The organism is Ulvibacterium sp., assembly GCF_028285715.1.
GTDB lineage: Bacteria > Bacteroidota > Bacteroidia > Flavobacteriales > Flavobacteriaceae > Ulvibacterium.
This window is the reverse complement of record NZ_JANQOO010000028.1, coordinates 1-57,671: the sequence shown is the minus strand read 5'-3', so window position 1 is coordinate 57,671 and position 57,671 is coordinate 1. Positions and strand designations below refer to the sequence as shown.

42 protein-coding genes (1 of these 42 running past the window's edge) are annotated in these 57,671 nt (G+C 42.6%); 6 read left to right on the top strand and 36 right to left on the bottom strand.

Going from position 1 to position 57,671, the window contains the following annotated elements; translation table 11 throughout:
- The 25 genes from Q0993_RS17360 to Q0993_RS17240 all read right to left on the bottom strand — a co-directional run.
- A protein-coding gene (locus Q0993_RS17360) for a sialidase family protein (RefSeq protein WP_299535474.1) crosses the window boundary here: on the bottom strand, nt 1-1,415 show its 5' portion. The gene continues 1,342 nt to the left of window position 1, outside the view; the window shows 1,415 of its 2,757 coding nt (coding positions 1-1,415); its start codon is at nt 1,413-1,415; its stop codon lies beyond the left edge, outside the window.
- 8 nt (nt 1,416-1,423) lie between these two features.
- Nucleotides 1,424-2,548 carry an SUMF1/EgtB/PvdO family nonheme iron enzyme gene (locus Q0993_RS17355; protein WP_299535473.1) on the bottom strand — a complete coding sequence of 375 codons (1,125 nt, stop codon included), beginning with the start codon at nt 2,546-2,548 and terminating at the stop codon, nt 1,424-1,426.
- Nucleotides 2,549-2,590: 42 nt separating this feature from the next.
- Nucleotides 2,591-5,713, bottom strand: a complete 3,123-nt coding sequence (locus tag Q0993_RS17350; protein ID WP_299535471.1) for a glycosyl hydrolase — start codon at nt 5,711-5,713, stop codon at nt 2,591-2,593.
- A gap of 134 nt (nt 5,714-5,847) precedes the next feature.
- A complete protein-coding gene (locus Q0993_RS17345) occupies nt 5,848-6,624 on the bottom strand; it encodes a hypothetical protein (RefSeq protein ID WP_299535468.1) in 777 nt (258 codons plus the stop codon).
- An 18-nt stretch (nt 6,625-6,642) separates the two neighbouring features.
- Nucleotides 6,643-7,737, bottom strand: coding sequence for an SUMF1/EgtB/PvdO family nonheme iron enzyme (locus Q0993_RS17340; protein WP_299535465.1), 1,095 nt, complete (start codon nt 7,735-7,737; stop codon nt 6,643-6,645).
- A gap of 4 nt (nt 7,738-7,741) precedes the next feature.
- Nucleotides 7,742-9,778, bottom strand: coding sequence for an SUMF1/EgtB/PvdO family nonheme iron enzyme (locus Q0993_RS17335; RefSeq protein ID WP_299535463.1), 2,037 nt, complete (start codon nt 9,776-9,778; stop codon nt 7,742-7,744).
- Between the two features lie 28 nt (nt 9,779-9,806).
- The gene (locus Q0993_RS17330) at nt 9,807-10,874 is read right to left on the bottom strand and encodes an SUMF1/EgtB/PvdO family nonheme iron enzyme (RefSeq protein WP_299535461.1); all 1,068 of its coding nucleotides are present in this window, start codon (nt 10,872-10,874) and stop codon (nt 9,807-9,809) included.
- 2 nt (nt 10,875-10,876) lie between these two features.
- Nucleotides 10,877-11,941, bottom strand: a complete 1,065-nt coding sequence (locus Q0993_RS17325) for a hypothetical protein (RefSeq protein WP_299535459.1) — start codon at nt 11,939-11,941, stop codon at nt 10,877-10,879.
- Between the two features lie 199 nt (nt 11,942-12,140).
- Nucleotides 12,141-12,377, bottom strand: a complete 237-nt coding sequence (locus Q0993_RS17320; protein ID WP_299535457.1) for a hypothetical protein — start codon at nt 12,375-12,377, stop codon at nt 12,141-12,143.
- Between the two features lie 154 nt (nt 12,378-12,531).
- Entirely contained in the window at nt 12,532-14,169 is a 1,638-nt protein-coding gene (locus Q0993_RS17315; RefSeq protein WP_299535454.1) for a DUF885 family protein, read from the bottom strand.
- A gap of 52 nt (nt 14,170-14,221) precedes the next feature.
- Nucleotides 14,222-15,703: a hypothetical protein gene (locus Q0993_RS17310; RefSeq protein ID WP_299535452.1), complete on the bottom strand. Its 1,482-nt coding sequence runs from the start codon at nt 15,701-15,703 to the stop codon at nt 14,222-14,224.
- Nucleotides 15,704-15,713: 10 nt separating this feature from the next.
- Entirely contained in the window at nt 15,714-18,458 is a 2,745-nt protein-coding gene (locus tag Q0993_RS17305; RefSeq protein WP_299535450.1) for a hypothetical protein, read from the bottom strand.
- Nucleotides 18,459-18,461: 3 nt separating this feature from the next.
- Nucleotides 18,462-19,559, bottom strand: a complete 1,098-nt coding sequence (locus tag Q0993_RS17300) for a hypothetical protein (protein WP_299535448.1) — start codon at nt 19,557-19,559, stop codon at nt 18,462-18,464.
- Nucleotides 19,560-19,864: 305 nt separating this feature from the next.
- Nucleotides 19,865-20,521 (bottom strand): YceI family protein, encoded by a 657-nt coding sequence (locus Q0993_RS17295; RefSeq protein WP_299535445.1) that lies wholly within the window; start codon nt 20,519-20,521, stop codon nt 19,865-19,867.
- 44 nt (nt 20,522-20,565) lie between these two features.
- Entirely contained in the window at nt 20,566-22,119 is a 1,554-nt protein-coding gene (locus Q0993_RS17290; protein ID WP_299535443.1) for a GMC oxidoreductase, read from the bottom strand.
- Complete coding sequence (locus tag Q0993_RS17285) at nt 22,116-22,709, bottom strand: hypothetical protein (RefSeq protein WP_299535441.1); 594 nt, start codon at nt 22,707-22,709, stop codon at nt 22,116-22,118. The genes Q0993_RS17290 and Q0993_RS17285 overlap by 4 nt, the downstream gene beginning before the upstream one ends.
- 51 nt (nt 22,710-22,760) lie before the next feature.
- Nucleotides 22,761-24,455: a DUF885 family protein gene (locus Q0993_RS17280; RefSeq protein ID WP_299535438.1), complete on the bottom strand. Its 1,695-nt coding sequence runs from the start codon at nt 24,453-24,455 to the stop codon at nt 22,761-22,763.
- 51 nt (nt 24,456-24,506) lie between these two features.
- Nucleotides 24,507-25,253 carry an SDR family NAD(P)-dependent oxidoreductase gene (locus tag Q0993_RS17275; RefSeq protein ID WP_299535436.1) on the bottom strand — a complete coding sequence of 249 codons (747 nt, stop codon included), beginning with the start codon at nt 25,251-25,253 and terminating at the stop codon, nt 24,507-24,509.
- A gap of 6 nt (nt 25,254-25,259) precedes the next feature.
- A complete protein-coding gene (locus Q0993_RS17270) occupies nt 25,260-26,360 on the bottom strand; it encodes a mandelate racemase/muconate lactonizing enzyme family protein (protein ID WP_299535434.1) in 1,101 nt (366 codons plus the stop codon).
- A 54-nt stretch (nt 26,361-26,414) separates the two neighbouring features.
- Nucleotides 26,415-27,455 (bottom strand): aldo/keto reductase, encoded by a 1,041-nt coding sequence (locus Q0993_RS17265; RefSeq protein WP_299535432.1) that lies wholly within the window; start codon nt 27,453-27,455, stop codon nt 26,415-26,417.
- A 32-nt stretch (nt 27,456-27,487) separates the two neighbouring features.
- Entirely contained in the window at nt 27,488-28,765 is a 1,278-nt protein-coding gene (locus tag Q0993_RS17260; protein WP_299535430.1) for a TRAP transporter large permease, read from the bottom strand.
- A gap of 1 nt (nt 28,766) precedes the next feature.
- A complete protein-coding gene (locus Q0993_RS17255; RefSeq protein WP_299535429.1) occupies nt 28,767-29,276 on the bottom strand; it encodes a TRAP transporter small permease in 510 nt (169 codons plus the stop codon).
- Nucleotides 29,277-29,280: 4 nt separating this feature from the next.
- Nucleotides 29,281-30,177 (bottom strand): TRAP transporter substrate-binding protein, encoded by an 897-nt coding sequence (locus tag Q0993_RS17250; RefSeq protein WP_299535427.1) that lies wholly within the window; start codon nt 30,175-30,177, stop codon nt 29,281-29,283.
- A 304-nt stretch (nt 30,178-30,481) separates the two neighbouring features.
- Complete coding sequence (locus Q0993_RS17245) at nt 30,482-32,050, bottom strand: hypothetical protein (protein ID WP_299535425.1); 1,569 nt, start codon at nt 32,048-32,050, stop codon at nt 30,482-30,484.
- Nucleotides 32,051-32,073: 23 nt separating this feature from the next.
- Complete coding sequence (locus Q0993_RS17240; protein ID WP_299535423.1) at nt 32,074-35,193, bottom strand: TonB-dependent receptor; 3,120 nt, start codon at nt 35,191-35,193, stop codon at nt 32,074-32,076.
- A 704-nt stretch (nt 35,194-35,897) separates the two neighbouring features.
- Between Q0993_RS17240 and Q0993_RS17235 the strand changes: the two genes are divergently transcribed.
- Genes Q0993_RS17235 through atzF form a run of 5 tightly spaced genes read left to right on the top strand, consistent with a single transcriptional unit; the run spans nt 35,898 to nt 43,031 of the window.
- Nucleotides 35,898-36,332: a hypothetical protein gene (locus Q0993_RS17235; RefSeq protein WP_299535421.1), complete on the top strand. Its 435-nt coding sequence runs from the start codon at nt 35,898-35,900 to the stop codon at nt 36,330-36,332.
- 5 nt (nt 36,333-36,337) lie between these two features.
- On the top strand, nt 36,338-37,060 hold the full coding sequence (locus Q0993_RS17230; protein ID WP_299535418.1) for an urea amidolyase associated protein UAAP1: 723 nt from the start codon (nt 36,338-36,340) through the stop codon (nt 37,058-37,060).
- A 7-nt stretch (nt 37,061-37,067) separates the two neighbouring features.
- Nucleotides 37,068-37,694 carry an urea amidolyase associated protein UAAP2 gene (locus Q0993_RS17225; protein ID WP_299535416.1) on the top strand — a complete coding sequence of 209 codons (627 nt, stop codon included), beginning with the start codon at nt 37,068-37,070 and terminating at the stop codon, nt 37,692-37,694.
- A 7-nt stretch (nt 37,695-37,701) separates the two neighbouring features.
- Nucleotides 37,702-41,277: an urea carboxylase gene (uca, locus tag Q0993_RS17220; protein WP_299535414.1), complete on the top strand. Its 3,576-nt coding sequence runs from the start codon at nt 37,702-37,704 to the stop codon at nt 41,275-41,277.
- Between the two features lie 2 nt (nt 41,278-41,279).
- Nucleotides 41,280-43,031: an allophanate hydrolase gene (gene atzF / locus Q0993_RS17215; RefSeq protein ID WP_299535412.1), complete on the top strand. Its 1,752-nt coding sequence runs from the start codon at nt 41,280-41,282 to the stop codon at nt 43,029-43,031.
- A 17-nt stretch (nt 43,032-43,048) separates the two neighbouring features.
- On the opposite strand, the gene Q0993_RS17210 is transcribed toward atzF, so the two are convergent.
- The 11 genes from Q0993_RS17210 to Q0993_RS17160 all read right to left on the bottom strand — a co-directional run bounded on the left by Q0993_RS17210 (nt 43,049) and on the right by Q0993_RS17160 (nt 56,318).
- The gene (locus Q0993_RS17210; protein ID WP_299535409.1) at nt 43,049-44,647 is read right to left on the bottom strand and encodes an amidase; all 1,599 of its coding nucleotides are present in this window, start codon (nt 44,645-44,647) and stop codon (nt 43,049-43,051) included.
- A 10-nt stretch (nt 44,648-44,657) separates the two neighbouring features.
- A complete protein-coding gene (locus tag Q0993_RS17205) occupies nt 44,658-45,503 on the bottom strand; it encodes a hypothetical protein (RefSeq protein WP_367279638.1) in 846 nt (281 codons plus the stop codon).
- 179 nt (nt 45,504-45,682) lie between these two features.
- Nucleotides 45,683-47,005, bottom strand: a complete 1,323-nt coding sequence (locus Q0993_RS17200) for an amidohydrolase family protein (RefSeq protein ID WP_299535405.1) — start codon at nt 47,003-47,005, stop codon at nt 45,683-45,685.
- Nucleotides 47,002-47,862, bottom strand: a complete 861-nt coding sequence (locus Q0993_RS17195; protein ID WP_299535403.1) for an inositol monophosphatase family protein — start codon at nt 47,860-47,862, stop codon at nt 47,002-47,004. The genes Q0993_RS17200 and Q0993_RS17195 overlap by 4 nt, the downstream gene beginning before the upstream one ends.
- A 2-nt stretch (nt 47,863-47,864) precedes the next feature.
- On the bottom strand, nt 47,865-48,839 hold the full coding sequence (locus Q0993_RS17190) for a TolB family protein (RefSeq protein WP_299535401.1): 975 nt from the start codon (nt 48,837-48,839) through the stop codon (nt 47,865-47,867).
- A gap of 10 nt (nt 48,840-48,849) precedes the next feature.
- Entirely contained in the window at nt 48,850-49,809 is a 960-nt protein-coding gene (locus Q0993_RS17185; RefSeq protein ID WP_299535399.1) for a hypothetical protein, read from the bottom strand.
- Nucleotides 49,790-50,755: a threonine/serine dehydratase gene (locus Q0993_RS17180; RefSeq protein ID WP_299535396.1), complete on the bottom strand. Its 966-nt coding sequence runs from the start codon at nt 50,753-50,755 to the stop codon at nt 49,790-49,792. Before Q0993_RS17180 ends, Q0993_RS17185 begins: the two co-directional genes overlap by 20 nt.
- A 137-nt stretch (nt 50,756-50,892) precedes the next feature.
- Nucleotides 50,893-51,777: a formylglycine-generating enzyme family protein gene (locus tag Q0993_RS17175; protein WP_299535394.1), complete on the bottom strand. Its 885-nt coding sequence runs from the start codon at nt 51,775-51,777 to the stop codon at nt 50,893-50,895.
- 31 nt (nt 51,778-51,808) lie between these two features.
- The gene (locus Q0993_RS17170; protein WP_299535392.1) at nt 51,809-53,611 is read right to left on the bottom strand and encodes a DUF5050 domain-containing protein; all 1,803 of its coding nucleotides are present in this window, start codon (nt 53,609-53,611) and stop codon (nt 51,809-51,811) included.
- Between the two features lie 217 nt (nt 53,612-53,828).
- Entirely contained in the window at nt 53,829-55,355 is a 1,527-nt protein-coding gene (locus Q0993_RS17165; RefSeq protein ID WP_299535390.1) for an aldehyde dehydrogenase (NADP(+)), read from the bottom strand.
- 39 nt (nt 55,356-55,394) lie between these two features.
- Nucleotides 55,395-56,318, bottom strand: a complete 924-nt coding sequence (locus tag Q0993_RS17160; RefSeq protein WP_299535388.1) for a dihydrodipicolinate synthase family protein — start codon at nt 56,316-56,318, stop codon at nt 55,395-55,397.
- A gap of 143 nt (nt 56,319-56,461) precedes the next feature.
- On the opposite strand from Q0993_RS17160, the gene Q0993_RS17155 reads away from it, so the two are divergent.
- The gene (locus tag Q0993_RS17155; protein ID WP_299535385.1) at nt 56,462-57,328 is read left to right on the top strand and encodes an AraC family transcriptional regulator; all 867 of its coding nucleotides are present in this window, start codon (nt 56,462-56,464) and stop codon (nt 57,326-57,328) included.
- Nucleotides 57,329-57,671 lie beyond the last annotated feature (343 nt).

Genomic DNA, 57,671 nt, shown 5'->3' with positions numbered 1-57,671 from the left:
GAGCCTGTATATAACCACTTTGAGTCATTCGGATCCACTAGGTTATAAAATCCATCCCCTCCATTTACGTGTTCCCAATCCTCAAACCGAATTGGGAAACGGCCTTTTTTTGTACTGGGCCCTTTCCAAGAACCAAAATCCTGTGTTCCGCCATAAACGCTATACGGATAATCCATATCCACCCCGATGGCATAAAATTGCCCCATGGGCAACTCGTCGGGATGATACCAATTTTTACCGGCATCATGCGAAATGGCCATGCCGTAATCGTATCCCATGATCATATGGTTGGAATTATTGGGATCTATCCAAAGTGCATGGTTATCCCCACCATATTTTATATGTTGTCCCCAGGTTTTACCACCATCATAAGATTCATGCACAATAGTTCCCAAAACATAGATATGCTGATCGTTATTTGGGTCGATAATGATTTGCCCGTAATAATTGGAGCGCCCTCCTACACTTTCGCCTTCCGCACTTACACGTCGCCAGGAATTTCCGGCATCGTCGCTGCGATAAATTTCATGGATGCCCCCGCCTGAAGCTTGGGCAACGTCAACAGTGGCATACAGAATGTTGGAGTTTTTTGGGTAGATGTCAATTCCAATTTTGCCCAAGGCACCACTGGGTAACCCGTTGGTAAGTTTGACCCAAGAATTCCCTGCATCCATGGATTTATATATGGCACTTCCTGTTCCTCGGGTCCTAAACGACCAAGGGGTACGAAGTCTATCGTAAGTGATTCCGTATAAAATATTGGAGTCATTTGGGTCCATTCGTACTTCGGTGGCCCCTATATGCCGATCTCCTTCCTTGATATCCAAGGATTTTGTCCATGTTTTACCCCCATCCACTGATTTATAGATACCCCGCTCCGAATTCTCCGAATAATAATGCCCTTGTGCGGCCACATATACAATTTCCGGGTTATGTTGATGAACCAGCACCCGCCCTATATGATGGGATTCTTCCAAACCCATGTGTTGCCAGGTCTTGGCTCCATCAACGGATTTGTATACCCCATTTCCGTAGTAGGTGCTGTTTCTAAGATTGGCCTCACCGCTACCGATCCATACAATGTTGTCATCGGAAGGAGCAACAGCCACATCTCCCACCGAAGCGATATTTTCGTGGTCAAATACGGGATAAAATGTAGTACCATTATTTTCGGTCTTAAAAACCCCGGCAGGTCCAGCAGCGGCATAAAAAGTATAGGGGTTTTGTTGTGATACCGCAAAGGCAACCACCCTTCCACCTTGTCGGGTTGGCCCAATGGAACGATAGTGGATACCCTCGACAATTTGTTCAAGTTTAGGTTGTGCCATTAATTCTGACACCCCAACGGAGAACACCAAAGCCGTGACCAAACCTACCACTAGTTTACACCTCGAATTATACCTCAATAGCCTCATACTTTTCCTTATTTCCTTTTCGTATTGGATATGGCCAATCTAAATCCGGAATGATCATCGGCACTATCGGGTTCAAATCCTTGGCGTGCGTCTACCCGAATATTGTGGCCCATGGCAATTTCATCGGGCTCGGAACCAAATCTTCCCGCTGAAGCGGACCATAGTCCACCTTTCATCAATTTAATGTTGTTATCCGCCAAATGGATTGGGTTGTCTTTGTCCTCCTTATCATAACTATAGTTGGAATCATATACCCATTGGCGTACATTTCCAACCATATCCAATGCCCCCACAGGTGACATTCCTTTTGGGAATTTCCCAACCGGGGACGTGATCGCATGCCCATCATCAATGCCGAAATGCACCAAAGCCTCTCCTGTACCCGAGAAATAGGTATTGAAGGTATCGTCGGCGTAATTGGCCCGAGTACCATCAGGAATTTCGTTGCCCCAAGGATAGGTTCTAAAGTCATCGCCACGGGCGGCGTATTCCCATTCCGCTTCGGTGGGCAGTGTAAACTCAATCCCGGTCTTTTTAGACAACCATTCGGCGAAGGCCATGGCATCAAACCAGGTAACATTGACCACGGGATGTTGCCCATTATATTTGATTTCTGGAAACTTGGCGATTACATTATCTTGAAAGGCATTTTTCCAATTGTGGCCAAACTTAGTTTCAAAGGCCCTAATTTTAAGTTCATATACCCATGGCCCGGTATGCCCTTCTTCCTCAACTTGGGTTACATATTGGGTTTCCTTTACAAAAGCCTTGAACTGTTCGTAAACAATTGGAGTCTTGCCGATCCAGTAACCCTCCAGCGCTACCTTATGCTGTGGGGCTGCTTCAAACGAGTTGAATTCGGGCACGGCCTCGTCCGTTAGCTTATCATTGCCCATGGTAAAACTTCCCTTGGGTACATGGATCATTACAATACCATGATCGAAAGTCGCTTCCCAATGGCCCTGATCATTTTTGGAAAAAGCAATGGCCTTGGATTTTACCAGTTCAAAACTATCTTGACTTTCATTATCATGCGACATATCGGTTCCAGTTTTTGCCTTTTGATTGGACTGTTTACAACATTGAAACATCACCATAAATAGCAGTAAAAGGATATTTCTAATCAATTTCATATTATCATCTTATGTTAGTGATTACCGTTTGTGAAAACTCCACTACTGAGCATTGACCTTTATCGTATCCACACCCTTTTTTTCAAGCATTCTGTTTAAATCAGCCAGTTCGTTTTCAAGGAGCAGTTCGTATGCAGCTTTATGGCCCTCCCATTTTTTTAAGAGGTCTGTGTACGCCTCATATTTGGAAGCCGTTGGGGACGCATCGCCTTGAGACACATAATATCCAAGCATTTTGATATGTGAAAAAAGCCGTTGCGGAAATCGCAGGCCGTTTTCAGAGGCACCGGTAGTTCTTAGGATAAACAGGTTTTGCTCAATATCAATCAGTTTTTGGTCCAGTTTTTTACTTCTTTTGATCAATCCATCCGTCACACCTTTTGTGGTTTTTAGATCATTGAGCTGCTTTCGTATCCATTCTATAGCATTTCCGGTAGTAACAAGTTCTGTTGCCAAATCCCGTACTTTTAAAGCAAGGTTCACTTGTTTGAGGACATCTTCCGAGGATGCCTTCGATTTGGGATCCATCAGCACTTCCAGGGGTTGTGTATATTCGTCATTGCCTATGCTTATACTCAAGGTATATTGCCCTGGGGCAACCATGGGACCATCAGGTCCAGTGCCTTCCACAATAAGCCTGCGCCATCCTTCTTTATTAAAGCGTAGGCCTTTGGGCAAATTAGCTACCTCGGGATACCCCAATGGCAATGTTCTTAATTTGACTTCGGGCGAACTTTTATGCCGTAGATCCCAAAATACCCTATTGATTCCTGGAGCATTGGTCCCTTCAAGTTCCTGGACAACAGACCCGTCTTTGTCTAACACCTTAATCTTAATATCTTCTGAAATGCCCTCTTTAAGATAATAATTTATGGCCGCTCCTTCCTCAGGATCTTCAAAATACTCTCCTAAAGATGATTCGGCTTGTACTTCTCTTTTTAGGCGAAATGTGGGTCGTGGTTTAAAAAAGTGAAAATTAGATTGGAGCACTCCATCGTTGATCTGGCGAAGGGGTGATAAATCGTCCATAATCCAATAGCCTCGGCCATAGGTAGACAATACAAGATCGCCGTAGTCCTCTTGAATATCCAACCAACGTACTGGAGCCGGTGGCAGATTGTTTTTCAATGGATGCCAATGGGCACCATCATCCAAACTGAAATAAATCGCATTTTCCGTTCCCAGATAGAGCATTCCTTTGCGCAAAGGATCCTCCCGTATAATCTGCGCATAGCTAAAAGTATTTACCGCAACCCCGTTAACGATTTTGGTCCAGGTTTTGCCAAAATCCTTGGTCATATAAACGAAAGGGTCCCGGTTATTGACCTGATGAAAATCTATGGTCACAAAGGCTTTTCCTTCTGAGAATTTTGATGCATCAATACTGGTAATGGTCCCTAGGGGTGGAAGGTTGCTGATATGCTTACTTACCTGTTCCCAGCTTTTGCCCCCATTTCGAGTCACATGGATCAAACCATCATTGCTTCCCGCCCAAAGTACATCCTTGTTTATCGGGGATTCGGCCAAGGCATATAATGTGGTGCCATAATCCACACCAACGTTGTCGTAGGTAAGTCCACCTGAATGTACCTGCATTTGTGGATCGTTGGTGGTAAGATCTGGACTAATTATTGTCCATGTCTCCCCTCCATCTTCAGTTTTGTGCACATACTGACTCCCAGTGTACAGCGTATTCTTGGTATGGTTGGTAAGAATAAAAGGATGGCTCCAAACCCATCTGTATTTTATATCCCTTGGCGATTGTCCCACGGGAGTTACAGGCCATACCTGCGCGTTGGTAGTTATTCCGCTGGAAAGATTGTGCTTGGTCAGAACGCCTTGTTCGTTGGTAGACCACACAATGGATTGGTCGAATTTATCGGGGATGGCAAAGCCGACCTCGCCGCCCCCAAGTTCTTTTTTCAAGGGCCCTGCTATACTTTGACTTGGAATTCTATAGGTCCTGCCATCCTGCCTATTTCCGTATACGAAGTAGGGCACTTGCTTATCTGTGGCCACATGATACATTTGGGCTATAGGTAAATCAGGATGATACCAGCTCTTCCCATCATTTTGGCTAATTCTTATGCCACCATCATAAGCGATAAGAATGCGATCGGAATTTTCAGGGTCGAACCAGATATCGTGTACGTCATAGCCTGCATCCGGTCTAATGTCACCAGTTTTACCACCATCCAAGGAAACCACCATTCTGGATGCCAAAAACCATATTTCGTTCTCGTCGTCAGGAGCCACAGCCAATCTGGAATAGTAATGCGGACGGGTATGGTATTGTTGATCATGGCTAATGAGGTCCCACGTTTTGCCGCCGTCTTCCGACCCCCACAACACGCCTTTAAATGCGTACTGATCAGTTTCAATTAAGGCATATATTCTATTGGGACTGCCTGGCGCATAAGCAACTGCCACTTTACCTACATTTCCTGCTGGAAGACCTTTTGTGCTTTTGTTCCAGGTTTCGCCCCCGTCATTGGAAACAAATACTCCTCCGTTGGCACCTCCACTTTTTCGTTGCCAGGTCTTTATTTCCAAAGGCCACATTCCTGCGACCAAATTCAAAGGATTCTTTGGATCCATGGCAATGTCGGAGGCTCCGGTGTTTTCATCCGTGAACAATACCCGATTCCATGTTTTTCCGCCATCTACGGTTTTAAACACCCCTCTATCTTGTTGGGGACCATAACAATGTCCCATTGCGGCAACAAGAACTATATTTCGGTCTTTGGGATGGATGACAATTCTTCCTATTCGTCCTGTGTTTTCCAATCCCATTTTTTCCCAGGTAACTCCGCCATCTGTCGATTTGTAAATACCATTCCCAATTGATATGCTACTTCGGATATTCGTCTCTCCTGTCCCAGCCCATACAACATCGGAATTTGAAGGCGCAACGGCCAAAGCTCCAATTGAAGAAACGTCCTGATCGTCAAAAACAGGGTCCCATTTTAAGCCGCTGTCCGTGGATTTCCAAATACCACCAGAGGCGGCCCCAACGTAAATAAGGTCTGGCTCTTTAGAATGCCCGGCTACTGCGATGATTCGGTTTCCATCGGGTCCAATGTGGCGATATTCTAATGAAGCATAAAGCTCTGGAGAAATAGTCTGTGCTATTCCACATGAAGGAATAATTGCCAATCCTCCCATACAACATGATATAAACAATGATAGAATCGAATTAAAACCCTTTTGCATAAATACCTTTCTTAATTTTCGTTTATCAAATTCACTTTTTAACACCTAAATATTTAGATGATCTTGTTCCCCATTTACTTTTGATATTAATAAACAGTTACCGTTACTTTTTCCACAATGGGCGAATTGTTGGTAATGACCGTGTTTTCCGCAAAGCCCATTATTCCCACATCGATTTTGCCATTGGAGTCCAACTCCCAATCATCGACTCCTCCTTTTCCTATGGATTTGCTTTTACCAACCTGTTCATCGTCGATAAACAATCCTAGACTATTATAGTTAGCGCAATATTGAATGGTGAGTTTGGCTTTGGCCTTGGATTTATCCAACTTCTTAAATTGGACATCATCAGGATCATACCCCAATCGGTTTTTGATCAACTGGGCCTGTACAAACCTGACCTCACCATTTATCGCGGCCAAATTGCATTCGTACACCTTCGGCGACTCCCCATTTTCAACGGGTCTTCCTGCGTAGAGACCTATACCCACCTGGGCATCTTTCCCACCATTGCTGTTCCAATAGGTGGGCACATCCACCCAAACCGAAAACTCCCAAGACTTGTCATACGGCATTTGGTCCTTGTACAGCTTCCATGCTTCCAAAGCATTGGACACATCTTCGGAATCTGCAGTTAACTGTCCTTTTCCATTGACTATTTGTATATCGGCACTGTGCGATTCCCACCGGGTACTTTGCGAAAAATAGCTTCCAAAATCGCTGTTGAACGTATAGGTTTCCGAGGCAGTCGATTTGGTGTTGGACAAATCGCACGGTTTGGAATCGGGCAACCCTCCGGGGCGAGGCCCACATGAAGTGAAAATGAGCGCAACAAAGCATGTGGTTAAAAATGTAGTTTTCATGTGTTTCGTTTTTTTACATTAATTTCTTTTGGTGTAGGATATTGCTATACGAAAACCCATATGGTCATCGGCACTATCGGTTTCATCGGCGGGTCGGGTATCTGTCCGAACATTATGGCCGTATTTTATTTCATCAGGGTCTTGGCCTTCCCTCCCTGCTGACCCGCACCAAAGGCCGCCTTTTTCCTGATTTTCCCCATTTTTAATGGTGTTAATGGGATTGGTAACCTCAACAGCTTGTTCTTTGGTCAGCTTATAGGCAGAATCATAGACCCATTCGGTAAGGTTACCGGCCATATCCAAGGCTCCAACAGGAGAGGCACCAGCTGGAAAGCTCCCTACAGGAGAAGTAATGGCATATCCATCGGTCACCCCAAAATGGGTAAATGCCTGCTCCAGGTTCGGAAAAAATTTCTGCATGGTCTCATCGGCATAATTTGCCCGGGTTCCGTCTGGAATTTCATTGCCCCAAGGATAAATTCGGCCATCAGTTCCCTTGGCGGCATATTCCCATTCCGCTTCGGTGGGAAGACTTATCTCCAAGGCTGTTTTTTTGGACAACCACTGGGTATAGGCCACAGCATCGTTCCAAGAAATACTACTCACAGGATGGGAATCATCTATGGTGATTTCAGGAAAATGAGCCAAGATATCCTTGAATGCATTGTCCCAATAATAGCCATATTTTGGCTTGAACGCTTCTATTTCAAAATCATAAACATAGGGTCCGGTATGGCCTTCGTTCAGCACTTCTGTTTTATATCCCGTTTCCTCCACAAATTCCCTAAACTGCCCTGTGGTGATCGGAGTTTTGCTGATCCAATAGTGGCTAAGGTTGACTTTATGTTCGGGTAAAGCCGTTTCATTGGCGTTGTTTCCCATGGTAAAAGAGCCTTCGGGCACATAAATAAAGGTGATTCCGTTATCCAATTCGGCTTCCCAATGTTTGGAAGTGTTTTTTTCAAACTTGGTCGCCTTGGTACGCACAAAGTCCAACTCTTCTTTCTGATTTCTTGTGGCATTATTTACCCCTTCCCTATCTATGGTTTGGGTGTTGCAGGATGCCATCAAGAAAAGCACTGCCATACATACACAAAACTTGTTTTTGGTCATGGTCTTAATTTTTCTTTATGTTGAATTGTAGTGTTGCTTTATCCCATGTCAACGCCAGATTTCTTTCATTCGCACCAGAATAATCAAAGAAATATTCCAATCTGTTGGCACCTGATTCTGAAAGTGACACTTCAATATCTTCGTTAAAAATTTCAGAAGTTTCAAAATCCTCTGTTTCTTCATTGAGAGCTGTTTCGGTTAGGATAAGCTTCCAAAATTTTCCTTTTGTTGGAATGATGCTCAAGCCGTATTTCCCTTTAGGCAATGCCTTATCTTGAAAAACAACATCTTCGCCAAACTCGATCGTGGTAGGGAGTTCAGCTCCGGGCCATGGCTCGTTGTAGGGAACCACAGTTCCATATATCTCTCTTTCCGCAGCTACCGTTCTATAGTAATGGACTTGAATTTCCGTTTCACCCATGGCATTCATAACCATGGCTTTTGATTCCTCACTCTTGGAAAATGATCCTTCAGAAATAGGAATGTGCACTTCTACAAAACCATATAAAAACCGAATGATTCTTCCGTTTTCATTTTCATCAAAAAAGAATTCCATATGTTGTTTGGAATTGTCTTCCAGTTGTGCACGTGTCTCAAATCTTAGTACTTCCTGCCCTGGTTCAAATTCCTTTTGTTGATGGGTGGCCGGTTGTGTAAAAATGACCTTCCATTTCATATGACTGCCCGGTTTCATATCGGCATCGATTTGCTGCGGAATCAAATACAGGTTGTAACTCCCCGGATTGATTGTTTTGCCATGAATTTGAATGGGATTGTCCACCGAGAGTACCGTCGCTGCATCTTGACCGGGACTCCAAGGTTTACCATACGGAACAAGTGTACCAAAGGCGGGCTTGTCGTCATCGGTTAGCAAACGATCGTAGTCGATGGTGATTTGCGCATCACCAACCGATTCCATTACCGCAGCTTGTGCACTTGAAAAAAGTGTCTCACGATATGGAGCGTAACGATGTCCTTCAACAATAACAAAACGAAAACCCAAATGATCATCACTGCTATGTTGGTCGGTTTGTTCCCGCATATCAGCACGAACACTATGACCTCCTTCTTCCAAGCTTAACTCACCAGAAGCATCGGTCCATGCTCCACCTCGAATTGATCGTTGCAAATTATCTCCCCAACCTCTTTCTGTTTCAAATTTTCTTCGGATGGGGTTATGGTAGGGACCTATGGGATTTTGAGTTGGTGAATTGGAATAGTAGGATGCATCGAACCAATCATAAAGCCAATCGATCACATTACCAGCCATATCATAGACCCCGTAGGGGGATTGTCCCTTTGGAAATGCATCCACAGGGGATGTTTGCGGATACTCATCGTTCATATTGGGACTCGGATTGCGACCAAAGTCCCCAAAACGCTCAAGGTATTGGCTTTCCGCAAAATTGGCCTGGGTCCCATCGGGAAGTTCATTGCCCCAAGGCCATAGTCTTTTGTCGTTGCCCCGGGCTGACTTTTCCCATTGGACCTCGGTAGGTAATTGAATGGTAAGTCCTGTTTTTTTGGACAGCCATTCGGTATATGCGGTGGCATCGTTCCAACTCACACAAATGGCCGGATGATCTGCTCCCTGAACAAAATTGGGATTGCGCCAGCTTACATCGTATCGAATTCTTCCACCCTCTTCTATCCAACAACCCTCACCTTTTTCGGCATCGGTCACATACCCTGTTTCTTCAACAAACTTTCTGAATTGCGCTACCGTAACCGAATATTTGCTCATCCAGTACTCATCCAAGACCACGTCATGTATGGGCAATTCCTTGGCTTCGCCTTGATCAGAACCCATTTGAAACTCCCCGGCAGGTATTTGAACCACAAAATGTTTATCCAATAATTCCGCTTCCCAAAACCCCTTATCATTTTTATAAAATGTAACGGACTTTTCATAAATACCCTTGGTGATATCCGAGCTGTTATCCGGCAGTTCCTTTTTTTCTATACAACCAAGCAATACCGCATAAAGTAATAGGCTCCAAAATGAATATTTTCCTATTATTTGCCTTGGATACTTGATCATGATTATTTTCTTTCTGTGTATGAAATTGTTATTCTAAACCCCAAATGATCATCCTCGGTGTTGGGATCATCCCCTTGTCTGGCATCTGAACGAATATTATGTCCAAACTCAAGTTCGTCAGATCTAGATTATATCTTCCTGCTGATCCAGCCCAAAATCCGGCCTTCATAATTTTAAAATCGGTCATAACGGGATTGATGGGATTGACCTTTAGCGAATCGGTATATATATAGTGCGAATCAAACACCCATTCGGTAAGGTTCCCTGCCATATCCAATGCTCCAAAGGGTGATTTTCCATTAGGGAAACTGCCAACCGGGGAGGTAATGGCAAAGCCATCATCCACGCCATTATGCACAATGGATTGTCCGGTATTGGGGAAGTATTTGTCAAAAGTTTCATCTGCATAATTGGCCCGAGTGCCATCAGGGTCGTCGTTCCCCCATGGATAAATGCGACCGTCCGTTCCCCGTGCGGCATATTCCCATTCTGCCTCCGTGGGAAGTATAAAGGATAGTCCTGTTTTTTTGGCCAACCAATCCGTAAAGGCAATGCAATCGTTCCAACTTAGGCTGTTCACCGGATGCTGGTCATTGATGGTGATCTCCGGGTATTTTTCCATCACTTGATGAAAAGCATTGTCCCAATAAAAACCGGGCGTGGGTTTAAATCCTTGAATGGAAAAGTCATAGACGAAAGATCCCATATCCCCTGGTTTTTCCACCTGGGTCACATAGCCTGTTTCTTTTACAAAAGCCCTAAACTGACCCAATGTTATTGGCGTTTTGGATATCCAATAAGCGCTTAAAGTCATTTCATGTTCCGGGGCAGCGCCGCCCCCCAATTTATTGTTCCCGATGGTGAAGGTACCTTCAGGCACATAAATCATGGTTATACCATGGTCAAATGTGGCCTCCCAAAAACCAGAACTGTTCTTTTCGAAAGTGCTTGCGCCTTCTTTTATTAAATCCAGTTCTTCCTGTTCACTCCTTTCATTTACAATGTTCCCATTGATGGCCCATGCTTCTTCAAGGCCATTTTGGCATTGACAGAAAAAAGCAATAGTAAACATTAACAAGAGCACTCTACTTTTCATGTTTATTCAGATTTACGTACCTTGTATTTTTCAATTTCTTCGGCAGTCATTTTATGCATCCCTTCTGCCGGAGCCACTTCAAGGGTATACCAGTAAAATGAAGTTGGAACCCCTACGGCTTCATAAAACTCTAGATATTTTACATGGACCGGGTCATCTTTTGGCACTTCGGTTGCGGGAACTGGGCCTCCACCCCAGGAATGCACGCCCAAATAAGCGCCTTCCTCCACAATTCGCTTTTTTCCGGCCATAAAAAAATCCGTTCCTCCGGATGCCACAGTGCTCTTGGCATTTAATTTGGTGGTCAACCCAGCTTTGTTCACGTAGAAGGCAGCGCGGATATTTGCTTCATCATCTATGGATCCTGGTACGGTCAACATTTCGATGGTGTCTACTTCAGGGTGTTCATTTAAAAGACGTAATACCGTTGCAGGCAAAGCTGTGGTTATAACCCCGGTCATATAGGCTGTTTTTCCATTTACTTTAAATTTGACGGGAATATTATCCGCCATAAAAAAGTTCAATAATTCTTCCTTTGTTATTACCGCATCTTTGTTTTTATCATATTCCATAAACCGACCCCTTTTTCTTTTGGGAACCCTCTCCAACTTAAAAGCATCGTTCACGGCTTTGTATTCTTTGAGAATGCCTTCCGTACGTTCTTGGATTTCTTCCTCATCAGCCAACAGCGCATCTTCCATATCAAAGGCGAAGGCTTCGGCCATAGAAAGTAAACCATCTTCGTTATCATCCATCATTTTGGCAAAAGAGGTCATTTCCCCGGTTAACTTGGAAAGGATAACATTTCCATTATTATCTTGCTCAAAACCCTCGAACATTTCAAGCACTTCCTGTTCGTCCGCTTGTTTTTTTCGCTGCGCCAATTCAACAAGGGAAGAAAACGTTAGTTCCCCGTTGCTCTTCTTTTGGATTGTTAACAGTACATCCAAGGCTTCATAAGGGTCAAGCACACCATCCTTATTGGCATCCAGTACGGTTAGGACTTGATCTTGACTCCATAAACACTGAATCACTAAAAAGACACATAGTCTACTTAAATTCTTCATATTGTTATCGTTTTTAGCGTGAGTTGCGAAAACAAAAAACCTCCATACACCCAATCATATATTGATTAAGGTATACGGAGGTTTTCCGTAAGAAATCCATCTATTTTCCCTATTTTCTTCCTTAAGTTGGAAAATATATGGGTGGCTTTTGCCACATCATTTCATCCTAAATAAATATATGAAATTTACTTCAAAAAAACTATTCTATTCCTTCTCCTCTTTCCGGTTTCAAGATTTTCCTGAAATGCTCCACATCCTCTATATCCACCACCAATTGCACCACCGTATAAAACATGGAATATTGCTTCACTTCTATATGCTTATAACTGTATTTCTCGCGAACAAGAAATTCATTTAGGGTACCTTTATAATTCTCGGCCCTCGGTAATGCTTTCAATCCCCTAAAATCCCAAATCAACCTCATCTTTGAACCCATACATCGTTACTTTATACTTGGTCGCCCTCCTTATGTCAAAAACAAGATCCTTCAGCATCCTGTAAGGATTTCTCAGAAGGATCAAAACGCAAAAAAAATAGTCGATAGAAAGGAAATAAGGTCGAAGTTATTTTCATGGGATTAGGCATAAAAATTATTCCAAAAGTTTTTTCATTTCATCATCATATCCGGTCATTTCCCATCTCGTTAATGCAAAAGGTATCAATCCGGATTCCAGAAACTCATCCATAAAGATTTTAAGGTTAAAATCATCTCCCAGTTGGTTGGCTCGATCCCTAATTAATTTCATAAATTGTACTTTTCCAACCACCATAATCATATGGTGACCTGTTCCGCGCAAAGTTGTAGCCAATTCGTACCATAAGTGATGGCTGTCCTTCAATAATTCGCCATGGGGGGCGTTGGCCACACAATAGTTCACTGCATCTTCCAAAGTCCAATCCTGACTGTGCATATATACATCGGACAAAGCCCTAACGGTTCTAAAAGCAGCCTGTTCATAGGCAATTTCCTTTGCCCTGGGCGAACGTTCATCCAAATAACCGGCATACACCAAGAGTTCCTCCAAGGCAAATGCATACCCTTCCACTCTATCGGTACCAATTTTGTAAGGCGCCTCACCTCTTCTAATTGGATTAGGATCGCGTTCCGCACGTAAAAAGTCAAAATGATGACCGACCATTTCATGAGTCTCCTCCATAAGTGATTCTCTATGGGAGAAATTGAAAAAGTAATCGTGTTTTTCAGGCCAGGGATTATCAAAACCATGCCATGAACCATAATAACCTTCATCGGTCATATAGTCCTCAACAGTAAAAATCTCTTCGTCTTTTAAAAATTGGATGACATAGTCGATGGATGCACGTACGCTGCTCATGTATTCTTCCTTTGACTGAACAGGCTTTATCCTGGGTACGTCTCTATTCTTGTTCTCCGTTAGTTTTTGAAATGCAATGACCCGGTTATCCTCTAATTCTACGATGGTCCGTATTTCGTTCCAACTATAGGGAAATAAGTACACATTTTTCATCAGCCAGCTGTAGTTTTCCTTGCCCACGCCGGCTGGCGCTGACATATTTTGTTTGTTCTCCTCTAACCACGTTCCATAAGCAATAACCGCTTCCCCTGCTTTATTTGCATCTTCAACCAAGGCCGGATGATGTTTGGAAAGTTCTTGGGACATTTCTTCAAAAAAATCCACTTCCTCATATAAGTGCTGCAATGCCAACGTTACAAAATCCCCGGCCCCATCGGTCAAGTTCTGTTTTGCCTGTTCCAAAATCTGGGGGACACCTTTTAGTTTTGCGGAGAAATCATCAAGTTGGTCCAGTTCCACTGGAAAATCCAGTTCCCATCCAAATCCACCTTCCCGGATAGGTCCGCTTCCTCCCTGGGTAATTAAGTAAAAACTGGGATCCCTGGCCCAGGGTCGAACGACTCGATGCTGAAATTCCAAGCCGTTCATTTCGGCCCGTACCAATTGATAATCTACCCTTTGCGAAACTGACCATGCTCTTGTATCGAAAGCATCCAACCGTTTTTGGAATTCCTCCAGCCCTTCCCGCTGCTTTTTCATCGCTCCTAAAGAATAGTCTGGAACACCACCGTTAATCGGGACATTTCTAAATTGTCGAAACTCCATCAACAAGGTCACCAAATCGTTATAAGCAGTAACACTCTTTAAGGTTTCCTCTTCTTTTTCAAGCTTTGGGTTGCAAGCAAAAACAAGTGGGAGTAGAAAAATCCCAAAAATAAACACTGTTTTTTTCATGGATTGTGTTTGTTTACGATAAAAATAAATTGAGCTACAGCGTAGCAATAAGCTATTTGATCAGAATCAACTCATCTTGCTGTGGTGCCAGATACTCAACCCCGTCCTTAGTGACAAAAGCTTGTTCATGATCCCAAAAAAATAGGTATTGGTCCTTATCTTTTGGCCCAGGCGAGGGCATATAGAAGAAGTACTCCAAAACAAAATGATGGTTTTCTTGAAGGGGAACATCCAATACCCAATCCGGGCCGTAAGATCCAATCCTAGGACCTAAATAAATATCATGTTTCTCAGCGGTAGCTCCCATTCCCTTTCCATGGCAATCCACCGAGATTATGATTTTTTCCGGACCATACTTTTTTGCATATTCCGGATAATTGTTTTTGGGCTGGATCATATGCATCTGATCATCTTCAACTTCAACATTTATTTTTTTGAAGCGTTCCGTATAATCCTTTACAATCTCCCTAGGTGTTCTTCCCACCCTTATGGTCTCTGCAAATATTTGATCGATTTTTTTATACGCTTCCCATAATTTTTTGATTTCCTGTGGGGCCTCCGTTTCGCCCTCTCGAAGTACATAGCCAAAAATTGCCTGGGTAGTGGCCGCTATAATGTCTCCGCCTTCCACGACAGCATTTTCCCAACCTTCGCTACGGGCTCTTTGCGATAGCCCCGTGCTCATACGCCTAAAAGGAACCACATAGGCTTCATCGTTGTCTGAATCCCCAATTTGACCATAGTTCTTTACCTTGGTCTTCCCAGGTATGATGTCCTTAAAAATCTTCTCTACTTCCACCAGTTCATCCTGCCGCATCTTTTTCAACATTTTCACCTCACTGGGCACTGGGGAGATTTGGTAATCCATCATTAGGTATTCAGAAGATATAATCCTATCAGAATATTTTTCACCCAATTCCTTGGTTAACAATCGGTAATCCGTATGCGATATACCGTCATAAATCTCCTGTGATGTTGGCCAAGAGGCAATTTTATCCATAAAGTTTAGGGCAATGACCTTTGGATCGCGCTCTTCCACAAACTCTTTTAACCCTTTGAATCTGAAATCATACTCAGTTAAGGGCTGTGCAATGGGTTCTACCACAAAAACAGGTTCACCAATAATATCAAAGGCCTTGGAGTTTTCAAGCGAACTGTCCAAATGACTTCTCCATCCTCGTTGCGAACCACCCCATCTACGACCAATAATCGCCCGCTCAATTCTATCACTTCCACGATCTGTAAAGACAAACACCCCGGACGCAGAACCCAGATCCTTTTCTCCGAAAGGGTCTTCAACTGCATCGCGCATCACATGAATCCACATATCAACTTTACGTTTTTTCATGATTTTCGGAAGAATGATATCAAACTTTTCTCTCCGAATCTGGTTCTTCCATTCTTCTATTCCCATTTTCTCCAGTTCTTGCTGAGTAGGTAGTTTGGATTGTTGTGCCATTAGTTCCGAACTGGCGATTAGTATCAATGTCAGTAAGAACATGGTTCCTTTTTCAATTACTGCTTTAATTTTCATGTCGTTATTGTTAATAGTTTCTATCGTACCAATGATCCTTTAGGACCATTGCATTTTTTCTTAGTTTCTTTCCGTTCACTGAGAGTTGCACGGTATATGTACCTGGTCTGGCCCTTATATACTTATACCTTCTTTCCCTCCATTCCTTTAGGATATGTATCCATATCTCCAGGGAACGTCCATAGACGCTCACTTCCATATCGGCCTCCCCAAAATGGTCATGGCCATCGTAATAATCAAAAAACTCTTCTTCATCGCTCTCAAACCATCTGTCGAACTCCTTCTTCTCTTCTTCTGTCCTAGGAATGCGCTCAGTAAGATACCATTGCACCGTATTCAGCCCCTTGGCGGTACCTCCATAGTATTCGTTAATCAGCCAATCACCGCGAAATATCTGGACTATAACATCTCCCTCCGCCTTGTCCTTCAGATAATAGTTAATCACAATCCCATGGGGTGCGTTCTCCCCATTAAAATTCTGCATAGCTGCCCCAACCTGGGTCTGTTCCGAAAGCATCCATAATACCTGTGGCTCGATATCGAACAGGTGCTCCTCTTTTTTCATGACTTCGGGGACAAGTTCCTGTAAAGGGGATATATCGGCTATCCATATGCTCCTTCCGAAAGTACCCACAATCAAATCGCTCTCTCGGGGATGGATTTCCAGATCATGGATGGGGACACGGGGCATATTATTCCTCAGTGGATTCCAATTATCCCCTCCGTCAATAGAAACATAGACCGACTTTGTTGTACCAACGAAAAGTAATTCTGGGTTTTTGTAATCTTCTACGATTACGTCAACCGGTTCGTCATCGGGAAGATTATTAGAGATAGGTTGCCAGGTTTGCCCATAATCTGCGGTCTTATAAACATAAGGTCTCAGGTCAAACCTGTTCCTTAGGCCGGACACAGTTAAATAGGCAGTGCCTTTTTTATGGTTCGATGCCAAAATACGTGTAACGACATACCCTGTGAACCCCGGTATATTATCATTCAGTTTGGTCCAGGTTCCACCATTGTCACGAGTTAATTGAACGTTCCCGTCATCGGTCCCAACCCAGATTACACCTTGTTCTATCGGTGATTCGTCTAAGGTAGAAATTGTCCGTTTAACGGTATATCCGTCCATGTACTCGTCCTGAGTGGTTCCTTCGGTTCTTGGTTTTATTATTTCATGATAATTTGTTAGGTCCGGGCTTATTTCTTCCCAATCCTCTCCGCGGTACGAAGATCGAAGCACCATATTGGCTGCATGAAAAATAATATTTGGGTTATGGGGGGATATTAGAATGGGCGAAACGAAATTAAAGCGTAAGCCTTCCTTACGATACTGGATATTCTTCCGTACGCTGGTCTTTTGGTCATTACGGGAAATATCTCCATTCTGAGATTCCACATAAAGCCATCGGCTGTCCGATGGATCCACTTGGACATATGCACCATCAGCACCCTTTAAGTGCTGCCAGTCCTCCATCCGTATTGGGAACCTACCCCGTTTGGTACTTGGACCCTTCCAGCTACCAAAATCCTGGGTGCCTCCATACACGTTGTAGGGAAAATCCATATCATAGCTTACGTCAAAGAACAGGCCATTGGGAATATTGTCCGGATGGTACCAGGTCTCCCCTCCCGTATAAGATACGGCAACCCCGTAATCATACCCAAGGACTATGTGGTCACTGTTTTCTGGATCAATCCACATCGCTTGGTTGTCACCACCAAAGCGTATCCCCTTATACCAAGTTCTTCCCCCATCATCCGAGATCTGGATACCAGTATTCATCACATACACATGATCCAAATCGTTGGGATCTACCCGTAGCTGACCAAAACGGGCACCTCCCCTAATCTCAACCTCCTTTGGACTGACACGCCTCCAAAGTTCTGCACCGTTGTCCGTACGGAAGACCGCATTCTCTCCATTACTATCTTTGTTTCTTCTAATTCCTATGGCGACTGCATAAAGCGTTTCGGGATTACTCATCGAAATATCCAGACCAATCTTTCCCATCAATCCTATTGGCAGGCCCTTGGACTTTTTTTTCCAATTTTTGCCACCATCCGTGGTTTTATATATTAAGCTTTCCTCACCTCCTTGTCTGTCCCAAATTGATGCATACAAGATATTGGGGTCACCGGGGTGCATCACTAGGTCAGCCACACCAATATGGTCGTCACCATTTATGGCACCAAGGGATTTTTCCCATGTTTTCCCCCCATTCGTAGTTTTAAATATCCCACGTCCCGTATCATCGGAATAATCATAGCCGGTCATAGCGACATATACGATATCAGGGTCTTGGGGGTGGATTCTTATACGTGTAGTATAATGAGAATCCCTAAGCCCCATATTCTCCCAGGTTTTACCACCATCGGTAGATTTAAAAACGCCGTTCCCATAATATGCGTTGTTTCCTGTACCGATCCAAACAACATCAGGGTTCGAATATGATACTGCCACATCCCCAATTGAAATAAGGTCAATGCCATCCGTTACAGGTTCGAATGTGAGGAAGTTATCACGTGTCTTGAGAAGCCCTCCGGTAGAAAATGCCACGTAATAGGTATAAGGTTGCTTTTTCTGATCGGGAGCTGCAATGTCCATTACACGCCCGCCTTGTTTGCTCGGACCTACATTGCGGTAATGTATTTTGGATAGGACTGCCTCCAAATTAGATTGGGCATACATAGGCAACTGCATGGATATCAGGGCCATAAGGACGAATACACTATTTTGGAGAATCCTTTTCATTTTTTATTCTTGAGTCCAGCCCATTTCTACAAAAAATTCTTCTTTGGACGGAAATAAGAATTGAAGGATATCATACAACTCCGGATCTATTTCCTTTAGGTTATCTGGCGTAAGTGCTTTGCCTTCAAAAGAACGATGCCCCATTACCCCATAATAGATATCCAACCCGAAAGCAAGATATTCATCTGGGTAATCCTCAAGAGGAAGACCATCTTGAGGATTGTAAAAACCGCGTTCCACGGCCACTTTTGTAGCAGCCTCTATACGCCTCTGAATTTTTGGATATGCATTCATGATACCACCACGATGTATTTTATGGGTAATCTCCTCAACCGAGGCATCACGGCGAATATTTCTAGGTCCCCCCAATCGCAGATAATCCGGTATAATTTCCTCATCCTCCAAATCCTGTGCATTTAGGCCCAATTCTTCCCAATACATAAAAAACCCAATGGAAGTGTTTCGCTCTTCATAGGTCTTGAAAAGAACCATCGCAGAATTGGACCTTTTTATATGTTGAGCTATTTTACCCCCTTTTTTCCTATCTTTTGACAAAAGTGCATTGGCCACATTTGCCGCATAGTCTATTTTTTCTTTATCAACAGCTTCCGTAGCATAGAACATCAAGCCGCCAACTTCTTTGCGCTGGGTAAAGATGTCCAGTGCGTTTTCCAGTTTGGGCATCTCTGGTTTGGCAATAATAATAAGCACTTGCTCCATAAATCCTTCCTTATTTGTGGCACGGACTTCTGCATAATAATGGGCAGGATTCTTAGAGGGTTGCTTTTTAAGTTTGATTTCTCCTGTTTTGGAATCGATTTCCACTACCTTCGTAGCATCCAATTGACCTTCCTTTAAGTAATTACGGGGGTCGCCACCGGGCACTGGTTTGACCAAAGACCAGATAGTCGGATTGGGGTTTGGCTCTATTAATTCAATTTTTCCAATGACTTCACCCACTTCGGTTTTTTTGGTCACCAAAAAACTATCAAACTCATCGGTTACGATTGGTTTTTGCGCTTGAAGTTCTACAATACCTAAAACAAAGAGTGCCAGTATAAATTTTTTGAAGTCTAGTCGTGAAATATGTTTTTCTTTCATTTTAATGATTTTAAAAAATTATTTTTTTTCATTCATTTCAGGACAATGAAGTAGCACTTGCGAATGATCATTCTATCCATTCACTGCTAGGTAGATGCCTTAATCGTTGAAGTCGCAGCTGCTATTCTGGGAAAAAACGTACCCAGACCAAAAATGGAAATATTAGCATATGGTTTGTCTAAATGAATTAGGTTTTACAATATGTTAGTAATGATGAAATTCAACCTCGCCTGGTCGTCAATCTAAATACGCGAAAGGGAACCTTATTTGATTCATCCTTAACTTTAGGGGGCGCAGGAACCCATTTATTTCAATAATCCTTTAACATCCAAAGTAATTTCTATCTCATCCTTTATGAATTCGTCCTTTAAATCTTTAAAGAATGTACCGGATTCATAAATAATACCCCATTCGGTACGATCTATAAAAAATGGTGCGCTGGTCAAGGTGGCCTTATTTCCTTCAATAAGCACGTCAACTGGAAACGTTATGGATTTTGTAACCTCTTTTAGGGTCAAATTCCCTTTCAGGGTAGTTCCGTTTCCGTCCGTCGATACAGAAACGATATCAAACTGGCCTTTTGGAAATTTATCTACCTCAAAAAAGTCCTCGTTCTTTAAGTGCTCTACCAAATCTCCGTTCTCTTCTAAATCTTTCAAATCGAGAACCGCAATGGAATTAATATCAATCTCAAAACTTCCAGATTTTAGAATCCCATTTTCAAAACCCATTTTTCCGCTGGAAAATTTGATTGTTCCATTATGACCGTCAACGGGCGTGGAACCTACCCATGCAATATGGCTATCGGTGGTATCGATAACATAGGTTTTATAGGAATCTTGGTGTTCCAGTACTGCCTCGGCATCGGAGGCCTTTACGCCCTTCTTGTCATTTTTACAAAAAACCCCGAAAAAAATAAGGAGTGCCATTCCTAGATATAAACTGAGTTTTGTTTTTTTCATATGTCTCATTCTCGTTTTTTAGTATTAATAGTGTTCATTCATTCCTAAGCACCACCTTTTGTTGTTTCTCCCAAAATATGTTCTGCCAAACGTACGGCAAGAGCTGAAACCGTAAGGGTAGGATTTGCTGCTGCAATGCTTGGAAAAACCGCATTAGAGCAGACATAGAGGTTATCCGTACCGTGCACTTGAAGGTTGATGTCAACTACACCATCTGTATCTGATTTGCTCATACGGCAGGTGCCGGACGCATGCGCCCCATCGGGATCCATCGTCTCGGACTCGATGCTATCTTCCTCTACACCAGCTTGTTTTAATAAGTCTTTAAAGGTCTCCACATGCCCCTGCCTAGCCTTTATATTTACCTCGGGAACAATAAAATCCAATTTGGTGGTGGGCAAGCCCAGTTTGTTCTTTCCACTTCCCAATTGTACACGGTTTACAGGATCCTCAAAACTTTCCATTTCACCACCTGCAGAAATTGCCATACCGCCTTTCAGTGTTTTTTCGATATCTATACGTGATGTATTTGAAAGAATCCCTCTTTCAACAGGGAGGTTGGCGCCAATACGTGGGGCAAACCACATCTTACCTGTCGGTTGATATCGAGGGGAATCGAAATGTCGACTTAACAAGGAAGTAAAGCCCAGTTCTGGATAAAACATATCCGGATTTCCTTTTTTCACACCGGCCGCAAACATCACGGGATGCCCCATAAGGTGCCTACCCAAATGATCCGAATGGTTTCCGACACCATTTTTCCAATCGGTATTGGCGGAAACCAACAAAAGTTTCGCCGATTCAATAGTACCGCTCGCAATTACCACGATATCAGCCTCCTCAAATTTTTTTTCTTGTTTTTTTAAATCAACAAAATCTACCCCTGCAGTCCTTTTCTTGGAGTCCATGACCAATTTTACTACCGGTGATTCGGTTTTGAGGGTCAGTTTATCCTTGTGCTCCTTTTGCAGTTGTGATATATCATATAATGCATTATATCTGGCATTCATTGGGCAATAATCACATGTTCCCGTGGTGACGCACCTATTGGCATTTCGGGCCAAGGCTGCATGGCCATATGAAATGCCCATATCCTCCAATATTCCCATCAGCATTTTGTCGCCTACGGTAAAAGGTGCCGGGGCAAAGGGAAATCTATCCCCAAAGCGTGGCGGGTCGTTGTTTTCTGAATCTCCTGTAATTCCCAAAAGAGTTTCGGCCATGGTATAGTACGGTGCTAAATCCTCATATGATATTGGCCAATCGGATCCATAACCGGTTCTGGATTTCAAATGAAAATCTTCGGGCTTAAAACGGGGGGTTAGACCTCCCCAATGGTTGGTCGTGCCTCCTTTCATAAAAAGACGAGCCCCAATTACAGGCATATGTTCATTGCCCACTTCATACCCTTCTTCATCAATAAAGGGGTCGTATATGTTATTTTCGCTGGTAATATGATCTAGCCATATACGTCTATTACCCGGCTCAAAACCTGGTCCTGCCTCAAACATAACAATCTCGTATCTTCCTTTGGACAAAAGCTCTCGTGCCAGTATGGTGCCAGCTACGCCAGAACCTATAATGATTACTTTTTTCATGACGTCCTCATTTTTCTATAGCTTTCATCGGACAGGTACGATCCTCCAAAAAAACCATTGTAATTCCATAATCCAAACGATTTAAAAGAACCCGAAATGGGTACAAAATGTTTTATCAATTCTTCAAATACAAACTTTCTGGCCCTTCCAAGTTGAGTACTTTCAAAATTGGGTTCTGAAAACTCGATAAAAAGCAAAGTAGCCCATGTTTCGACCAGATTATTATTAGCTTTCATCAACATATCAATTAAGCTAATGGCATTTCTGTATTCCGATAGGTAACTTGGTTCAATGGTAGTCTTCAATTGAAGATCCTGTCTCAAAATATTACGATAATCTTCCATGTTACACCCCAATTGCCAGACTTCGTTTACATAATTGATCAATGAAGCCAAAGTATCAAACTCCTTCTCCGTCAGTTCTCCGATTAATTTTGGATTGATTGGAAAACCAGAATCACCAACGGGTTTAAGGAATTGTTCTGGTTTATTCCCAGACAAATCCACACAACCTATGGGAAGCATTGCCAAGGCACTCGCGGCAAGCCCCATTTTAATCAACTCTCTACGATTGATGCTAAAATCATCCATGTCCGTTGGTTGTATTTTGGTAAATCAGTTTGGTTACCGGCAAGGTTGGTTTTAACTTTTTGATATTGCCCTTATCTCTGAATCGTCTCCCAACATTTGCCATCTGATCAAAGGCATAGGGATGATTCCATAGGATAAAACGTCATCAATAAATTCCTTGACCTTGAAATCTTCCCCTTTCATTACCGCATAGTCCCTAAACATCTTCATGAAGTAGGCCTTACCCGTAACTACATTGTTATGGAACCCACCTGGATTACGTAAATTGGATTGCATTTCGAAAAAAACTACACCTTCATCTGGCCTGGTCCAGCCACGTGGCGTAATATCGGCGCATAATTGTCTTGCCTCGGCCAGATTGATTTCATTGGCATGCATTTTCATATCTGGTACGGAAAGACTCATGTGCGAAGCCATCATGATATATACCATTTCTCGTCCTTTTCGTGGTCTCCCATCTAAAAATCCGGCCTGCATCAAACATTCTTCCATCCATACGGCCCAGCCCTCTAATCTCATTGAACCCATGTTAAAGCGTGGAGCTCCCATAACTTGTTGTACGGGACTCACCTTAAGACGTTCTTGTCTTTGATCATCCAACATATGGCCAACATATTCGTGATTTTCACCTGGAAGAATCTCACGTTGTCTATACTTTAAATCAACATTGGAGTTTTCAGGGAGAAATTCCTTGTTTACATCATCGTTTGGATTATCACTTAATTCGGAAAGCTCCCCTGCAGAACCACGCCCGCCCCAATAGTAATCCCGTGGATTTGCCCAATCCTCTATGGTCATTATCTCATTTTCGTCCAACCATTTGATCGCAAAGTGCAACGCATCTCGTAAACTTTTGTTGTAGGCACGTTGGGTCATGGCTACCTCCAAGGGTGGAAGATCCCTGTTGCGTTGCTCCTCCAGCTTCAAAAAGGTAATGGCTCGGTCGTATTCCCGTTGGATAATGGTGTTGCTCTCTTCCCAACCCCAAGGTGAGAGTTGCACTTTGTGGTTCCACCAAGAGAAAGCCTCTTTCCCTGATCCGGCCGGCCGGGTCATCTTGTGTTTATTGGCAAGTATCCACTGCCTGTAGTCTTCAATAGCTTTACTTGCTTCTTTCGCCAGCTTGTCCAATTTTTTATTCCCGCTGAACATTTCCTCGCCCATCCCATTAAAAAACTGGACTTCCTCCTTCAAGTTTCGTATCGCGAACTCCGCAAAATCTCCTGAAGCATCGCTTAGGTTCGTTCTTGCCTGCTCCAATACTTTGGGAACTATTTTTAGCCCATTCTCTATCTGTTTTTTTTGTTGTTTGGACAAAGGGCCTTCAAAATCAAAGAAAACAGGCATAATGCCTTCCAAGTTCATTGATGAGCCGGCATCTCCGCTACCAAAGAAAGAATAAAACCCTGGATCGTGCTTCCATGGTTTGTACTTGTTAAGGTGGAAATCGACCGCATTCATTTCAGCCCAGACCAGATAGTAATCTGCTTGTTTTGCTATGGTCCAACCTGTTGTATCAATTGCTGACATTTGCTCTCGATATTGCTTAAATTCTATGGCTTTTTTATCCATGGCGGCATCAGAATAGTCTGGAATTCCGTCATCCGTCAATGCAGGTTTTTGAAATTCCCTAAACGATTTGAAGAATTCTACCAACTGGTCATATGAAGTATTGGATTGTGCATTGGCCAAGAAACCTCCTGCCATAAGTACGACGATTATTAGTTTGTTTGCTTTATTATTCATTTTCATCCTTTTTAGTAGTTCATTTGATTATAGGAAGCCCATTGATTTCATTTAATGCATATACTGCCCACCATTGGCAAAGAAGCTGGAACCTGTAGAAAATTTGGCCCCAACAATACAATCCACCATGTGGGTAATATCATCATACTCGCCCAACCTGCCCATGGGCATGGTGGCCAATTCTTTTGAAAGACCTTCTTCGTCTTCCAAATTATAGCGTTCTATTACTTCCCGGGTCCTTACAGCATTGGGCACCAAACAATTGACCCGTATTCTTGGGGCGAGCTCCAAGGCCATTGCCTTGGTAAGTGCGAATATTCCTCCTTTGGCGGCACAGAAATTGACCCCATTTTTTCGGGCTATCAAACCCGCAGCTGCACCGAGGTTAATAATCAGCCCCTCTCTTTCCGTGTTATGGAAGACATACTCCTGACCACATATAAAATGGCCTTTTAGGTGCACATCCACTACCGCATCCCATAGTTCATCGGTCATTTCCAAAAATGTGGTATCCCTATTGATTCCTGCACAGTTGATTAGAATATCTACCCTTCCGAATTTTTCAATAGTAGCGTCAAACATGGCTTTTACTTGCTGACGGTCCGAAGCGTTGGCTTTGTACTTCATCACTTTATCTTCACCAACATTTTCTGCTATTTCCTTTCGTAAAGTTTCAGCTTCATCTTCCACGATGTAGTTAATGACCACACCAAAGCCCTTTTTAGAAAAGTGACGAATTAAACAGGCTCCTAGGCCACTTGATGAGCCGGTTATCAATACTACGCGTTCTTCGTTCATGCTTTTTTATTTGATTCTGTATTCTTCCAAGGCACCTTCATCTATTTCAATACCAAAGCCGGGTCCCTCAGGGACTTCCAAACAACCATCCACAACCTTTAGGGGTTGTTTTAGAATAGTTCCATCAACTTGGGTAAGCTCTGTAAATTCACTTGCAATGGGATGTACCCGCATAGATGCTGCAATATGTATTTTAGCCACTGCGGATATTCCCGGTTCCAATTCCGTACCGGCGATACAAGGTAAGCCTAGGGCCTCGGCTGTAGCCTCCACTTTTTTGCCCAGATGTAGTCCACATGTTTTGGCAATTTTTAAGTTAAGAAGGTCAGCCGCGCCATAATCGTAGATTTTAACGGCATCCTGGGGTGTCCATATACTCTCATCGGCCATTACGGGAATTCCGATTTTGTTTCTAATATGGGCCATCCCTTTTAAATCCCAGGTGGGTATAGGTTGTTCCAGTAGTTGTAAGTGACAATCTTCAACGGCCCGCATTACCCTAATCGAACCGATGGTATCCCAAGCAGCGTTGGGATCCAAACGTAATTCCACATCATCACCAACTGCAGCTCTCACAGTTTTAATCCGATCTACATCCAACTTCATATCATCGGACCCTTTTATTTTGATTACTTTGATTCCTTCTTTGAGTACCCTTAAGGCGTTATCGGCCATGGCTTGTGGGGTATTGATTCCGATTTCTGAACCCACGGGGACTTTGTCCCTAAATTTTCCACCTAACAATTTGTATACAGGAATATCCAGAATCTTTCCCACCAAATCGTGAAGTGCTAAATCAATCCCTTCTTTTACACAAGTAATCCTTGCCAAGTTTTGGTCGAGAATCATCATGATTTTTCCAATATCGAAGGGGTCCTTACCGATAATCTTGGGCGCAGCATAATTTAAAATAGTGGATTCAATAGACTCCCGAGTCTCACCATAAAACTCAGGTTCCCACGCGCAAGCCTCACCAATACCTATATGTCCTGAATCTGTATGGATCTTGATCAAAACGGCGTCTGATCTTGTAAAACTTGTGTAGGCATCGGCAAAACCTTTTACAGGGATTCCGTAAACAATAGTTTCTATTTTGGTTATTTTCATTTGTTGAGTTTTTCGATTTCCGAATGCTGGGAGAATTAAAATGTATTCGATAACTTAGAAGTCCACTTTGCCAATCATCCAATCCGCCGTATTATGAAAATTGGCCACCGTACTTCCGGGAGGGACTAGGGCATCACAAGCCGCCCTGGTTTCATCATCCAATGCCATATCCAGCAACGGTAACAAAGGTTCTAGTTGTTCCGGAGTGCGGGGACCGATAAGCGGAGCCGTAATGCCGGGCTGATCCTTACTCCATAAAACGGCTAATTGTGCCGGTGTCAAATCGATTCCTTGCGCTATTTTAGAAAATTCGATTCCAACTTCAATCCCTTTTTTGGTAACCCTGTCCGCATAGAAACCGCCACGTAAGGCAGCCCTAGAACCCTTTGGGAATTTCTCGGGATCACTATAACGGCCAGCTAATACCCCCATGGCCATTGGTGCCCATGTAATAATACCTACACCATACTTTTGACAAACAGGCACCAATTCATTCTCTATACGGCGATCCAATAAATTATAGGGGGGTTGTTCCGATACAAAACGTACGTAATTTTTCATCTCACTTATTAAAATGGACTCTACCACCGCCCATGCAGGATGAGTCGAACAACCTATATACCTCACCTTACCTGCAGTGACCAGGTCATCCAATGCCCTTAAGATCTCATCCATAGGAATATTGGGTGACTGTCGGTGCAATTGGTACAGGTCTATATAATCGGTCTTTAGACGTCTTAACGAGTTTTCACAGGCCCTGATGATGTTCAATCTTGTATGGCCGTGTTGGTTGGGACCCAAGGCAGGGTCATACTCATCCAAAGTAAAACCAGGCCTGCGTTGACCATGATCTACCTTTGTTCCGATGATTACCTGATTTCTCCTTCCTGAATTCTTTAGTATCTTTCCAATTATCTTTTCTCCTTCTCCATCGGCATACACATCACCGGTGTCTACCATGTTGATACCGGCATCCAAGGCGGTTAGCAATATTTTTTCACATACATCCGCCGGTGAGGGATCCATAAAATTATCCGTTCCCAAAACCAGGGGAGAAACGTGCACACCAGTACGTCCGAGAGTTCTGTATTCCATTCTGTTTATTTTCTATTTATATAATTGATTAGTTAAAATCCCAAGTATTTTGGCAATGTCAAGGTTATTTCCGGCACAAATGTTATTATCATTAATGTGAAAATCAGAATGAACAAAAAGGGCAACAAGGGTTTCATTACTTTTTCTATTGGTACGTCGTTTATTCCACAAGCTACAAAGAGACAAATGCCCATCGGCGGTGATATCATACCAATTCCCACGTTCGCGGCTATCATGATTCCCAAGTGCATGGGGTCCACACCCAAAACCACTCCAACTGGCACGAGTATAGGCAATAGCACAATAATCGGAGGAAGCGCATCCATCACCATTCCCAATATCAAGAATATGATGTGCACCAACAATAAGAAGGCGATAGGACTTTCTGCATAGGTTGTAATCCAATCTGCCATTACATGTGGAATTCGCTCAAAAGTAAGTACAAAAGAGAACATTGAGGCCGTGCCCAAAACCAATAAGACCACTCCAGTAAGCAGACAAGTATCTAACAAGATTTTAGGCAGATTATCTGCCCTAAGTGTCTTATAGACAAAAGCTGATACAACTAAACCATAAACCACGGCTACCGATGCGGCTTCCGTGGCAGTGAAAATCCCGCCGTAAATTCCCCCCAATATGATGACTACCATTAAAATGGGCAAAAAGCCTCCTTTTAAAACATTCAACTTTTCCTTTAAGGGCATTTTTTCTGCCAAGGGAAGTTTCATCTTTCTTGCAAAGTAATAGGCCAACACCATAATGGCCACGCCATTGAAAACTGCCGGCACTATACCAGCAGCAAAAAGTCCTCCAATGGAGATATTGGCGATTACTCCTATAATAATCAAATCGATTGCTGGGGGTACTAAAGTTGAAACGCCTCCTGCCGCACTCAATAATGCTGTGGCAAAGGCGGGTGGGTACTTCATCCGTTTCATGCCTGGGAGTGCAACCGAACCAATAGCCGCAGTATTTGCACTTGGTGATCCTGAAATTCCCGACATCAACATTGTTGAAGTAATCACCACCAGTCCCAATCCTCCATGAATTCGACCCACAAAAACCATCGCCATGTCCACGATTCGCTTTGCAAGCCCTCCCTGTGCCATAAGCTGGCCCGCCAAAACAAATAAAGGAATGGCTATTAAAGGAAATGAATCAAAACCGGACAGGAACTTTTGAGGTAACATGATTAATACATCGTTAGGAAGCATGAGCATGGCGACCATTGCAGCAATACCCAAAGCCAATCCTACGGGAACAGCAGCAAGCAATAGAACAATCAATATCATCAATACGACCCACCACATATTATTTGTCCCGTTTTTTGGTCAGCGTCCAATTGTCCTTTTCTTTTAGCCAGTTCCTTACAACATAGTACAACATGATTGCACCTGCAAAGACCGAGGATGAATAGGGAATCCCCATCGAAAGTCCGGTTCCCGGTCCATAATGATCCGAGGAACTAATTGTGTATTCAACTGCCTTCCAGGTAAAAATTATCAAAAAGATTACCGTAATAAATGACACAAAGCTGGATATATACCATTGTATTTTCTTGTTAAAGCGATCAACTACAAACATTAGGGCAAAATGGGATTTTGTTTTGAAGGCATAACCGATGGAAAGTGCTGCTACCCACATAAAAAGAAAGGTCGCCAATTCTTCCGTCCAACCAAGGGGAAGTCTAAAAAAGCGAAACAACACCTGCAAAAAGGTGGTGATAACAATTCCAAGTAATAAGAGACAAAGTCCCAGCTCCAAGGGATGCTTCCAAATGGTTTTGCCATTAATTTCATTAGGTAATCTCCCGGTTTTCATACAGCTATTGATTTATTACTTGATTGATCAAATCCATTCCCCCAACCTTTTCGGCATATTTCTCATGGAGTTTTTGTGCCAATTCTTGAAATGGTCTTTTGTCTACCTCATTGAAGACAATCCCTTTTTTCTCCAATTCCAATTTTGATTCCTCGGTCTTTTGCTGCATAGCTTTTCGCTGTACGGCAACCGACAACCGACCCGCTTCCAAAATGGCCTGCTGCACTTTTAATGGTGCCCTATCAAACTGTTTTTTGCTATATATAAGAGCCACTGCGGGGAACAGGTGTTCCGTATTGGAAACATATTTGGTGACCTCGTAAAACTTCATGTCCAAAATATCCGTATTGTCACATTCCGCTCCGTTGATGACCTTGGTCTGTACTGCGGAGTACAACTCACTAAACGCCATACTGGTTGCCTGGGCTCCAAATGCGTTAAAACCATCCAATATTATGGAACTGCCGATAACACGAATTTTCAATCCTTCTAAATCTCTTGGTTTGGTTATAGGACGTTCTTTGTTCCAGATATTTCTTACACCCGCAAACCACCAACCTAAAACAATACAGTCCAGTTTATTCTCAATTTTCATTGCAATTTCATTGCCTACTGGACCATCTACTACCTTATAAAAATGCGCCGCATCCCTAAAAAGGAATGGAATATTGAACAAATCCGCCTCTGGGACAAAAGATCCCATGGCCCCTATATTTGCAGGAGTCGAAGCGATTACGCCAAGTTTAACCATTTCAATGGCCTCTTTTTCCTTTGCGATTTGGCTGGCGGGAAAAATTTGAAAGTCTATTTCTAAATCGCTTTCTTTCTTAATATGTTCCGCCATGGCATTATATCCATCTTGAAAAGAGTGTTTTTCGCCGGCATTATGTGAATTTTTCATTACAATAAGCCTAGACTTTTCCATCCCGCAAGAACCCACTAAAAGTAAAATGGCCATTAACAATAGGAAATGGCATAGAAAGTTTCCATTTGGTATCAATAATACCTTATTCATATTATATAATTAAACTCTAGGCCCATAAAAATAAAACAGGGTCTTGGTTTAAATCTTAAATTAACACACCTCCTAGCTTGCAATAAAACAAATCTAAACTTAACTCATCATCACTAATTTTTTAAACAAACTAGGATGGTGTGCAAATAATTATATTATGGACTTCCGCCCATACAATCTAGCTAATTCCTCAATTTGGCACATTAGGGTTATTATCAGTCTCAATCAAAGGAATTGGCATATAGTTTTTATAAATATTGCCTCCTTCCAAGTGCCATAAATCAAATCTGCTTTGATCTACGATTCGGGTTCCCTTCAAGAATAATGTTTTATCCCTTTCTTCAATTAGGAGGCCCAAAGCTCCCGTATAATTCGTAGTTGCGGACAAAGGTGCTTTTACCGCAATACCATTGGCACTGGCCCCTCCCAAGGGGTTGTCATAAGCCAACATTTCAGCCTCAGTATAGGCATCCAACCCATGGAAGGTACGTACATTGTTTATATGTACCAATCCTGTTGCGTTATCGTTTTCACGAATGGCTACCTCTGCCAAAATTAACTCCATTTCTCTCCAATCTATAATGTAGAATGGGCTATCGGCGTCTGTATAAATATCCTGTGTAATATTGGCCCCCGTGTCGTATTGTTCCCAGGCTGTTCCTGTACCTATGCTGGAAACATCGGCAGTAGTAATCAGTTTTTCCCATAATGGCAAACGTTCATTCTGGTTGGCTATATCACTCCTTGGGTTGGACGTACCGGAATTTCCTGGTTCTCCCTCTCCGGATTCCAAACCCCTCAACGAATAAGATACTACGCCATCATCCAAATCTTCTTGGGTCAATTCAGAAATGATTTCCCCTTCGTTTCGATCGTCGATCACATATTGCAAGAATCTTGGATGAGGACTAAAAATAAAAACGTCATCATTATTGGTCCTTCCCGACTGCAACCACATCTGATTAGGAAAAACAATACTATGTTCAATGGAAAAGGCCTCATCGCCTTGTTGCAATCCCTGCTCAGCAGCTGATTTGGCATTCGAATAATCTCCATCAAAAAGGTGGGTACGCGCAATCAATGACCACATCAACTTTTCAGGGTTTGGAATATTTGATGGGCTATAATTGTTGGCTTCACTAAATTTTTCACGTGCCAAAGCTCTGAGTTCGGTGGCAGAGAAAAACTGACCCACCTCACCGTTGGCCAACTGTTCAACGGTGGTAATGGGTGCCCCAGGGGTATCTCCCACAGTGGCATTTGCACCCCAATGGTCAGCTAAGTACATACGGGTTAGACCACCAATGAAATTACCCCACCATAGTGCATTCTCTCTAATACTCTCGTCCTGAAAACCACCGTTTGCACCAACAAGGCCAACTTTTTCAACCAAATCATCCGCAAAAAACCTAAGTTGATGGTACCTTACCCAATCGTCAGCATAAAAGGCAAGGTTACCCGGTAAATCCTGAATGAATGAAATGTGATCCGGTGCCGTACCGAAAGCGCCCAAAATCATTTCATCCGAATAGCCGGCCACCCTCCATAACATACGCTCAACACCTTCCCCTTGTTCTCCGGTATTACCTACAGTACCTTGGAGGCCTGTTAATAATAGCCCTATACTTCCTTCGTTGAGCACTTGCTCGTCATCGACCTCATTAATCAGGGGATCTATATCTTGTACATAATTATCGCACGAAAATTGGCATAAAGCAATTGCAATGCTTAAATACAGTATGAATTTTATTTTTTTCATGATTTTTATTTTTGACAATTATGTTAGAATTTAACCGATAGGAATGTTGTTAAGGTTCTACTGGGGGGTAACTGGCCCGATTGAACTCCAGTCGAAGGGTTACTGGTAAAAGCCCCGGCATTCGACTCTGGATCCGTTCCGGAATATCCGGATATCCACCGTTCTATGTTTTGTCCATCCAAGGTCTGTACAGTATGCCTACTGGCCTTTCTGGACAACCATGTATATACATTTGAAGCGGCTATACCCAAGGTGAGCCCTTTGATAAGCTTGGAATTGCTAATTAAATCCCTAAAATCATAGCTTAGGCTTACTTCCCTCAACTTAAGGAAATTACCTTTTTGTATACCATTGGCATCGTTAAAGGGTGACATGGAGGCAAATTGATCCGCAGCATCAATATAAGCTTGGGTACCAGGTGTTAAGACGGCCTCCCCTGTATTGAAATCGCCATATCCCAATTTTTGGTATAGCCTATTGAATTCAGGATAATTGGTGCCGAGTCCATTAAAAAAATCGGTATCCAGACCGAAAAATATCTGGTCTATGGTCTGCTCGTTATAGACTACAAAACCTGTCTTGGCTTCCAACAAAGCATAGAAATTGAAGTTACCAATACTTATGTTTGTCGCTAAACTGGTAATATACTCCGGATTGTTGACCCCAATAAATACAGGGCCGTCACTATTAACAAAATCGTATAGCTCTCCTGCCGGAACTACCTCTCCAAAATTAGGCAGATAATCAATATTCTGAACATTTGTACCATCCGAGAATAAAGCACCAATGGTTACATTGTTTACATAGGCTCCTCTAGGCAATCCAGTTCTAAATACTTGGGTTCCTCCTCCAGGCCCACCTTGTATTTGTCCATCAAAACCTAAATCCGTAACCTCATTTTCTTGGTATGCTCCTAAAAAGGTGAAACTGGCTCTCCATCCTCCTAGCGCCTTTCCTGCAAAACTTGCGTTCAAAGATAATTCAACCCCCGATCCTTGAACACTACCTACATTAACAAATGAAGGGTATTCATATAGCCCGGATGAGGGTACTTCGGGTCTAGGCACTAAAGACTTGGTAGCCTTATTATTATAGTATGTAAGCTCTAAACCAAAGTTCCCTACCTCTGCTTCCAAACCTACTTCAAATTGTTTTGACCTTTCAGGTTCCAATAAAGGATTACCCACGGAAGACAAATTTAAACCTACCCCATATTGAGATGCACCGGGGGAATACAGAAAAGGTATACCAGCTGTTAGATTAGGCAGTGTACCCGATTCTCCGTAAGCAAATCTTGTTTTGAGGAATGAAAAGAAATCCGGTGTAAAATCGAACTTGTCCCATCTAACCACAAAACTCGCAGCTGGGTAGGTAATGCTAGGTGCCAGATTACCCAAAACACTTGAATAATCTCTTCGAATCATAAGTGTTGTAAAAAACTTTTCGTCAAATGACAACTCGTTGGAAGCAAAAATACCTGCAGATTTTGCATGAAAACCATTCTCGGTTGGGGGAAATATAGTCGCAGCGGAATTCAAGGTAGCAAAGCCGGACAATAGATCTTGGCCGACTACTAGACTTCTGCGGCTTCGCTCACTAAAAATCTGGGATCCGACTTGAGCTGACCCGGAAAATTTGCCAAAACTATAATTAAACGCCAAGTTGTTCGTAAAAGTGAAGTCGGTAGACTTCTCATTGGAAACCCAAATCTCTCCAGGAACTTCCAACCCTTCTATGGCCTCAGAGGTGCGCCTTTGCACATAAACACTATTCTCCCGCCTATCGGTCACACCCACGGTAAAATTAGCCGATAAGCCAGATAATAAACCATCACTATCCGCAAATGGGCTATATTTTCCCTGAAGCGAAGCGACAAAATTCGATACATTATTATCATCCGATGAGGTTCTGAAAAAAGCGGGCCTAATCGGGTCAAATTCCGGATCATAATTAGCAGGGTTAAAACTTAAATATCCGAATTCTCCATCACCCCGACCTCTTTGCGGCAATAAGATGTCAGTACTACTGTACTGTGCGCTTGATTTTAAATTGATTTTATTGGATGGGGTAAAGTCAAAATTTAATCGGGTACTGGTTTGCCTCATCTCATTATCAGGGGTCATTCCGTCTTCTTGGTTCCTATCCAAAGAGAAGAAAGAACGAAAAATCTCGTTACCCGCAGAAACGTTAACACTATTCTTAAAAATTGCTCCCGTCCTAAATACATTGTCCCTTAAAAACTCGTTACTAACATATGAATCATCATCCAATGTATTTCCGACCTCATGAAATCCCAAGGTACCTCTATAATTCACTTCCCATCCTGAAGCGTTTCCTCTTTTGGTCGTAATCAAGATAACTCCGTTGGCCGCTCCGGTACCGTAGGTCGCCGAACCAGCGGGGCCCTTAATGACCTCCACGTTGGCTATATCCTCTGGATTTAAGCCCACTAAGGAAGATATTCCACCTGAACCTCTCGGGTCTACACCTGGCGCACCACCACCAGCACCGGCCGAAGTGGAATTATCCATTCGTACGCCATCGATAAAAATAAGGGGTTGCCCATTACCATTTATACCACCACCAGAACGCACCACAAAACGGGTACCTGAACCAAAACCGCCTCCTGATTTTTGAAGTGAGACCCCAGCGATTTTACCGGACAGTAGGTCATCGACCCCATTATATGCGGACTTGTCCACCAACTCATCGGCATTAATCCGTTGCACCGCAATACCGGCAACGGCCTTGGATGTCTTGGAAGCCACCCCGGTTACCACTACCTCGTCCATCTGCAAAAGGTCTACTTCCAAATCGAAATTCAAGGTAGCAGATCCCGAAATCTCAATTTCCAAAGTAAGATTCTTGTACCCTATAAAACTGCATATTGCAGAATAGGTTCCATCGGGAATATCAGATATTATATAATTTCCATCAAAATCAGTTACTCCGTAATACGTATTACCTTCTAAGGATACAGTAGCACCTACAAGAGGTATTCCACTATCCTTGTCCATCACCTTTCCACTTAGCTGCGCATTGGAAAGATGTACATAAAGCAACATTAAGATTGTTGCCCAAACAGTTCGCAAAAACTGATCTTCAAAAGCCTTCTTGAGAAAAGGGATTTTTAGTCGTTTCATAAAATTCAGTTTTAGTTAGTTATTCTTTCATTGCGAACAAACTGCAGCTCTTTATAAAGCTATCACCTTGTTTCCAACACTAATGGCCATTATCAGCTATTAATATAATAGCATGCTGAAAAAGGGATAGCCAGCGCAGCTTCAAATCAGAAAAATTAAACTCGGATTTCAAATAAACTCGTTCCAAAAAAGATCCTTAGATTTTTAATTTCCTCCGATGTTCGAGATAAAAGTATTACTTTTTCCAATATTTTTCATACTTTTATTGTCGAACATATGGAATTTTTAATAAAAAAAGGTTTTGATTTTAAAATAAATAACAAATTGATTGTTTAGGAATGTTTTTTTTATCAATTTAACAATATTAACATTTTTATTTCAATGAAGACTTTGTCATTAACGGTCGTTTTTTCAAAAGATTTAGAGCGTATGTTCGTACAAATTATCATGTATAAAGATTCATTTAACCTTTAAAATAAATGTTGCACCAACACTGTTATCGGATTTCTATAGTTGATTCCCATTACTATGGATTCATGCGTGCCTTTGTCGATGTTTTGAAAAAATTCTGGCCCGTTGCATTACCTCACAAATCTTGGACAAAGAAAGAGACTGTATATGGCACCATTGTTTTGCCCAAACCACTATATTTGATTCTTGGACTGATAGCAAAGTCTTACTTTCTAGAGACAAAAAACGCATTCATGAAAGGAGTAGAAAGAATCACCATTTCCATCCAGGACAAAGTATTTCGGCAGTTGGAAAAACTGATGAAAAGCGGCAAATGGAAAAAAAGGTCGCAAGTAATTAGCCATCTAATACAAAAGGCCTACGACGAAATGCAATCCCATAAAGGCAATATGGTTATGGCCGGTTCCCTCACCCTTTTCTATAGAGAGTCCCAACGGGAAATTCACGAGACCGTCGCAACTATTCAACGAGAGAACATCAATGAAATTATTAGTAGCAATAGGGTTTTACTAGAGGATGGGTATGTTATGGAAATACTGGTTGTACAAGGCCATGTTAAAAAGCTTTTTCTGATTAAGCAGAATTTCATAACCATCAAGGGAGTAGAAGTAGGAAAACTGGCACTTACCAGTTCCATTCTCCCTCCTGTAGAACCTAAAAAACCCTAACACTTATGAATAATTTTAATGAGGAATCTTTACTGTTTGAAGAAACTATTCCAGGCGGTTGGAATTTTAGTCATATCCTAAAGCGAGGTACTAGCATTAGGATTACGGACCTCGATGGCGGGGCCAACGTATCTGCATTATTTTACAATCGGGAAAATTTTCATGAACGCTATAATATGGCAGATACCTTAAAGGCCCAATACACTTCATATTTGACCAAAGGGCATGCCCTTTACTCTGACATGGGTCGTATTCTGGTGTCGATAATCGAGGATACTTACGGATGGCATGATACGATAACTGCTTGCAGTACGCCAGAGACCAATTTGAAAAAATACGGGGATAAAAAGTACCAAGAGTATAGAAATGCCTATCACCGTGACGCTCACACCAGCCTCCTAACCGAAATTTCCAAATATGGCATGAGACTTAATGATATGCATTCCATGGTGAATTTTTTCACCCGAATCAACATTGATAACGAAGGTTTCCTAAGTTATGACCAAAAGAATACAGCCGGAAGCTACATCGACCTACAGGCCGAGATGGACACCTTGGTAGTCCTGAACAGCTGTCCTCATCCCTTGAATCCCATGCCGGAATATGATCCCAAGACCATCAAGATTTCCATTTGGAAATCGGAGTGCCCGCCTGAGGAAAATCCGGTTTACCGCTCTAGGGAAGAAAATAAACGAGGCTTTATAAATACCATAAACTATCATAAATAAATCAAATATGAGTATAACAACTACACAATCCATATATAGAAAAGTCATTTTAGCGGGTGATTACTGGTCCCATGTAATTAAAAAAGGACAGAATTTCACTATTGTAGATCTTGAAGGCAACCAAGCTGCGGACACCATGTTCTACAATGCCAAGGATACCCTTGAGCGCTATAGTGCACAAGACACTATAAGACACCAAAACAATGTTTACCTCACCATAGGCAGTGAACTGATTTCCAATTTGGGCAACGTTCTTCTTACAATAACCGAAGATACCTGTGGTCGGCACGACACCCTTGGTGGTGCCTGTGCCGCCGAAAGCAATTCGGTGCGTTATCCTTTGGACAAAAGACACATGCATAATTGCAGGGATAACTTTATGGCAGCATTAAGGGAATTCGACGTTTCCTTGGGCAAAAACAATCTGAACAGCAATATTAATTTCTTCATGAATGTGCCCATATCCCCTGATGGGAAGTCCACTTTTTCAGATGGAATTTCGGCCCCTGGGAAATATGTACAATTAAAAGCCGAGATGGATGTGTTATGTATAATAAGTAATTGTCCACAGCTAAACAATCCTTGTAACGCTTACAATCCTACACCAATAGAAGTTATTATCTCGGAGCCTTGATTTACCTATGATGCAGAGAATTCTTATTGCTAACCGTGGGGAAATAGCTGTACGTATAATCGGTACCCTAAAAAAAATGGGGAAAGTGGCTGTGGCTATTTATAATGAGGCAGACACAAATACCGCCCACATGCTTGAGGCTGATGAAGCCCATTTTATAGGTTCCGGAACGGTTTCCGAAACCTACCTGAACATTGAGCGGATATTGGAGGTTGTGCAAAAATACCGTATCGATGGGGTGCATCCGGGCTACGGACTACTCAGTGAAAATACTGTTTTTGCCAACTCCCTGGAAAAAATAGGTGTGACCTTTATTGGCCCCACCTCAGATCAAATCCAGGCTTTTGGACTAAAACACGAGGCTCGAAAAATAGCTCTTAAAAGCGATTTGCCCATTCTTAAAGGTACGCCCTTGCTTTCTTCATTGACCGAAGCGGAAATCGCAGCCAAAAGACTAGGCTTTCCCGTTATTTTAAAAAGTACTGGAGGGGGAGGCGGCATTGGCATGCACATATGCTACTCGCTCCAAACATTGAAAGAGGCATTCCATTCCACCATATCCCTTGCCCAAAAGAACTTTTCCAATGGAGGGGTATTCCTAGAAAAATTCTTGGTCAAGGCAAGACATGTAGAAGTGCAAATTTTTGGGGATGGCGAAGGCGGCGGCCTTGTCTTGGGGGATAGGGACTGCTCTATTCAGAGGCGTTCCCAAAAAATTATAGAGGAGACCCCCGCACCGAACATACCAAATGAAATAAGGGAAAAGCTGTACCAAGGTGCCAAAAACCTAATGAAGCTTATAAAGTATAGAAGTGCCGGTACTATCGAATTTTTATACGATGAGTTCGATCTGCAATTTTATTTTCTGGAGGTAAATACGCGTTTACAAGTTGAACATACGATTACCGAGGAAGTATTCGGTATAGATATCGTAGAGGCCATGATACTGTTACAGGAAGGCCGTTTTGTGTTTCCGGAAAACCTATCTCCCACTGGGGCTGCAATGCAGTTTAGATTATACGCCGAAGACCCCTACAAAAACTACATGCCAGCTACCGGGAAAATAACCAAAATAGGTTTTCCTGAAACGGCACGAATCGACGGTTGGGTCCGAGAAGGGTCTGAAGTTTCCCCATTCTTCGACCCGTTGCTGGCCAAAATAATCATTAAGGCAAAAAACCGGGAAGAGTGTGTGAAGAGAGCCGCAGCAGTTTTAGCCTCATCCAAGGTGGAAGGTGTTGAGACCAATCTGGAATTCCTTACGAGTATCGCCCAAAGTGAAGAGTTCGCTTCAGGTAGAATATCCACCAAATTCCTGGACGATTTTCAATACCGGAGCAATGCCTTGGATATTTTGGACGGAGGAACTTTCACTACCATTCAGGACTATCCGGGAAGACTCGGCTATTGGATGGTCGGCATCCCTCCATCGGGGCCTATGGATAATCGCTCATTTAGGATCGGAAATGTGCTTCTTGGCAATCCTGAAAATACTGCCGGATTGGAGATTACTCTTGTGGGACCGCGTATACAATTTAGAAGAACCACTACTTTTACCATAACAGGAGCCCGAATTGGAGCCACCTTAGGGGATAAGACCATCTTAAATTATACCGTTTATACAGCTCAAAAGGGTGATATACTGTCTCTTGGAAAAATTACGGATGCTGGCCAACGAAGTTACCTTCTATTTGGCGGTGGATTGGACGTTTCAGAATATTTGGGAAGCAAGTCTACGTTTTCCTTGGGCGTTATGGGAGGTCATAATGGAAGAGTTTTAAAGGTAGGGGATGTAATACACCTCAACGAATATCATGGCCAGGCTATGGCATCCCGATTAGTTTTTCCTAAGATTCCCGAGGACATTACCCTAGACCTTATGTATGGTCCCCATGGGGCACCCGATTTTTTTACGGAAGCGTATCTTCAGAAGTTCCTTGATGCCGAATGGAGCATCCATTTTAATTCCTCCCGTACCGGTGTAAGATTGTTAGGACCTTCCCCTGAGTGGACAAGGGACGACGGAGGGGAAGCTGGTCTACACCCCTCCAATATCCATGACAATGCCTATGCCGTTGGCACCATAGATTTTACAGGTGATACACCCATAATATTAGGGCCTGATGGCCCAAGCTTGGGCGGGTTTGTTTGCCCCTTTACCATCATAAAGGCGGACTTGTGGAAAGTAGGACAGCTATCATCCAAATCCAAAATCAGATTTAACCTCGTTTCGTACGAGCAGGCCTTGGCAAAAGAGAAGGCGGAAGAACTTTTTATAAAGAACCTAGGAAAAAAAATACCACAAAGCGCAGGTATCCATTTGAAAGACGCGACACCTATCCTGGACCAGTTTTTTTATAAGGAAAATCAAGTTATCGTACGTCAGTCCGGAGATGACAACCTGTTGATAGAAATCGGGGCCCTTGAGTTAAATCTGGAGTTGAGATTGATTATCCACAAGATTTTTGAGGCCTTTCGCAATGAAGGCCTAAAAGGTGTCATTGATTTGACTCCCGGGGTACGCTCCTTACAAATTCATTTTGATGCCAATCTCTTGGATCGTAGCGTATTACTGGAAAAAACAGCACAAATTCTTACCGGACTAGAACATAGCAGGGATATTTCGGTGCCCTCTAGAATTGTACATCTACCCTTAAGCTGGAACGACCCCCAGGCCAAACTGGCTATGGAAAAGTACCATACCACTGTCCGTTCCGATGCGCCCTGGTCCCCGGACAATATTGAGTTTATTCGCAGAATCAACGGCCTTGGTTCCATACAAGAAGTGCAGGATACTATCTTGGGTGCCAACTATCTGGTCATAGGTTTGGGCGACGTATATCTAGGAGCCCCAATTGCGACCCCTCTAGATCCAAGAAAACGCCTTGTGACCACAAAGTATAATCCTGCCAGAACCTGGACCCCAGAAAATGCCGTTGGGATAGGGGGCGCATATCTTTGCATTTATGGCATGGAAGGCCCTGGAGGGTATCAGTTGTTCGGCAGAACCCTGCAAATGTGGAACACCTACCCAAAAGGAATTCATTTTACGAATGAAAAACCCTTCCTACTTCGTTTCTTTGATCAAATAAAGTTCTATTTAGTATCGGCCGAAGAACTGTTACAAATCCGCAGGGATTTTCCACAAGGTAGATATCCACTAAAGATAGAAGAGACTACTTTTAGCCTTTCCGATTACAAAAAGTTCCTCAGCGAAAACCAAGCAAGCATTGAATCATTTCAACGCAGACAAAAGGAAGCCTTTGAAATGGAAAAGGAAGAATGGATACGCTCGGGCAAGCTAACCTTTAGCCAAGAGGAAAACATGGCCGAAGACTCAGCCAGCATAGAAATCCCAGAAGGTTCAGAGGGTATTTCATCCCCGTTTTCCGCGGTTGTATGGAAACTATTAGTAAAAGAAGGCGACACCATTGAACTTGAACAGCCCATTGCTATATTGGAAAGCATGAAAATGGAAATGAATATCTTAAGTACCGCTAGCGGCAAAGTAACCGATGTTTGTACAGAAGAGGGCAAGGAAATACATTCAGGGGACTACTTATTTATCATTAAAACCGCTTAGATATGACTATCAAGGAAATACAGGGTCTCTTGTTGAATGATTTCGAGGTTTTTAAAAACACCCTATTAACCAACCAAGAGGATATCTTATCTCGTTTTGAAGAGGAACACGTTTTTATAAGTGCGCTTTCCCTAGAAAACCTCCAAAAAAAATTAGACAACATCAAAGGATTATCCTTAGAGGGACACCCACTTCTAGGAGTTCCCTTCGTGGTAAAGGACAATATAGATGTAGACGGGTTCAATACAACCGCAGGCTGCTTGGCTTACTCCTATACCCCAAAAGAGTCTGCATTTGCGGTGAAGCAATTGGAACAAGCCGGTGCTATTTGTATTGGCAAGGGTAATATGGACCAATTTGCCACAGGGTTAGTAGGTATACGCTCCCCATACGGCACAGCCACAAATAGCTTTAATAAAGATTATATTCCAGGGGGATCGAGCTCAGGTTCCGCAAGTGCCGTAGCCTCCGGTTACGCTCCTTTTTCATTGGGGACGGACACCGCTGGTTCGGGACGTGTCCCGGCGGCCTTCCAGAATCTAATAGGCCTAAAACCCACAAAAGGTACCGTATCAAACGTTGGGGTGGTTCCCGCTTGTAAATCCCAGGATTGCATTACCATATTCGCCAATGTATTGGAGGATGCGGCGAAAGTACTTCGCCTTATGGCCGTTTATGACATCAATGATCCCTATAGTCGAAAGTACTACAATGGATCAGAGATTGTTCCCCTTAAAACGATAGCTGTCCCAAGAGAGGATAATCTGTCATTTTTCGGGAACCATAGCTATGAAAGAGCGTATAGCAATTTTATTGAAGGGCTTAAGCAAAAAGGCTATGAAGTAAAGACCATTGATTTCTCGCCCATGTTAAATGCGGCAAAGCTATTATATGATGGCCCTTGGGTAGCGGAAAGGTACCATGCTGTTGGCGCTTTTATCGAAAAAAATTTGGAACATGTGGATAAAACCGTGGGCAGTATTATCCTTAATGGAAAGAATCCATCGGCAATCGATTATTTTGAAGCGGAATACAACCTTGCCCGATTCAAAAAAGAATTTGAGAAATACGCAGCACTTTATAAGAGTTTTATCATGCCCACAACTGGAACGATTTATACCAAGACTGAAGTTCAAGAAAACCCTGTCGCACTAAACTCCAACCTGGGGTACTACACAAACTTTATGAACCTTTTGGATTGTTCGGCCATAGCACTTCCGGTAAGTATTGAGGAAGGCAACCTACCCTTCGGCATAACACTGTTTAGTGTGGCATTCCAAGATGAACATCTGTTAAACCTGGCAAACACCCTTTGCCAAGACAAGCTCTTAAATCTTTCTGACAATTCCGTGGACTACATAGATTTGGCAGTTTGTGGGGCACATAAAAAAGGCGGGGCACTTAACTATCAATTGACAGAAATAGGTGCGGTCTTTAAGACTACCTCCTTTACGCTTTCCGAGTATCGTTTCTTTGCCTTGGAACACATGGAACCACCTAGACCAGGTCTGATAAGAGATCCGGATAACGGAGGTAAAATTGAAGTAGAAATTTGGAAGGTTCCAAGCACAAAATTGGGTGGGTTTATACATCAAGTAGGAGCTCCATTAAGTTTTGGTAAGGTTCTTTTGGAGAATGGCGAGTCCGTGACCTCTTTTTTATCGGAGAGCTATGCGCTCTCAGACGCTGTTGAAATAACTCGCTTACAGTCTTGGGAGAATTACCTAATCCAAAAGGAAAGGAATAAATCCTAAAATTTTACAAGTAGTAGTTATTCCTGGCTCGTGAGGTATCTGGGGGTTCTTCTATGCAAAGTTCCCTGTTCATAATCATATGCAATCGCAAGCAAGATAGGTTCCGACCAGGCCCTGCCAAAAAACGAAATGCCCACGGGAAGGCCATCCAAGTGACCCATGGGAACATTGATAACCGGATATCCCGCCATCGCCGAAGGGTCGCTACTTGCCAAACTAAAATTGTCGCCATTGGTCAAGTCTGTTTTCCAAGCAGGACCTCCAGTAGCAGAAAAGATTGCATCCAAGTCATTTTCATTCATAATACGGTCTATCCCTTCTTCCCTAGTTATTCTGAACATAGCTCCTAGGGCGGTCCTATATTCTTTATCCTTCAGATTCCCTTTAACACTGGCCATTTTTAAAAGTTCATGATCAAAATACTTCATCTCCAAACTATCCGAAAAGGTTTTGACAATCACCTCCTCCAAGTTTTTGGCAGGCGCCTTTTCTCCCAAATTACCAAGGTATTTGTTGAGTCCATCCTTGAATTCATAGAGCAACACCTCAAAGGAATGGTCACTGGCACTTTTATAAATGAAATTGTCGAGAACTATAATTTCAGCACCATTTTCCCTAAAATAGGTGATAGCCTCCTCCATAACCTTGGTCATTCGAACATTATCTCGAAGCGGGGTTGCCCAATAGCCTAATCTTTTCCCTTTTAAGGATCCCTTTTTTAAGAATTGCGTATAATCAGCGTAGGCTTCGCGTCCCATTTGAGTTGTTTTTGAATCGTTATTGTCCACATCCGTTAAGGTCCCCAAGCAAATAGTGGCATCCATCACCGTACGTGCCATAGGACCTGGTGAATCCTGATTGAACGAAATGGGTATAATTCCGGTTCGACTGATAAGGCCCACAGTCGGTTTGATTCCTACTATACCATTATTGTTGGACGGGCACACAATAGAGCCATTGGTCTCCGTACCTATGGCCAACACACCCAGATTGGCAGCAACGGCCGCACCGGACCCAGAGCTTGAACCACATGGATTCCTACTCAAATCGTACGGGTTTTTTGTTTGCCCACCCAAACCGCTCCAACCACTTGAGGAGTAGCTAGAATGGAAGTTTGCCCATTCACTTAAATTTGTTTTTCCTAAAAGTATTGCACCGGCTTCTCTAAGTTGGGCTGCCACTGGGCTGTCAATTAAAGGATAAGAGTCCTTCATTACCCGGGAACCAGCAGTTGTCGGCATTTTATCCGCAGTATCGATATTATCCTTCAATAAAACAGGAATACCGTGCAAAGGACCACGAGTCCTACCTCTTTTTCGTTCTTCGTCCAATTCCCTTGCAATGGAAAGGGCATCAGGATTAACCGTAAGCACAGAGTTCAAAGTTGGTCCTGACCTATCTATGGACTGGATTCTATCCAAGTAAAATTGGGTCAATTCAACTATGGTATATTCTCCATCTTCAAAGGCTTTTTGTATTTCGCCGATAGTAATTTCATCATGGATATTCAATGCTTTAACTTCTCCCAAGGTATCTTTTGGACCATTTCCCAAATTACAAGAAGCCATTAAGACCATGATTAAAAAGAACTTTATGTTTTTCCGATTATATCGCATAACTCTTGTTTTATTCAGGCGACCAAGATGGAATGGTATCATCAAAACTATTATTGGTCAACCTTATCTGTTGGGTGCCATCGGCATTCATGATGTAAATTTCATTATTCCCATCACGATCAGAGACAAAGGTAATTTTTTTGCCATCAGGCGACCAAGCACCGAATTCGTTATACCCTTCACTATTGCTTAAATTTTTTAACCCTGAACCATCAATACTAATTACTGTAATATTAGCTGGTGGCTGGCCCGGTTTTGTGTTTGAATCAAAAATGACCTTTTTTCCGTCAGGAGACCAAGATGGATACCCATTGTAGGCATCAATATTGGTTAATTGAACTGAGGCATCACCATTGGCATGGATGATAAATAGCTGACCACGGCGTAGATATTCGGTAGCTTCGGTCCATTTTGGTCCGGTTTCACGTTCTACAACAACACTTTTACCGTTAGGTGAAGAACTGGGGGACCCCCCAAAGGACTCTTTTTTGGAAGAAAATAGTTCAATGTTAGTTCCATTGCCGTCCATAACATAAATTCCCCCTAAATCATTTCGCTCAGAGGCAAACACAATTCTACCATCGGGAGTCCAGCGAGGAGCAAGATCGCGGCCCGGATTATTAGTTATGCGCTTTACGTCGCTACCATCTATGTTCATAATGTAGATTTCCGGGTTGCCATCACGATCCGATTGAAACACTATTTTATCCCCCTTTGGCGACCAAGCCGCAGCTTCATCATAGGCCGGATTATTGGTTAATCTGGTTTGCTCCGTTCCATCGGTATTCATTATATAAATCTCGGAATTGCCATCACGGTCGGATTGGAACACTATTTTTGATTGCTGCTCTTCCATCTTGGGCACTTGCCCATTTTTGTTTTTTTGATGTGACCTCTCTTCTTTACAAGAAAATAGAAGGGTAATGGCTCCAAAACCAATGGCTACTTTTTTTCTAAAAAAAAAATCATATTTCCCTTTTTTACGTTCTTATCTTTCGTTCTAGGAATACTTGTTATTTCTTCTTTGGGAGCCTTTTACTCTGGCTTGCCAAAATAGTCCCAGAAAGTAGCCGTCCCATTCGGATAATCAAGATTTACGGAAACCCCATTTTTAAAAACCATTTTGGTAGTTCGAATATTTGAAATGTTCTCTAAGGGGTTTTTGTCCAAGATCAAAAGGTCGGCCAACTTGCCTTCTTCCACAGTTCCCAATTCATCCAATACCCCTAAAAGTTCCGCACAATTTCGGGTGGCTGCCATTAAGGTGGTCATTTCACTGACTCCCGAAAGTACAAATTGCTCCATCTCCATAAAACCTAACTCGCCAACAGGCATGGAATCAGACCCAATAAGCACTTTTACCCCTGCATCCACTGCTTTTTTAAGGGCTTGCCTTTGATAAAGGGCAAACTCTGGCGACCTTTCATCGGCCATATTGATAAGCATCCTTATAGAAGCTATCTCTTCATCATCACCAAGTCCCATGGCCCTGAGTCTACTCTCACGTTCATTGATATAACCAGCACTGAGATTACAAATAATCGTAGGCGTATAAAAAGTACCCTTTTTAGCCATTAGAGCAATGGTTTCATCAGAAATATTATAGCCATGTTCAATACAATCTATACCTGCCTCTACCAAGCGATAGGTATCTGGCTCCCTTGAATGTGCGGTTAAGGTCAGGCCAAGACTATGTGCCGTTTCTATAGCAGCCTCCACTTCATCCTGAAGCATTTCCACACTAAAAAGCTTAATTACATTTGCTCCATTTTGGAATCGTTCGCGTACAGCTTTACGTATCTCGGCCACGCCATCTGAACCTTTTGCTACAAGTCCTCGATGCCCGCCTGTAGGGGATACGGCCGCACCACTTGCAAAAATGCGTGGTCCTGGAAAAAGTCCTCGGTCAAAAATATCCCTCCATTCCACATCAATGTAGTCACGCTCATGAACAGAACGCAAACCCGTAAAACCATGACGCAAACCGTCCATAGCATTCAATCCAGCCCTGATGGTAGCAGAGGGTGCGCTCTCATCAATCAAAATATTTTTTGGATCAGGCAACAAATCCGATAAATGTGTATGCATGTTCCAAAGCCCGGGCATTACATACCCATTTTCCAAATCTATTACCGTAATATCCTCAGATGTAGAATCGGAGGCGTACAGTCCTTTTTTTATTTCTTGGATTTTGTTGCCCTCCAAAATCATTGTCATGTTTTTTTGGAGTTTGGCTCCCGTACAATCAATGATATTGCAATTGGTTAGTACCGTTTTTTGGGCATGTAGATTTTGAAACAATGCCATGACCGTTAGTAAAAACAGAATTAGGGTGAAGTATTCTTTTGCTCGTTTCATATTGTAGTTCTTTTTGAGGTTTGATTTTCAATTTCGTATTTGGATTTAGCTTCTGTTATGGCTTTCACCACCTCATTATGAATGACCCCATTTGTAGCCAAGATATTCCCAAATTCCATCTGATAAGGCTCGCCAGATAAGCCAGTGACCTTCCCTCCTGCTTCTTCCACCAGTAATGCTGCTGCAACCAGATCCCATGGATTCATATTAATTGCCCAAAACCCATCGTATTGCCCAGAGGCCACATAGGCCAAGTCCAAGCTCGCAGTGGCATTGTTCCGAACACTTTCTGCCTTTAAAATCAGTTCGGCGAAAATTTCAAGGTTGGTCACATTGGATGTCCGGATATCATAAGGAAATCTTGTGGATAGCAGGGAATCCTGCAGTTCCCCCGTTCTGGAAACCTGAATCTTTTGACCATTTAAATACGTGCCACCTCCTTTGATGGCAGTAAATAGTTGTTCAAAAATGGGGGAATAAACAACGGCTAATTCCGTGATTCCATTTTCAACAAAGGCTATGGAAAGCGCAAACCCAGGATCGCCATGGCCAAAATTTGCCAAGCCCACGATAGGGTCAATGACCCATTGTGGCCTGTCTTTGTGAAATTTTTGGTTCTTACTAAACACCGAAATAAAAGAATGCGATGGATAATGGAGTTTTAACTCGTTATACATATAATCATGTACTTCTCGATCCGCGCTTTCCATCAAAATTCGACGTTGCCGAACAGCAAGATTGAGCTCTGAGGGAAGTCTTTCCACTAGTAATTCACCGGACTTTTTGGCAATATTCCGCGCTACCTTAAGATAATTAGCATTGGAGGTGGTTTCCACAGGCTTTAGAGTATTTGTCACGGTCAAAATGGGGAAAACACAGGATCCATGTTTCCCCTAGGAAATTCTTGTTCACCTTTAGGTTGATCTCCTAAGTAATTGGTCAATTTAACCACATTCGATCCATCTGAATCCATTCTGTAAAGCTCAGGATGGCCATCTCTGTGAGATTCAAAAACAATGTATTTTCTATCTTTGGACATCGATGGGTTAGTATCATACGCCTCATTGTTAGTTAACCTGGTTTTATTCGAACCATCCCGGTTCATACTATAAATCTCATAGTTGCCATTCTGAGGTTCCCCATCGCTATCTGTGGAATAAATGATTTGTTCGCTATCCGGAGACCACGATGGCACTTCGTCCAGTGCCCTGGTAAAGGTTAACCGTTGCATATTGGTCCCATCCACAGCATTGACAAGGTATATTTCGGGGTCGTCTCTATCACGGTCTGATTCAAAGGCAATTTGCAACCCATCAGGTGACCAGGAGATGAAGTTGTTTGCCTTCGCGGAATGCGTATCTTTTGCAAAAGTTAAACGGGTAGGGTTTAGACCCCAAGTTTCGCCAGCTTCTATATTTCTCCTTAAAATTTCACTACTTCCCCCACCGAAACGAGACGTATTGAACGCTATCATGGAGCCATCCGGAGACCATGTGGGTGAATTATCCTCACCCGGGTTATTGGTAATCCTTTTGACATTGCTCCCATCAGCATCCATAATGTAAATCTCGAGGTTGCCGTCCCTATTCGAGCTAAAAGCGATTTGAGAACCATCTGGGGACCATGTGGCATCCCCATCATAGGCCTGATTGTTGGTCAATCGGGTCGGGTTAGATCCATCAAAATCCATGACATAAACCTCGGCATTTCCATCCCTTGTACTTGTAAACAGAATTTTGGAAGACCCATCGGTCATCTGGGCATGGACCGAAATATTGATTAAACTCAAAACGACAATAATTGCCCCAACGATTTTTGTCCTTTCTCTTTTCATATTCGATTCTTTAATTTTTCAAATCTTGATAGGCCTTGTACACAGCCTCGGCAATCATAATGTCCTGCACGGCTACACCGGTAAGGTCCACTACGCTTATTTGATTATCATTACTTCTCTGAAGTGCTTTATTTTGAATGGCATTGCCCAGTTCCACCACTTTTTCAGGATTAAGTTTACCCGCTTTTACCGCTCGATAAATCTCTCCCCTACTTTGACTTTGCGGAATACTATCGGCTATTACGATATCCGCTTTTCCAACCAGTTCTCCTTCCAATTCCTGTTTGTCCGGAGTATCGGAACCCACAGCGGTAATATGTGTTCCGGGTAGAATATCGGTGGCTTTCAACAAAGGGTTCTCTGCTGGAGTCGTTGTGTAGATAAGGTTGCAATTCGCCGCCAACTCGGATGGACTTTCCGCAATTTGGATATCAAAGTCTCCCTCTAGCTCTTCTTTATATTTCATTGCTCCATCCTTATTTCTACCCCAAACCCATACTGATTTAGAGAGGTTTTCTTTTTGAAGATGCAACAATTGCAATCTTCCTTGGATTCCTGTTCCAATTATCCCAACACTTTTGATTTTCCTTGGAGCGAAATACTTCGCGGCCAAAGCACCAGCCGCGGCCGTCCTGATATTGGTAAGATGGCCATCATCCAAGAGTACGGCCCTTGTCTCCCCTGTTTTTTGATTAAAGAGCAACATCAAACCCTGACTACTAGAGATGCCGAAATTCGTATTCCCGTAAAAACCCGAAGCTATCTTTACACAAAAGAACTCTTCACCCTTAATATATCCATATTTAATATGTGTTTCGCCCTTAGGTTCTTCGAAAAGTAGTTCTGCCACCGGTGGTACCACGGTTTTTCCGGCACTATAGGCAACAAACCCTTTTTCCATGGCCGAGGTCACATCAACAGAATCTACTATATCCAAAATCTCTTTCTTATTAATTATCGAAGCCATCATCTTTCATAATGTTATTTAATAGTTCTTTGTTTATTTTCTTACCGGTCAGTACCAATACAACATTTTTTCCTCGATATTTTGAACTGTTCATCAATGCTGCCACTGGTAATGATGCTCCAGGTTCTATGACCATTTCATGATGTTTTATGATGAAACCAAGGGCTTTCTTTATCGCCTCTTCGGTCAACAATTCAAAATAGAGCTTATACTCTTTGCAGATGTCAAAGGTTATGGCATCCTTTTCTATTCCCCCGGCAGTGGCATCTGAAATGGTATCTTTTGTACTTGGGGAAACAATACTTCCATTTTGGATGGATTCATACATTTCCGCGGCATTCACGGGCTGGCATCCCACTACTTTTACGGATGATGATTCCTTGAAATAGGAACACAGGCCTGATATAAGTCCCCCACCGCCAACTGGGGCCAAAATATACGCCACGTCAGGGAATTGCTCTTTTATCTCCATGCCCAAAGTTCCTTGGCCGGCGATAATTTCTGCGTCGTTATAGGGATGGACCAATACAGCATTCTGTTGACGGGATATTTCAGTCGCTTTTTCCTCGGCCTCCAAGCTGTTTTTGCCATAAAATATTTTTTTGACATCATAGTTTTCAATGGCCTTTACTTTGGCTTTTGTAATTCTTTCAGGAAGGACCAAAACACCTTCAAATCCGAAGTGTTTAGAAGCATAGGCAAAAGCAGCCGCATGGTTTCCGGTTGAAGCGGCAACAAAGGTCTTTTTGAAGTCTTCCTCATTGAGACCATACAACTTATTCAGGACTCCACGAATCTTGAAAGATCCTGTTTTTTGAAAATTTTCAAGCTTTAAATAAACATTGGCTTTGGAAATCTCGCTCAACTCCTGGGAATAAACCAAGGGCGTCCGGCGGATATCGCTTTGGATATTTTTATACGCATCCTGTATGTGCTTTAACGTAATCATTATAGAGCCATGGAAAATGTAATACTTACTTTTTTAACCGACTTCAAAATCAATTGTGCCACTTCTTCTTTTCGTACTATTTTCCTCGGTATTTATATCACTTTTCATAATTCCTGTATCGGTCATCACCAATTAGTTCAATGGGTTATTTCCTTAACGCATCGAAATCCGGTATCCACATAACTATTGTATTGAAGGTCACTTGTACGCCTAGATGCACGCATTAAATTAGGCCTTCCATCCCAAGAATTACCCCTCATTGATCTTCTTTCATTGGGTGTTTTATTGATAGGGTTTTTCTTGGGGCTTTTTCTATAATAGTTTTCATCAAAATAGTCTGCGCACCACTCCCACGCATTTCCTGCCATATCGTACAACCCAAAAGTATTCGGAGGAAAAGAACCCACCGGAGCGGCAAAGACGTACCCATCATCATATCCCTTAAAATAAGGCCAATCCACTACTTTTATATAATTTTCATCGGATACATTGGCCCATACTGTGGAAGACAATCCTTTGTTACCCCAGGCATATGTGTACCCCTCTTCTCCACCACGGGCTGCATACTCCCATTCCGCCTCGGTAGGCAGCCTTTTCCCAACCCACTTGGCATAGGCATTGGCGTCATTCCAGCTTAAATGGGTGACAGGGAGGTCATCGCCACTCTTTATATGGGGATTGCCTCTGGCATCGAATCTCCAATCCACACCTTCCTTTTTCACAAAGTCGGTTCCATCATAAATGATGCAGCCGCCTTTTTTTTCGGCATCCGTAACATAATCTGTAGCCTTCACAAACTTTCTGAACTGGGCAACGGTAACTTCATGGGTGTCCATATAGAAGGCATCTAGACTTACTTCATGTATTGGTTTTTCCATTTCTTGGCCATTTGAAGCTCCCATCATAAAAGTGCCCGCTGGAATAAGCACCATCCCTGATGGTGGTTTTTTGGTCTGTCCGATAACTGTGAAGCCTAGTGCCAATATTAGCATCGCCAGCCATTTGTTCTTGCTACCATTCATAGTGTTTGCTTTTTTCTTATAAAACAATTCCTCAATACTGTGTGCATGAAGCCCCTGAATTCTCAACCTCCCCCTCGGTAAATGTGAGCTGTTTCTGTTCAGTCCCATCAACGTTCATCGTGAAAATTTCAAAGTTTCCATCTCGCATGGAATCAAAAGCGATTTTATTTCCGTCTCCTGACCACGCTGGCGAACCGCTGGGGGGAACGGCGTCCGTCAAAATGCGTTTATTGGAACCATCAGTGTCCACTACCACAATGGCCAATCCATTATCAATATAAGATTGATATACCACCTGTGTACCGTCTGGTGAAATAGATGGATTCTCGTCATTGGTTTCAAAACCGGTTATCCGGGTTTGGTTAGAACCATCGGCATCCATGATATAAATATCATAATTGGCTCTTTGAACGTCTCCATTTTCGCCCACCTTCCGAACATTACCTCTATTCGTCTGAAATACAATTTTTTGTCCATCACTCGTCCAACTTGGAGTTTCATCGTTTGCAGCGTTATTGGTAAGGTTTACGGGATTGGAGCCATCTGGATTGACCATTATAATTTCCGTATTGTCATTTCTTTCCGCAAAAAAGGCAATTTTAGAGCCGTCCCTGGACCATTTTGCATAATTACCTCCTTGCGTATTGGGTATTTTCCTGACATTGGCACCATCCATATCCATCATGTAGATGCACAGCTCCCCACCCCTATCAGATTGAAATAGAACTTGTTTTCCGTCCGGGGACCAAGATGGAAAGCCATCGTAGGCGTTATTTTCTGTTAATCGTCGCTCATGGCTGCCATCTACATGAATGGAATAGATCTCAGTATTTCCATCCCGATTGGAATGAAAAGCAATCTTTTGGATTTTTTTAGGTAAGGAAATGCCGCTAAAACTACCTGGGTTCCATGTAGGTGCAATAACTTCAAAGTCTATATTTTTTAAGGCTGTTGGAAATTTCCCATCATTGTCTATCAGATACAACCCAAAATCTTCCGCTCCCTTTTTAACGCCCACAAAAAGTAATTGTGACCCGTCAGGTGCCTGGCTTATAAAAGTTCCCGTGAGATTTTCTGCCATTTGAGCAAGACCCGTACCATCTGGATTAATACTGTAAAGCCCACCATCGTTGAAAGTGGAATCAAAATAAATCTTGGAACCATCTACCGACCACGTAGGATAGCCCTGATACGCTTCCATTTGGGTAATGGAGTTATGGTCGGTTCCATCTGCGTTCATCACATAAATTTGCCTCCTCTCGCGCTCTTGACCAGATTCTGTGGCAATATGTTTACCATCTGGAGAAAAATGCGGAGCTTCATCATCAAAGTCGTTATATGTCAGCCTTATTTGATTTGAACCGTCTGCATCCATCACATAAACCTCCGAGGTTTCCCCATCCCTAAAAGAAACAAAAACAATTTTTGAACCATCTGGTGACCAAGAGGACGATACTTCATCTTCAGGGGTATCCGTTAACCTTATTTGATTGCTCCCATCTGCATCCATTATATAAATCTCGAAGTTTCCAGTTCTATTGGATTCGAATACAATCTTGGTCCCATCAGGCGAGAATACCGGATAGGAATCCTCTGCTTTTTCATTGTGCGTTAGGCGGATAAGGTCAGAACCATCAATCCGCATGGAATAGATTTCCGGATTGCCATCTTTTTCGGACCAAAAGGCAATCATAGGACTTTGGCTGTTTTCAGAAGTTGAATTCCCAGGCTTACTTACCATCTCCTTTGGCTTTTGTTTACAACCCATTGCCCAATAGATGGGTATGACCATCAAAAAGGTCAAAAAGCGTCTAAAAGTTTGTCTTAGTTCCATAATAATGTATCGAATAACTGTATTATCCTAAAACAAAATCTCCGCATGCCACAAAACCAACAACAGGTGGTTAAGGTATACGGAGATTTATCCGTAAGCAAAGTCACTTATTTTTCCAATGTCTTCCTTATGCTAAAAAATAAGCTATAGCAGCATTGCTGCAAATTATAATGGGTTGGTTATTTTATATTTATTCTTTATTCTATGATATTTATTATCAATCCTGTAAATAATCGGGCAGCATCTCCTTGGGCCATCCTTGATATGTAAATGGTCTTACCCATCTCTTAATGGCCTCGAGCCCTACAGAAGTAAACCTTGAGTCCGAAGACGCTGGATATGGTCCTCCATGGGTCATTGCCCCGCTTACTTCCACTCCTGTGGGCACGCCATTAAAAATAATTCTTCCTACCCTGCTTTGCAGTGCATCCACTACCTCTCCAAGAGTTTCTTTATCACTTTCTTCTGCCATAATGGTTCCGGTCAACTGCCCTTCCAAGTGATTAATAGCAGAAATGAGCTCTTTCTCATCTTTGCAGATTACCACCAAGGAAAATGGTCCAAATACCTCGCTATGCATTTTTGGATTGGAAATAAAATCACTTCCTGATACCGCATTTACCTGACTAGCGGCATAGTTTTCTCCTAAGAGAGTATCAATTTTACCCATTACGGTAACACCTTTTTGCTGTGACACTAAATTCCCATTCTCAACGTACCCATCCTTGATGTTAGGGTGCAACATGCATTGTGCTTCTATACTAATGGTCTTTTTTGCCAAATCCTTTATAAAGACTTGTGTCCATTCACTTTCAACGGTTAAAATTAATCCCGGCTTGGTGCAGAATTGACCCGTACCTAGAGTGATAGAACCCGCATATTGAGTGGCAATTTCTTCAGCCCTGGAATCCAACGCATTGGAAGTTATTACCACTGGATTGATGCTACCCATCTCTGTAAATACGGGTATCGGTTCATTGCGCTGGGCAGCCAAGTCGAACAAAGCCCTACCTCCCGCAATGCTTCCTGTAAACCCAACAGCTTTTATCTTGGGATGTTTTACCAACGCCTGTCCCACTGTTCTACCTCGACCCGTAATATTGGAAAAAACACCATTGGGCATCCCAGTTTTCTTGACAGCTTTAATTATCGCTGAGGCAACCAACTCCCCAGTACCGGAGTGCATCGCATGCGATTTTATGATAACCGGACATCCGGCTGCCAAAGCACTGGCCGTATCTCCTCCAGCGGTAGAAAAGGCTAATGGAAAATTACTGGCCGCAAATACCACAACCGGGCCCAAGGGAATCGAAGTTTTCCTAAGGTCCGGTTTGGGTGAGGGATTCCTATCCGGCTGGCCAACATCTATTACATTCTGTCGCCAATCATCCTTCCTCACCATTTTGGCAAATGCGCGAAGTTGAAAAACAGTTCTCCCCCGCTCTCCAGCAGCCCTGCCTTCGGGCAAGCCCGATTCGGCACAATACATCTGTATCAACTCATTGCCGAGCGCATCTATCTCGTCCGCAATAGTATTCAAAAATACCGCTCTTTTACCTCCAGAAATCTTCTTGTAGGTCTGAAAAGCTTTTTCGGACAGGCTTACCGCCTCTTCCAATTCCTCCGGAGTGGCTTCAACAAACTCTGTTGGATTTTCTATGTTAAGTTTGGGATTGACCGTATGATGGGTTTTATCCCCCTCCCCGGATAATCTGTTTCCTATATAATTTTTACCTGTAATCATTATTTGTGGAAATGTCTTAACTCAAAGAAATCAATTTATCTATGCCGTTACAAGGGTCTTATAATCCGGTAAGACAGGTCGTGTCCTTACGCCCATATCAACAATTTGTCGCACCCTCTCCCTTTCTGCTCCCGATAACGGTATTCTGGGCTTGCGCACATTTTCCGTACCCAATTCTGTAGCGACTTCAGCCAACTTAATATTTTGAACCAATTGAGGGCTTATATCCAGTTCAAGAAGCGGTAGGAACCATTGATTGATCTCCAAGGCTTCTTGAATTCTTCCTGCCTTTTGGAGTTCATATATGGCAACGGTCTCAGCAGGAAAGGCACAAACCAGCCCAGCTATCCAACCCTCGGCACCTAACAACAAACTTTCCAGTGCAATAGTATCAACTCCGGTCAACACCTTTAATCGATCACCAAATCGATTCTTTATCCTAGTGACATTGGTCGTATCCCTTGTGGACTCTTTTACCGCCTGAATATTTTCACAATCTAGTATCTGCTCAAACATGTCCAAAGTAACCTCAATCTTATAATCCACCGGGTTGTTATAGATCATGATCGGTAACGACGTATTGTTCGCTACATCCATAAAGTATTGTACTGTTTCTGCATCTGTTGCTTTGTACCGCATTGGAGGTAACAACATTAATCCTTGTGCTCCTAGCTCCTCTGCTTTTTGTGCAGCCTCAATAGCAACCTTTGTAGACTGTTCCGCAATATTCATAACGATGGGCACCCGACCATTGACCACATCGACGGTATGTGCCACCAATGTATTTTTTTCATGATCCAACAAAGTACTGGCCTCCCCCAGCGTACCGCCCAATACGATACCATGGACCCCCGCCTCCAACTGTGCCTCTATATTTAGCTCAAAGGTTTTTAAATCAAGTTCGTCATCATTTGTAAACTTGGTTGTTACTGCAGGCATTACCCCTTCCCACTTTATGCTCATAATGTTTTTGAATTAATTTAGAAAGTAAAATTAATGGTGTAAGTGATAGCCTAGTTATATGTTTTTATCCTCTTCTTACGAAATATTACCCTAAAAAACCCAATTTCTTAAAAAAGTAAGCAATATTCGGGTAACTTAGTAGTATGAAAGTGCTTCCGTTTAAAATACCAAAACCAGAAAACAAAGCTATAGTATGCCAAGAATATAACGAGAATCTTTTTTATGGCAGACTCCATCAACATGACGAAATCCAGCTTAGTTTGATTGTCTCCGGGGGAGGAACCTTGGTTGTCGGGGACTCGATAGTCGATTTTGAAGCAAATGATATCTTAGTTATTGGAAGCAATCTGCCCCATGTGTTCAAAAGTGATATCTTGGAAAAGGAAAAATCACATATGATTTCGTTGTTTTTCAGTAGGGATTCTTTTGGAAAGGATTTTTTTGACCTTAGCGAACTTCACCAACTCCAATCATTTTTCGAAAGAAGTGCCTATGGACAGCTAATTTTGTCCAATAAAATGGAGTTGAAAGGATTTTTTATGGAGTTTAAAAAGGCCAATAACCTACAAAAATTCATTTTACTTTTCACCATTCTTAAATTGATTAGTGAGTCCAAAAACAAACAACTCTCCTTCTTTATATATCCAAAAAATTATAGCAATTTGGAAGGAAAGCGGATAAGTGATGTTTTTGAGTATACCATGGACAACTTCCAAAATCGAATCAGTCTTTCAGAGATCTCGGGGGTTGCCAATATGACCGTAAATTCGTTTTGTAGATATTTTAAGCAAAGGACCAATAAAACATATGTACAGTTCTTGACGGAGATACGTATTGAACATGCCTGTAAGCTTTTAAGAAAAAAACCTGATATGCCCATTGCCGAAGCAGCCTCATTATCGGGATTCAATAATATTGGCGGCTTTAACAGAACTTTCAAAACAATTCGGAGTATAACACCTTCCAAGTTCAAGGCCAAACACCTTTTCTACGGTGCTAAGACTAATTGATATATTTCTCCGAAATCAATGCGAAGAGACTAAAAAGATGCTTAAGAATCGTATTACGCCTATCTTGTCCAATAATAATATTCCTATACAAGCTAAATTAAGAATTACTCAAAAGTGTCTAAAACAATATAGGCCGAAAAAAGCGCAGTTCATGAAATATTTTAGTCGTTTGTAAAAACGAAATACCCTTAAAAAGTATGATATTTGAACCCGGGAATTAATCGAGAAATCTATGCAAAAGTTACTGGAATACGACAAAGATCATATTTGGCACCCCTATACCTCCATGATCGAACCTTTGCCCGTTTATCCCGTAAAGAAGGCCAAAAAATGTACTATAGAA

Bases quoted from the DNA above. Each gene is read 5' to 3' on its own strand.
- Q0993_RS17205 (WP_367279638.1), bottom strand. From the start codon at position 45,503: ATGGAAGAGCAGCAATCAAAAATAGTGTTCCAATCCGACCGTGATGGC.
- Q0993_RS17305 (WP_299535450.1), bottom strand. From the start codon at position 18,458: ATGAAAAGGATTCTCCAAAATAGTGTATTCGTCCTTATGGCCCTGATA.
- Q0993_RS17225 (WP_299535416.1), top strand. From the start codon at position 37,068: ATGAGTATAACAACTACACAATCCATATATAGAAAAGTCATTTTAGCG.
- Q0993_RS17275 (WP_299535436.1), bottom strand. From the start codon at position 25,253: ATGAACGAAGAACGCGTAGTATTGATAACCGGCTCATCAAGTGGCCTA.
- Q0993_RS17230 (WP_299535418.1), top strand. From the start codon at position 36,338: ATGAATAATTTTAATGAGGAATCTTTACTGTTTGAAGAAACTATTCCA.
- Q0993_RS17165 (WP_299535390.1), bottom strand. From the start codon at position 55,355: ATGATTACAGGTAAAAATTATATAGGAAACAGATTATCCGGGGAGGGG.
- Q0993_RS17310 (WP_299535452.1), bottom strand. From the start codon at position 15,703: ATGAAAATTAAAGCAGTAATTGAAAAAGGAACCATGTTCTTACTGACA.
- Q0993_RS17245 (WP_299535425.1), bottom strand. From the start codon at position 32,050: ATGAAAAAAATAAAATTCATACTGTATTTAAGCATTGCAATTGCTTTA.
- Q0993_RS17290 (WP_299535443.1), bottom strand. From the start codon at position 22,119: ATGAAAAAAGTAATCATTATAGGTTCTGGCGTAGCTGGCACCATACTG.
- Q0993_RS17355 (WP_299535473.1), bottom strand. From the start codon at position 2,548: ATGAAATTGATTAGAAATATCCTTTTACTGCTATTTATGGTGATGTTT.
- Q0993_RS17325 (WP_299535459.1), bottom strand. From the start codon at position 11,941: ATGAAGAATTTAAGTAGACTATGTGTCTTTTTAGTGATTCAGTGTTTA.
- uca (WP_299535414.1), top strand. From the start codon at position 37,702: ATGATGCAGAGAATTCTTATTGCTAACCGTGGGGAAATAGCTGTACGT.
- Q0993_RS17295 (WP_299535445.1), bottom strand. From the start codon at position 20,521: ATGAAAAAAACAAAACTCAGTTTATATCTAGGAATGGCACTCCTTATT.
- Q0993_RS17265 (WP_299535432.1), bottom strand. From the start codon at position 27,455: ATGGAATACAGAACTCTCGGACGTACTGGTGTGCACGTTTCTCCCCTG.
- Q0993_RS17315 (WP_299535454.1), bottom strand. From the start codon at position 14,169: ATGAAAAAAACAGTGTTTATTTTTGGGATTTTTCTACTCCCACTTGTT.
- Q0993_RS17190 (WP_299535401.1), bottom strand. From the start codon at position 48,839: ATGAAAAGAGAAAGGACAAAAATCGTTGGGGCAATTATTGTCGTTTTG.
- Q0993_RS17185 (WP_299535399.1), bottom strand. From the start codon at position 49,809: ATGATGGCTTCGATAATTAATAAGAAAGAGATTTTGGATATAGTAGAT.
- Q0993_RS17170 (WP_299535392.1), bottom strand. From the start codon at position 53,611: ATGGAACTAAGACAAACTTTTAGACGCTTTTTGACCTTTTTGATGGTC.
- Q0993_RS17250 (WP_299535427.1), bottom strand. From the start codon at position 30,177: ATGAAAAATTCACATAATGCCGGCGAAAAACACTCTTTTCAAGATGGA.
- Q0993_RS17180 (WP_299535396.1), bottom strand. From the start codon at position 50,755: ATGATTACGTTAAAGCACATACAGGATGCGTATAAAAATATCCAAAGC.
- Q0993_RS17255 (WP_299535429.1), bottom strand. From the start codon at position 29,276: ATGAAAACCGGGAGATTACCTAATGAAATTAATGGCAAAACCATTTGG.
- Q0993_RS17350 (WP_299535471.1), bottom strand. From the start codon at position 5,713: ATGGGAGGATTGGCAATTATTCCTTCATGTGGAATAGCACAGACTATT.
- Q0993_RS17345 (WP_299535468.1), bottom strand. From the start codon at position 6,624: ATGAAAACTACATTTTTAACCACATGCTTTGTTGCGCTCATTTTCACT.
- Q0993_RS17210 (WP_299535409.1), bottom strand. From the start codon at position 44,647: ATGCGATATAATCGGAAAAACATAAAGTTCTTTTTAATCATGGTCTTA.
- Q0993_RS17160 (WP_299535388.1), bottom strand. From the start codon at position 56,318: ATGAGCATAAAGTGGGAAGGGGTAATGCCTGCAGTAACAACCAAGTTT.
- Q0993_RS17270 (WP_299535434.1), bottom strand. From the start codon at position 26,360: ATGAAAATAACCAAAATAGAAACTATTGTTTACGGAATCCCTGTAAAA.
- Q0993_RS17285 (WP_299535441.1), bottom strand. From the start codon at position 22,709: ATGGATGATTTTAGCATCAATCGTAGAGAGTTGATTAAAATGGGGCTT.
- atzF (WP_299535412.1), top strand. From the start codon at position 41,280: ATGACTATCAAGGAAATACAGGGTCTCTTGTTGAATGATTTCGAGGTT.
- Q0993_RS17320 (WP_299535457.1), bottom strand. From the start codon at position 12,377: ATGGGTTCAAAGATGAGGTTGATTTGGGATTTTAGGGGATTGAAAGCA.
- Q0993_RS17155 (WP_299535385.1), top strand. From the start codon at position 56,462: ATGAAAGTGCTTCCGTTTAAAATACCAAAACCAGAAAACAAAGCTATA.
- Q0993_RS17300 (WP_299535448.1), bottom strand. From the start codon at position 19,559: ATGAAAGAAAAACATATTTCACGACTAGACTTCAAAAAATTTATACTG.
- Q0993_RS17335 (WP_299535463.1), bottom strand. From the start codon at position 9,778: ATGATCAAGTATCCAAGGCAAATAATAGGAAAATATTCATTTTGGAGC.
- Q0993_RS17340 (WP_299535465.1), bottom strand. From the start codon at position 7,737: ATGACCAAAAACAAGTTTTGTGTATGTATGGCAGTGCTTTTCTTGATG.
- Q0993_RS17240 (WP_299535423.1), bottom strand. From the start codon at position 35,193: ATGAAACGACTAAAAATCCCTTTTCTCAAGAAGGCTTTTGAAGATCAG.
- Q0993_RS17200 (WP_299535405.1), bottom strand. From the start codon at position 47,005: ATGAAACGAGCAAAAGAATACTTCACCCTAATTCTGTTTTTACTAACG.
- Q0993_RS17175 (WP_299535394.1), bottom strand. From the start codon at position 51,777: ATGAATGGTAGCAAGAACAAATGGCTGGCGATGCTAATATTGGCACTA.
- Q0993_RS17280 (WP_299535438.1), bottom strand. From the start codon at position 24,455: ATGAATAATAAAGCAAACAAACTAATAATCGTCGTACTTATGGCAGGA.
- Q0993_RS17235 (WP_299535421.1), top strand. From the start codon at position 35,898: ATGAAAGGAGTAGAAAGAATCACCATTTCCATCCAGGACAAAGTATTT.
- Q0993_RS17260 (WP_299535430.1), bottom strand. From the start codon at position 28,765: ATGTGGTGGGTCGTATTGATGATATTGATTGTTCTATTGCTTGCTGCT.
- Q0993_RS17330 (WP_299535461.1), bottom strand. From the start codon at position 10,874: ATGAAAAGTAGAGTGCTCTTGTTAATGTTTACTATTGCTTTTTTCTGT.